This window comes from Caballeronia sp. LZ043 (assembly GCF_031451075.1).
In the GTDB taxonomy this organism is placed as follows: Bacteria; Pseudomonadota; Gammaproteobacteria; order Burkholderiales; family Burkholderiaceae; genus Caballeronia.
Window position 1 is genome coordinate 960290 of sequence record NZ_JARUXT010000003.1, and the last position, 57671, is coordinate 1017960.

47 protein-coding genes and 2 pseudogenes (1 of these 49 cut by a window edge) are annotated in these 57671 nt (G+C 65.3%); 26 read left to right on the forward strand and 23 right to left on the reverse strand.

What is annotated here, in order from left to right; translation table 11 throughout:
• On the forward strand, positions 1-536 hold a 536-nt coding region (locus QCE64_RS24560), incomplete at its 5' end, for a hypothetical protein (RefSeq protein WP_310006741.1).
• 621 nt (positions 537-1157) lie between these two features.
• Here QCE64_RS24560 and QCE64_RS24565 read toward each other — a convergent pair.
• Positions 1158-2693, reverse strand: a complete 1536-nt coding sequence (locus tag QCE64_RS24565; protein ID WP_309933536.1) for a class I adenylate-forming enzyme family protein — start codon at positions 2691-2693, stop codon at positions 1158-1160.
• 262 nt (positions 2694-2955) lie between these two features.
• On the opposite strand from QCE64_RS24565, the gene QCE64_RS24570 reads away from it, so the two are divergent.
• The gene (locus QCE64_RS24570) at positions 2956-4104 is read left to right on the forward strand and encodes a MaoC family dehydratase N-terminal domain-containing protein (RefSeq protein ID WP_309933538.1); all 1149 of its coding nucleotides are present in this window, start codon (positions 2956-2958) and stop codon (positions 4102-4104) included.
• A 16-nt stretch (positions 4105-4120) separates the two neighbouring features.
• Here QCE64_RS24570 and QCE64_RS24575 read toward each other — a convergent pair whose 3' ends face one another.
• The 15 genes from QCE64_RS24575 to QCE64_RS24645 form a co-directional block, all read right to left on the reverse strand.
• Positions 4121-4888, reverse strand: a complete 768-nt coding sequence (locus QCE64_RS24575; protein ID WP_309933540.1) for an IclR family transcriptional regulator — start codon at positions 4886-4888, stop codon at positions 4121-4123.
• Between the two features lie 113 nt (positions 4889-5001).
• Positions 5002-6570 (reverse strand): AMP-binding protein, encoded by a 1569-nt coding sequence (locus tag QCE64_RS24580; protein WP_310006743.1) that lies wholly within the window; start codon positions 6568-6570, stop codon positions 5002-5004.
• A 33-nt stretch (positions 6571-6603) separates the two neighbouring features.
• Positions 6604-7413: an alpha/beta hydrolase gene (locus QCE64_RS24585; protein ID WP_310006745.1), complete on the reverse strand. Its 810-nt coding sequence runs from the start codon at positions 7411-7413 to the stop codon at positions 6604-6606.
• 22 nt (positions 7414-7435) lie between these two features.
• On the reverse strand, positions 7436-7825 hold the full coding sequence (locus tag QCE64_RS24590; protein ID WP_310006747.1) for a hypothetical protein: 390 nt from the start codon (positions 7823-7825) through the stop codon (positions 7436-7438).
• 21 nt (positions 7826-7846) lie between these two features.
• On the reverse strand, positions 7847-8635 hold the full coding sequence (locus QCE64_RS24595; RefSeq protein ID WP_309933545.1) for an enoyl-CoA hydratase/isomerase family protein: 789 nt from the start codon (positions 8633-8635) through the stop codon (positions 7847-7849).
• 20 nt (positions 8636-8655) lie between these two features.
• The gene (locus QCE64_RS24600; protein WP_310006749.1) at positions 8656-10248 is read right to left on the reverse strand and encodes a GMC family oxidoreductase N-terminal domain-containing protein; all 1593 of its coding nucleotides are present in this window, start codon (positions 10246-10248) and stop codon (positions 8656-8658) included.
• 22 nt (positions 10249-10270) lie between these two features.
• Positions 10271-10975, reverse strand: coding sequence for an ABC transporter ATP-binding protein (locus QCE64_RS24605; RefSeq protein WP_309933549.1), 705 nt, complete (start codon positions 10973-10975; stop codon positions 10271-10273).
• Between the two features lie 7 nt (positions 10976-10982).
• Positions 10983-11735 (reverse strand): ABC transporter ATP-binding protein, encoded by a 753-nt coding sequence (locus QCE64_RS24610; RefSeq protein ID WP_310006751.1) that lies wholly within the window; start codon positions 11733-11735, stop codon positions 10983-10985.
• Positions 11732-12640 (reverse strand): branched-chain amino acid ABC transporter permease, encoded by a 909-nt coding sequence (locus QCE64_RS24615; RefSeq protein ID WP_310006753.1) that lies wholly within the window; start codon positions 12638-12640, stop codon positions 11732-11734. The genes QCE64_RS24610 and QCE64_RS24615 overlap by 4 nt, the downstream gene beginning before the upstream one ends.
• 4 nt (positions 12641-12644) lie before the next feature.
• Positions 12645-13550 (reverse strand): branched-chain amino acid ABC transporter permease, encoded by a 906-nt coding sequence (locus QCE64_RS24620; protein WP_309933554.1) that lies wholly within the window; start codon positions 13548-13550, stop codon positions 12645-12647.
• 24 nt (positions 13551-13574) lie between these two features.
• The gene (locus QCE64_RS24625) at positions 13575-14888 is read right to left on the reverse strand and encodes an ABC transporter substrate-binding protein (RefSeq protein WP_309933556.1); all 1314 of its coding nucleotides are present in this window, start codon (positions 14886-14888) and stop codon (positions 13575-13577) included.
• A 186-nt stretch (positions 14889-15074) separates the two neighbouring features.
• Positions 15075-16178 (reverse strand): porin, encoded by a 1104-nt coding sequence (locus QCE64_RS24630; protein WP_310006755.1) that lies wholly within the window; start codon positions 16176-16178, stop codon positions 15075-15077.
• Positions 16179-16464: 286 nt separating this feature from the next.
• Entirely contained in the window at positions 16465-16872 is a 408-nt protein-coding gene (locus tag QCE64_RS24635) for a carboxymuconolactone decarboxylase family protein (RefSeq protein WP_309933559.1), read from the reverse strand.
• Positions 16873-17154: 282 nt separating this feature from the next.
• Positions 17155-17964, reverse strand: a complete 810-nt coding sequence (locus QCE64_RS24640; RefSeq protein WP_310006757.1) for an IclR family transcriptional regulator — start codon at positions 17962-17964, stop codon at positions 17155-17157.
• Between the two features lie 294 nt (positions 17965-18258).
• Entirely contained in the window at positions 18259-18963 is a 705-nt protein-coding gene (locus QCE64_RS24645) for a GntR family transcriptional regulator (RefSeq protein ID WP_404987463.1), read from the reverse strand.
• 79 nt (positions 18964-19042) lie between these two features.
• Between QCE64_RS24645 and QCE64_RS24650 the strand changes: the two genes are divergently transcribed.
• The 9 genes from QCE64_RS24650 (at position 19043) to QCE64_RS24690 (ending at position 36075) form a co-directional block, all read left to right on the forward strand.
• Positions 19043-19798 carry an SDR family NAD(P)-dependent oxidoreductase gene (locus QCE64_RS24650; protein WP_309924078.1) on the forward strand — a complete coding sequence of 252 codons (756 nt, stop codon included), beginning with the start codon at positions 19043-19045 and terminating at the stop codon, positions 19796-19798.
• A 16-nt stretch (positions 19799-19814) separates the two neighbouring features.
• Positions 19815-21008 (forward strand): acyl-CoA dehydrogenase family protein, encoded by a 1194-nt coding sequence (locus QCE64_RS24655; RefSeq protein WP_310006759.1) that lies wholly within the window; start codon positions 19815-19817, stop codon positions 21006-21008.
• Positions 21001-22068 (forward strand): phosphotransferase family protein, encoded by a 1068-nt coding sequence (locus QCE64_RS24660; protein WP_309924082.1) that lies wholly within the window; start codon positions 21001-21003, stop codon positions 22066-22068. The genes QCE64_RS24655 and QCE64_RS24660 overlap by 8 nt, the downstream gene beginning before the upstream one ends.
• A 63-nt stretch (positions 22069-22131) precedes the next feature.
• Positions 22132-23316 carry a beta-ketothiolase BktB gene (gene bktB, locus QCE64_RS24665; RefSeq protein WP_309924084.1) on the forward strand — a complete coding sequence of 395 codons (1185 nt, stop codon included), beginning with the start codon at positions 22132-22134 and terminating at the stop codon, positions 23314-23316.
• A gap of 77 nt (positions 23317-23393) precedes the next feature.
• Positions 23394-24725, forward strand: a complete 1332-nt coding sequence (locus QCE64_RS24670; RefSeq protein WP_310006760.1) for a phosphotransferase — start codon at positions 23394-23396, stop codon at positions 24723-24725.
• An 88-nt stretch (positions 24726-24813) separates the two neighbouring features.
• Positions 24814-28365 carry an exodeoxyribonuclease V subunit gamma gene (recC, locus tag QCE64_RS24675; RefSeq protein ID WP_310006761.1) on the forward strand — a complete coding sequence of 1184 codons (3552 nt, stop codon included), beginning with the start codon at positions 24814-24816 and terminating at the stop codon, positions 28363-28365.
• Positions 28362-32168, forward strand: coding sequence for an exodeoxyribonuclease V subunit beta (gene recB, locus QCE64_RS24680; RefSeq protein ID WP_310006763.1), 3807 nt, complete (start codon positions 28362-28364; stop codon positions 32166-32168). The genes recC and recB overlap by 4 nt, the downstream gene beginning before the upstream one ends.
• Positions 32165-34315, forward strand: a complete 2151-nt coding sequence (gene recD, locus QCE64_RS24685) for an exodeoxyribonuclease V subunit alpha (protein WP_310006765.1) — start codon at positions 32165-32167, stop codon at positions 34313-34315. Before recB ends, recD begins: the two co-directional genes overlap by 4 nt.
• 215 nt (positions 34316-34530) lie before the next feature.
• The gene (locus QCE64_RS24690) at positions 34531-36075 is read left to right on the forward strand and encodes a DUF2779 domain-containing protein (RefSeq protein ID WP_310007365.1); all 1545 of its coding nucleotides are present in this window, start codon (positions 34531-34533) and stop codon (positions 36073-36075) included.
• Between the two features lie 30 nt (positions 36076-36105).
• Here QCE64_RS24690 and QCE64_RS24695 read toward each other — a convergent pair whose 3' ends face one another.
• From QCE64_RS24695 to QCE64_RS24710, 4 genes and pseudogenes are all read right to left on the reverse strand, one after another.
• Complete coding sequence (locus QCE64_RS24695; protein ID WP_310006767.1) at positions 36106-36858, reverse strand: hypothetical protein; 753 nt, start codon at positions 36856-36858, stop codon at positions 36106-36108.
• A gap of 94 nt (positions 36859-36952) precedes the next feature.
• Positions 36953-37316 (reverse strand): annotated as a pseudogene (locus QCE64_RS24700) (SDR family oxidoreductase).
• 95 nt (positions 37317-37411) lie between these two features.
• Positions 37412-38163, reverse strand: a pseudogene (locus QCE64_RS24705) (SDR family oxidoreductase).
• 184 nt (positions 38164-38347) lie between these two features.
• Positions 38348-39049 (reverse strand): TetR/AcrR family transcriptional regulator, encoded by a 702-nt coding sequence (locus tag QCE64_RS24710; RefSeq protein ID WP_309933581.1) that lies wholly within the window; start codon positions 39047-39049, stop codon positions 38348-38350.
• A 148-nt stretch (positions 39050-39197) separates the two neighbouring features.
• On the opposite strand from QCE64_RS24710, the gene QCE64_RS24715 reads away from it, so the two are divergent.
• From QCE64_RS24715 to QCE64_RS24730, 4 genes are all read left to right on the forward strand, one after another.
• Positions 39198-39758 carry a hypothetical protein gene (locus QCE64_RS24715; RefSeq protein ID WP_310006769.1) on the forward strand — a complete coding sequence of 187 codons (561 nt, stop codon included), beginning with the start codon at positions 39198-39200 and terminating at the stop codon, positions 39756-39758.
• Between the two features lie 22 nt (positions 39759-39780).
• Positions 39781-40689, forward strand: coding sequence for an amidohydrolase family protein (locus QCE64_RS24720; protein ID WP_310006770.1), 909 nt, complete (start codon positions 39781-39783; stop codon positions 40687-40689).
• Positions 40690-40710: 21 nt separating this feature from the next.
• Positions 40711-41646, forward strand: coding sequence for an alpha/beta hydrolase (locus tag QCE64_RS24725; protein ID WP_310006772.1), 936 nt, complete (start codon positions 40711-40713; stop codon positions 41644-41646).
• Between the two features lie 229 nt (positions 41647-41875).
• The gene (locus QCE64_RS24730; RefSeq protein WP_309924106.1) at positions 41876-42523 is read left to right on the forward strand and encodes a hypothetical protein; all 648 of its coding nucleotides are present in this window, start codon (positions 41876-41878) and stop codon (positions 42521-42523) included.
• Positions 42524-42539: 16 nt separating this feature from the next.
• On the opposite strand, the gene QCE64_RS24735 is transcribed toward QCE64_RS24730, so the two are convergent.
• A complete protein-coding gene (locus QCE64_RS24735) occupies positions 42540-44222 on the reverse strand; it encodes an FAD-dependent oxidoreductase (RefSeq protein WP_310006774.1) in 1683 nt (560 codons plus the stop codon).
• Positions 44223-44570: 348 nt separating this feature from the next.
• On the opposite strand from QCE64_RS24735, the gene QCE64_RS24740 reads away from it, so the two are divergent.
• The 11 genes from QCE64_RS24740 (at position 44571) to QCE64_RS24790 (ending at position 55207) form a co-directional block, all read left to right on the forward strand.
• Positions 44571-45623, forward strand: a complete 1053-nt coding sequence (locus QCE64_RS24740; RefSeq protein ID WP_309816458.1) for a sugar ABC transporter substrate-binding protein — start codon at positions 44571-44573, stop codon at positions 45621-45623.
• A 69-nt stretch (positions 45624-45692) separates the two neighbouring features.
• Complete coding sequence (locus tag QCE64_RS24745) at positions 45693-46496, forward strand: ATP-binding cassette domain-containing protein (protein WP_309924111.1); 804 nt, start codon at positions 45693-45695, stop codon at positions 46494-46496.
• Between the two features lie 17 nt (positions 46497-46513).
• Positions 46514-47773 carry an ABC transporter permease subunit gene (locus QCE64_RS24750; protein ID WP_310006777.1) on the forward strand — a complete coding sequence of 420 codons (1260 nt, stop codon included), beginning with the start codon at positions 46514-46516 and terminating at the stop codon, positions 47771-47773.
• A gap of 35 nt (positions 47774-47808) precedes the next feature.
• Complete coding sequence (locus QCE64_RS24755) at positions 47809-48537, forward strand: SDR family oxidoreductase (protein ID WP_309924114.1); 729 nt, start codon at positions 47809-47811, stop codon at positions 48535-48537.
• A gap of 22 nt (positions 48538-48559) precedes the next feature.
• A complete protein-coding gene (locus QCE64_RS24760; protein ID WP_309924116.1) occupies positions 48560-49324 on the forward strand; it encodes an SDR family NAD(P)-dependent oxidoreductase in 765 nt (254 codons plus the stop codon).
• 99 nt (positions 49325-49423) lie between these two features.
• A complete protein-coding gene (locus tag QCE64_RS24765; RefSeq protein WP_310006779.1) occupies positions 49424-50548 on the forward strand; it encodes an ROK family protein in 1125 nt (374 codons plus the stop codon).
• A 43-nt stretch (positions 50549-50591) separates the two neighbouring features.
• Positions 50592-51569: a sugar kinase gene (locus QCE64_RS24770; RefSeq protein ID WP_310006781.1), complete on the forward strand. Its 978-nt coding sequence runs from the start codon at positions 50592-50594 to the stop codon at positions 51567-51569.
• Positions 51562-52845 (forward strand): D-tagatose-bisphosphate aldolase, class II, non-catalytic subunit, encoded by a 1284-nt coding sequence (locus QCE64_RS24775; protein WP_310006783.1) that lies wholly within the window; start codon positions 51562-51564, stop codon positions 52843-52845. The genes QCE64_RS24770 and QCE64_RS24775 overlap by 8 nt, the downstream gene beginning before the upstream one ends.
• A gap of 26 nt (positions 52846-52871) precedes the next feature.
• On the forward strand, positions 52872-53648 hold the full coding sequence (locus QCE64_RS24780) for an L-iditol 2-dehydrogenase (RefSeq protein WP_309924123.1): 777 nt from the start codon (positions 52872-52874) through the stop codon (positions 53646-53648).
• A gap of 45 nt (positions 53649-53693) precedes the next feature.
• A complete protein-coding gene (locus QCE64_RS24785) occupies positions 53694-54473 on the forward strand; it encodes an SDR family NAD(P)-dependent oxidoreductase (protein WP_310006785.1) in 780 nt (259 codons plus the stop codon).
• A gap of 89 nt (positions 54474-54562) precedes the next feature.
• Complete coding sequence (locus tag QCE64_RS24790) at positions 54563-55207, forward strand: DsbA family oxidoreductase (protein WP_310006787.1); 645 nt, start codon at positions 54563-54565, stop codon at positions 55205-55207.
• A gap of 168 nt (positions 55208-55375) precedes the next feature.
• On the opposite strand, the gene QCE64_RS24795 is transcribed toward QCE64_RS24790, so the two are convergent.
• A complete protein-coding gene (locus tag QCE64_RS24795) occupies positions 55376-56038 on the reverse strand; it encodes a DUF4397 domain-containing protein (protein ID WP_310006788.1) in 663 nt (220 codons plus the stop codon).
• A gap of 311 nt (positions 56039-56349) precedes the next feature.
• Positions 56350-57671, reverse strand: the 3' portion of a protein-coding gene (locus tag QCE64_RS24800; protein WP_310006790.1) for an MDR family MFS transporter. 187 nt of this gene lie beyond the right edge of the window; the window shows 1322 of its 1509 coding nt (coding positions 188-1509); the start codon falls outside the window, past its right edge; the stop codon is at positions 56350-56352.

Consider the following 57671-nt stretch of genomic DNA (forward strand, 5'->3'; position numbering starts at 1 on the left):
AGCCCGCGGGTAACGGCGAAGCCGTCCTCGGCAGCATGACCGTGCAGGCCAACGGTGATCCTATGGCCTATGCGGTGCTGCCGGCGCTGACGTGCTGGTTCACGGGCATGCTTTCGCTGTCACACAACAGTGAGCACACCCGGCGTGGAAGCATGTCGCTGCCGACTTCGGTGATGCTGCCGATTCCGGCATCCCGTCCGGTGCTGGTGGGCGGTCCACCCGTGCCCAGTATCGCGGCGCTCGCCGGCATGGCGATGCGTGCAGTCTTCTCGCACGGTCTGTCCAAACCGTCGCGTGCCTGCCACGTGTCCAGGGCGATTCAGGATCGCGTGGGCAACGGACGATGGGGCAACTTCGTCAGACTCGTCGCTCAATGGGTCTTTGGCGAACCGGTCAACGGCATCACGGGTGAGGTCGTGGTGCAGCAGCACGATTTCACCGTGTCGGTGCAAGTGCTGAGGAAATCAGAATCGCGGGGTTTGATGTCATTCATAATCCGAGTAGAAATGGATCAGGTAATAGCCATGCCCGCTTGATACATCCCGATGGTCCCGACGGGCATAATGCGAACAAGGGTAACCTGATGCAGGTCTTCAAGTGCGGAGGAGGAGGATGAGAGATTATCTGGCAGGAAGAGACGGTGAAATCTATGAATTTTTTGATTATTTCCCGGATGCAGAGATCGAGCATTACTTTAGAGGCGAAATAATTGACTACTGACTGCCATCAGAGCTGACCGGACTTCTCGCGGATTATTCTGAGATTCTGGATGGCATGGCACTTTCGCTACTGGATGAGGTTGAAGCTAAGATAGCGAGCTATCAATTGCACTTGAAAAACGCGGGAATAAGCATTTTCAACCTTGAAATAGTAGACAAGATGAGTTTCACATTTTTTGACAGATATCCAACTGCGAAGGGATTTATTGATAGACATCCCGGATCGGATCTCTAAAAAATGGTGTGCATTAAGGATGAGATCAGAAGTCGACCGGGCGACGAGCGCCTGTTGGCGCTATCGCTCAGGCAGCACGAAGCAGGCGTTGATCCAAGACGAGAGAGAGGTGGCGTAGAATTTCACGAGGGCGTCGGCGCGTTCGAGCGCGCCGCCGAATCGACCGGGGCGATCCTCACATTCCGCCCCTTCTCACTCCTTTATCAACCCGCTCCCGCATACTCACCAACCCCCACCCCCTCCCGCAAGCTCCTTCGCGCCGCCACCATATCGACCTTCCCATTCCCGAGCTTCGGCAGTTCTTCCACCAACTGAATCAGCCGCGGAATCTTGAACCCCGGCAACAGCGCACGCGCCGCCTCGATAATCCCCTCCACGGACAACACAGGCCCCGACGGTTCCACCACCACAAGCGCCGCCACCCGTTCACCATAGCGCGCATCCGGCACGCCGAACACCACGGCATCACGTATCCCGTCGATCTCCAGCAGCGCGCGCGACACCTCTTCCGGATACACGTTCTCGCCGCCGGTCTTGATCATGAAATCGAGCCGCCCGAGAAAATGAAGATGGCCGTCCGCATCGAAGAAGCCGTTGTCGCCGGTGCGCTGCCAGCCGTCGGTCATGCGCTGCGTGCGCACGTAGTCCCCGTCCCAGTAGCCGGGCGAAACACCGTCTCCCCGCACGCAGATCTCACCCGCCTCGCCGACGCCGCAAGGCGCGCGCGTAGTCCAGTCGAAGACGGCGACGTCCGCGCTGTTGCGATTGGGCAGTCCATGATCGGTAAAGCGCCGCGCGGCGCCAAGCGGCTGATAGGTCAGGCCGCCTTCAGTGCGGCTGTAGCCGAGCAGGAAATCGCCGCCAAGCCGTTCCTCATACGTGCGCAGCATCTCGGACGTGACCGAATGGCCGCCGCCCCACGTGAAGCGCAACGGCGGACGGCCTTGCAGCGGCGCGAACACCTCAGCCGGCGCGCGCACGATATCGACCACCAGCGTCGCGATGATGTGCACGAAGCTCACGCGCTCGCGTGCAAGCGTCTCGACGAAGCGTTCGAGATCCCACTTCTCCATCGTGATGAGCGGACACCCCGCGAACAGCGCGTTGCAGGCCACGCTCAAGCCGCCGGTATGGAACATCGGCGAGATGGCGAGCGCCACGTCGCGCCGCGACAGCTGGAAGCAGTCCGCCATCGCGCCGCCGATCGATGCCCGCATACCGTGCGTATGGATCGCGGCCTTCGGCGTAGAAGTTGAGCCCGATGTGTACAGCAGATTGGCGATGTCGCCGCTCTGCGCCTGGAATGACGCGTAGGTGTCGGGATAGGCGCGCAACGCCGTCCAGAAACTGCCTTCCTGCGCCTGCAACGTCACGCACAGCACATCGCGCGCGCCCATCTCCACGAAGGCCTGCGCATGGGCATCGGTGGTCACGACGGAACGTGCATTCGTGTGCCCGACAATCCGCCTCAGTTCCTCGCCCGCCAGCCGCCAGTTCAGCGGCACCGCGACCACGCCCGCCTTCCAGGCGCCGAGCAGCGCGATCACGATTTCAGCCCGGTTGGGCAGGAACAGCGTGACCGGAGAACCCGGCCGATGTCCCATCGCGTTGAGCCAGTGAGCGAAGCGGTTGGCCCAGCCATCCAGTTCGGCGCGCGAGAGCCGCACGCGTTCATCGGCGAGCGCCAGCGCATCCGGTTCGCTGCGCGCGTGTAGTTCGGTGAAGAGCGAGAAGTTCATCGTGCGGCGCGGTCCTGTTCGCGGCCGCTCATGCCGGCCTTGGCCACTGCAATAGCCTGGTTCACAGAGTCTCCCTGTCTTTCGATCTAAATAAACACGATGTGTTCCATACGGAAACATAGAGTTATAGTAACGTCAGCCCTCGGATGAAAGCAAGAAGGGATTTGCGCCAATGGGCACGACGCCATTCGATGAACATACTGCGCTGGATGTTCGAATGAGAACTGATGTTTCCCTAACAGAAACGAATCTGACAGGCGCCATGACGACACTTCAAGACACCCGTGATCTCGACACTCCCGAACTCGGCGACCGGGCGCTGGCCGAAGCCCGCGCGCTGCTGGGCATGCCCATCCGCATCGAGCAATGGAACAACGAGGCCACGCGCGACACCATCCGCCACTACAGCTGGGGCATCGGCGACGACAATCCGCTGTACAGCGATCCCGACTACGCGGTCGGCACCCGTTGGGGCAGCATCATCGCGCCGCCGACGTTCTTCTTCGCTGTGTTCGACGCGGTCGTCGCGCCGGGGCTGGAAGATATCCAGTGGTACTACTCGGGCATCGATGCCGAGTTTTTCCAGCCGATGAAGCGCAACGACGAGATCAAGGCGTCGGCGGAATATGTGGAAGCGAAGAAGCTCGAAGGACGCCGTGTGCGCAACATGGTCCTGCAGACCGGCGAGGTGCTGTATCACAACCAGAAGGGCGAGCTCTGCACGCGGGTCCGCTCGCATACGTTCCGGGTGGCGCGCAGCGGCGCATCGGACGGGCTGCGCTACGAGCCGCGCGAGAAGCACGTCTATACCGAGGCCGAACTCGACGCGATCATGACCGCCCAGCTCGAAGAATTCCGCCGTGGCGCCGCGACGCTGTGGTGGGACGACGTGCGCGAAGGCGAGGACTTGCCCGGCACCGTGCGCGGCCCGATCAACCAGATGGACATGACGACGTACTACGCCGGCGCGGTCGGCACGACGGGCTACAAGTCCACCAAGCTCAAGTGGCGCTACACGGCGTGGGCGCGCAACGACCCGGACAAGCTGCCGAACAACTACGACAAGTGCTACTACGGCGCGAAGGTGCTGCCGAGCATCGGGCATCAGGACGCGAAAGTGGCGCAAGCGGATCTCGGCATGCCGGGTCCTTACGACAACGGCCCGCAGCGCTGCGGCATGCTGGCGACCGTCGTGACCAACTGGATCGGCGATGAAGGCGAGATGCTGCGCTATAGCGCGCGCATCAAGCTGCCGGTGATCTTCGGCGACACGCATCGCTTCTCGGGTCGCGTGACCGGCAAGCGTATCGAAGACGGCGCAGCGCTCGTCGACCTGGAGCTCTGGGGCGAAAACCAGCTGGGACAGGTCACGATCACCGGCTCGGCAACCGTGAAGCTGAAGCAGCGCTGAAGCCTTTCCAAGAAACTCAGCGGGCGCTGCCGTACGGATACACCGGGCAGCCCAGCCGCTGCGACAGCGTCCGCGCGGCGCGTTGCAGCGGCGCGAGCAGCGCCGCTTCCTCGCTTCGGGCCACGTTGTGGCTCGGAAACGCGATGCTGAGCGCGCCGATCACCACCCGATGCGCATCGAACACCGGCACGCTGACCGCGCCGAGGCCGACCGTGTTCTCGTCGCGGGACGCGGAGAAGCCGTGCTCGCGCACGGCGCGCAGCAGCTCGAACAAGGTCTCCGCATCGACGATCGTTTCCTGCGTGATCTTCCTGAGCGGCCCGCGCAACAGCGCGCGCATGTCATCGTCGGCCATGAAGGCCAGCAGCACGCGGCCGGCGGAGGTCGCGTGGATCGGCATATAGGTGCCGATCTTCCACGGCGAGTCCGTGAACAGCGGCCCGTTGATGCCGATCAGATACGCGGCGCGGTCGCCATCGAGCATCGAGAGGCGCGTGCTGTGGCCGGTCTGCTCCGTGAGGTCGCGCAGCAGCGGCAGCGCCTGGCCGCACAAGTCATCCTGATTGAAGAATTGCGAGCCGAGCACGAATGAACGCACGGCCACCGAGAAGGCCTGCGACGCAGGATCCTGGCGAATCAGTTGGGCGTCGGCCAGTGCGGCTGCGATCTTCGAGATATGGCTCTTGCTCAGGCCGGTCTGCGCCGCGAGTTCGGTGACGGTGTAGCTGGGCTTGCCGCTGGTGAATTCCATCAGCACACGCAGCGCCGACCGCAGGGACTTCATGGCGGCAGGAGAGTTGGAATCGTCTTCAGTGATGGGCGGCATAGTGCTGAATTTGGGCTACGGTTGGAGTCGCGTATCCGCTTCGCGGGGCAACGCGAGGCGCAGGCGTTGAATCAGGTCTCTGGTGCTTGCCGTTCTTTGAGCCGGGCGCGCAGCAGGTTCTTCTGCACCTTGCCGGTGGCCGTCTTCGGCAGCGCATCGAAGATGACGCGCTTCGGCGCCTTGAAGCGCGCAAGCGTCGCACGCACGTGTTCGATCAGCGCCTGTTCGCCGGCCGTCGCGCCGTCCTTCAGGGTGACGAAGGCCACCGGCACTTCGCCCCATTTCTCGTCTGCACAGGCGACGACCGCCGCTTCCAGCACATCGCCATGCGACGTCAGCGCGCGCTCCACCTCCACCGACGAGATGTTCTCGCCGCCGGAAATGATGATGTCCTTGCTACGGTCGCGCAGCTCGATGTAACCATCCGGATGCCGCACGCCCAGGTCACCGGTGCGGAACCAGCCATCGGGGCTGGCGGCCTGCGTCGCGGCGGCGTCGCGGTAGTAGCCGAGCATCACGTTGTTACCGCGAATCGCAATCTCGCCCAGCGCGATGCCGTCAGGTGCGACATCGGCGCCCGAGGCATCCACCACGCGCGGCTCGTTCGAGATCACATTGCCGACGCCTTGCCGCGCCTTCAGCCGCGCCTGCGCTTCGAAGGACAACGGATTCCATTCGCTGCGCCATTCGCAGATGCACGCCGGGCCGAAGGTCTCCGTCAGGCCATACAGATGCGTCATGCCGAAGCCGAGCGCCGCCAGTCGTTCGAGCAGGGCAGGCGTCGGCGGCGCGCCGCCCGTGGCGATGTGCACCGGCTGCGGCGCGGGACCGTTGGCGGCCTCCGGGTCCCAGATGGTCGACGTCAGCACCGTCGGCGCGGCGCACAGGTGCGTCACGCCCGAGTTGCGCAGATGCCGCCAGATCGCCGTGCTTTCCGGCTTGCGCAGGCACAGGTGCACGCCGCCCACCATCGTCACGGCCCAGGTGAAGCACCAGCCGTTGCAGTGAAACATCGGCAGGGTCCAGAGATAGACCGAGTCGGCGTCGAGCCGCATGTGCAGCGCCATCGCCAGCGCCTGCAACGCCGCGCCACGATGGTGAACCATCACGCCCTTCGGCTGCGCCGTCGTGCCGCTCGTGTAGTTGATCGCGAGCATGCCCATCTCGTCGCGCACGGGTTCGTCGAACGGCGCGGCGAAGGCGATCAGCGTCTCGAGTTCGTCTTCGTGGCCGCCGGCCCGCACCAGCCTGAGCGCCGGTCCGAGTTCCCGCGCCACCCGGGCGGCGGCCTCGGCGTAGTCATCGTCGTAGATCAGCACGGTGCAGCCGGCGTGGCGCAGGATCCACGTCATGTCGGCCGGCGTGATGCGCGTGTTGAGACTCACCAGCACCGCGCCGGCAAACGGCACCGCGTAGTGCGCCGCCAGCATCACGTGCGTATTGCCGGCCAGCATGCCGACACGTTCCCCCACGCCGACGCCCAGCGTCCGCAGCGCGCCCGCGAACTTCAGCGAGCGTTCGAGGAACTGCGCGTAGGTGAAGCGGATGTCGCCGTCCACGACGCCCACGCGATCACCGAACACGAGCGCGGCACGCCGCAAAGCGTTCGTCGGGGTCAGCGGTTCAAAGTTGAATGACATGTGCGTGGCCCGGAACGTGTGGAGAGGTCGCGATCAACGCTCGACTGCATCGAACTTGGCGAGCACGGTGTCGAGCATCGCGTTGAAGGCGTCGGGCTGTTCCCAGTGCGGGATGTGTCCCAGGCCCTTCAGTTCGTGCACCTCCGAATCCACGCCTTGAGCGGCGAACTGCGCGCTGGTGGCGCGCGCCATTGCGGGCGTCGTGGACCAGTCATCCTCGCCGACGATCCAGTGCACCGGCCGGCGCACCTTGTGCATCGCTTCGTAGAGGTTGAGGCCCGCGTAGGTGAGCAGGTCGGCGTACGAGACGTAGGGCGAGCAGCGCGTCGCGTCGAAGGCCATCTCGCGGCGCCGTTCGAGCGAGGTCGTGCGCCCGAGCACCGAATGGAAGATGGTTTCGAGCCAGTCGGTTGCGTTGATCTGCGTGTTGCGCAGCAGGTCGCCCTGATAGCTCACGCCCGCCGATCCACGGAACGCCGCGCCGCCGCACACCGCGACGACGCCCTTGATCGCTTCGGGATGCTCGATCGACGTCATGATGGCGACGCCCGCGCCCAGCGAGTGCCCGATGATGATCGGCTCGCGCAGTTGCTTCGCCTCGATGAAGCGCCAGACGACGCCGGTGAATTCCGCGGTGGTCGTGGTCGGGCGGCGCTCGACGAGTGCGGATTTGCCGTGGCCCGGCAGGTCGATCGCGAGGACGCGGTAGCGGGTAGCGAAGTGGCGGATGTTGTCGTGCCATGACAGCGTGTCCTGGCTCGCCCCGTGGATCAGGACGAGCGGCTGGCCGTCGCCTTCTTCCTCGTAGTAGAGGCGCAGATCGTCGAGATAAAGGTAAGGCATGTGCGATCCCGTAGTGTCGTGTTCAGGCGTGGCCGGAGAAGTGCCGCATGGCCTCCGTGATGAAGAAGAGCGCCTTCCAGTTCTGCATCAGCCGCACCGGATCGGCCCGCACCGTCAGCGTGCCGGTGCGGTAAAGCCGGACCAGGCCCCAGCCCGCTTCGAACAGCACGTTCCACTGCTCGCGGGTGCCGGAGATCAGGTAGTCGGACTCGCTGTAGCCTTCGACCACATCCAGCACGATGCCGCGGTCAATCTGCATCACGACGGTCTGCTGGTCGCAGCGGTATGCGATGCGCGCGGTGAGCCAGCGGCCGTGCGCGCGAAAGTCGTCGTCCTGTTCGAGATGGCCGGCGAAGCGCTGGAACCATGCGCGCGCCGGGATGGGCGCATGGTCAGGTGGCGTCTGGGTCAAGGTGTTCTCCTCGATGGCGGCTCAACGACCGGTGAATTTCGGCGCGCGGTTGTCGCGCAGCGCGAAGACCGCTTCCTTGTGATCGGCGTGCGCCTTGCTGAAGGTCTCCAGGCCGATATGCGCCGTCGCGTACGGTACGGCCCACTGCTTGAGCAGCATGTTGACGGCCTGCTTGGTGAGGCGCACGGCCATCGGCGGGCCCTCGGCGATCTGGGTCACGAGCGCGTCAACGGCCTCGTCGAGCTGGTCCGCCGGCACCGCGCGGTTGATGAGGCCCATCGCGGCGGCGTCGGGGGCGCTGATCGGATTGCCCGTCAGCAGATACTCCTTGGCGCGCGCGAAGCCGATCACCAGCGGCCACAGCAGCGCGCCGCCGTCGCCGGCAACGAGGCCGGTGCGCACGTGCGGATCGGCGATGACCGCGTGATCGGCGGCGATGATGATGTCGCAATACAGCGCGATGGTCGCGCCCACGCCGATCGCATCGCCGTTCAGGCGCGCGATGATCGGCTTGCGCAGGTCGATGAGCGCGTGCAGCAGCTCGGGCGCGCTCGCGATCAGCGAAAAGTCCTGCGGCTGTTCGAGCCGGCGTGCGAGCGCGGGAATGTCGATGCCGCCGCAGAACGCCTCGCCTTTGCCCGTCAGCACCACGACCGAGGTGTCTTCGTCGTGATTGATCTCGACGAAGGCCCGGTGCAGGTCGTGATGCAGCGCGCCGACCATGGTGTTGCGCGGCGGGTTGTCGATGGTCACGCGCAGCACGCGCCCCGCGCGCTTGAAGGTCAGCATCTCGTAGTTCTCGTACATCATCAGCGGCTCCTTTGCCGGGTTCAGGCGTCCGCGAGGATCAGGTCCGAGGCTTTCTCGCCGATCATGATCGCGGTGGCGTTGGTGTTGCCGGAGACGACCTCCGGCATGATCGAGTTGTCGGCGACGCGCAGGCCTTCGACGCCGTTCACGCGCAGCCGGGGATCGACGACGGCGTCGTCATCCGCGCCCATCCGGCAGGTGCCGCACGGGTGATAACAGGTGTTGCCGGCCTGGCGCACGAAGTCGAGCAGTTCGGCATCGCTCGACACTGCCGCGCCCGGCGCCGTCTCGACCGGTTCGAAGACGCGCAGCGGACCCGCCAGCATTACGCTGCGGGCGATCCTGATGCCGTCGGCGATCACGCGCGCGTCGTCCTCGACCGAGAAGGCGTTGTAGCGCACCACCGGCGACGCGGCCGGATCAGCGGACTCGCGATGCACCGAGCCGCGGCTCGCGGGCCGCAGGCCCATCACCGAGATCGTCATGCCCGGATGGCGATCGAGCTTGCGCGTGGCCGGGTCGGAGAACGACAGCGGCGCCGCGAACAACTGCACGTCGCAGTGTTCCTCGGTGTCGCGGGTGCGCGCAAAGCCCATCGCCGGGCACGCGGGATAGGTCAGCGCGCCGGTCCGGAACAACGCGAACTTGAGCGCTTCGAGCACCGCGCGCCAGCCGCGCGTGCGCTGGTTCAGCGTCGCGTGGCCCTTGACGCGCCAGCGCGTCCAGGCGGCGAAGTGATCCTGCAGGTTCTCGCCGACCTCGCGGGCGTCGTGCACGAGCGGAATGCCGAGCGCCGCGAGCCGCTCCGCCTGACCGACGCCCGAGCGCTCCAGCAGCGCCGGCGAGTGGATCGCGCCCGCGCACAGGATGATTTCCTTCGCCGCGCGCACCGTGACGGACGCGCCTTCCTGCCGGTATTCCACGGCCACCGCGCGGCGGTTCTCGAACACGATCCGGCTGGCGAGCGCCCCGGTGATCACCGTCAGGTTGCGGCGGCCCTGCACGGGCTTCAGATAGGCGCGCGCGGTGCTGTGCCGCCAGCCTTTGTAGGTCGTCGTCTGCGAGTAGTTGAAGCCGTCCTGCGAGTGCGCATTGAAGTCCGGATTGCAGCGATGCCCGACCGCCTGCGCCGACGCGATGAAGGCGTCGATCAGCTTGTCGCTCTCGTAGTTGTCGGACACGCCGAGCGGACCGTCGCCGCCGCGATACTCGCTGGCGCCGCGCTGGAAGCGTTCGGCGCGCTTGAAGTAGGGCAGCACGTCGGCATAGGACCAGCCAACGCAGCCTTTCTGCGCCCAGCGGTCGTAGTCGGCGCGGCTGCCGCGCACGTACACGCCGCCGTTGATCGCCGACGAGCCGCCGAGCACGCGCCCCAGCGGCACGGCGAGCCGGCGGCCATGCGCGTTCGACTCGGGCTCGGACTTGAGGCACCAGTTGACGTCGGGATCGGTGATGGTCTTCGACACGCCGACCACAAAGCGCGTCCACAGCTTCCGGTCGTCGGGACCCGCTTCGAGGATCAGGATGCGATGCCTGCCCGACTGCGACAGGCGGTTCGCGATGATGCAGCCCGCCGTGCCTCCGCCGATAACGACGTAATCGTAGGTTTCCATGTGGGATCTTTTCGTTGAAGGGTCAACCGCCGAGATAAGCCTGGATCACCCTGGGATCGGACGCGACCGCCGCCGCCGCGCCGGTGAGCGCGATCCGGCCGAGCTCAAGGACATAGGCGCGGTCGGCGATGGCCAGCGCGCGCTTCGCGTTCTGCTCGATCAGAAGCACGGTCACGCCCTCGCGGCGGATCTCCGAGACGAGTTCGAAAATCTGCTGGCTGATCACCGGCGCGAGGCCGAGCGACGGTTCGTCGAGCAACAGCAGCCGCGGCCGCGCCAGCAGCGCGCGCGCCATCACCAGCATCTGCTGCTGACCGCCGCTCAGCGTGCCGGCGAGTTGCTTCGCGCGCTCGCGCAGGATCGGGAAGCGGCCCATCACGCGATCGACATCGGCGGCGACTTCGGACTTGTCGCGCCGGATGCCGGTCGCGGCGAGCAGGTTTTCGAGTACCGAGAGCTTCGCCAGCGCCATGCGGCCTTCCGGCACGTGCACCAGGCCGTTGCGCACGATGGTGTGCGCTGGCACGGCGGACAGGTCCGCTCCTTCGAAGCGAATGCGGCCTGCCGCCGGGCGGATCAGGCCGGACAGCGCGCGCAGCAGCGTGGACTTGCCCGCGCCATTGGCGCCGATGATGGTGACGATCTCGCCCGGCGTCACGTTCAGCGTGACGCCCTTGAGGGCTTCGATCGCGCCGTAGCGGACCGACAGGTTGGAGACATCGAGCATGGCCGTTCTACTCCTCGCCGAGGTACGAGCGGATGACGCGTTCGTCGCGACGGACGGCGTCGGGTGTTCCCGTGGTGATCATCGAGCCGTGCGCGAGCACCGCGATGCGGTCGCACAGTTCCATCACGAGCTTCATGTTGTGTTCGATCAGCAGGATGGCCACGCCGCTTGCCCGCACCTCGCGCAGACGCACCTTCAGTTCCTCGATCTCGCTCGGATTCATGCCACCGGCGGGTTCGTCGAGCAGCAGCACCTGCGGGCCGTTGGCCAGCGCGCGCGCCAGCTCCAGCCGCTTCTGCTCGCCGAACGACAGGCTTCCGGCAATCGCCTCCGCGCGCTCGTCAAGGTTGAAGCGCTGCAGCCACTCGCGGGCGTCGCGGCGGCGGGCGCGGACCTGCGCCGTCAGCAGCGGGTTGAGGATTTCGCCGAGCGAGACCTTGGGCGTCTGGCCGAGCAGCACGTTGTCGAGCACCGTGCGCCGCTTGAAGATGCGCAAATTCTGGAAGGTGCGCGTGACGCCGGACCGGACGATGCGATGCGGCTGGAGTCCGGTCAGCGCATGCGCGTCGCCGAGCGAGACAACGCCCTTGTCGGGCCGCACGAAGCCGGAGATGACATTGACCAGCGTCGTCTTGCCAGAGCCGTTCGGGCCGATCAGCCCGAGGATCTCGCTGCCGTCGACGTCGAGATCGACACCGGACAGCGCCTTGACCCCGCCAAACGATTTCGCGATGCCGCGCAGACTGAGTGCCGTGTTCATGATTGCCCTCCTTGCAGACGGCGGCGTTCGTCGTGACCGGACCTGCGGCGCGTGACTCGGCCGAGCCAGTGCACGGCGTTTTCATCGATCAGGCCGCGCGGGCGCACCAGCACGATGGCCGTCACGAGCAGTCCGTAGAAGATCATCCGGTACTCCTGCAGCGGGCGGATCACCTCGGGCAGCAGCGTCAGCAGCACCGCGCCGAACACCGGGCCCCAGAAGGTGCCGAGACCGCCCGCGCCCACATACAGCACCGCGAGCATCGTCAGGCTGAAGCCGAAGTCGCCCGAGGTGATAAACGACATGTAGCACGCATACAGGCCTCCGCCGACCGCCGCGACTGCCGCGCCCAGCGCGAACACGAGCAGCTTGCTGGCGACCACGTCGATGCCCATCGCGGACGCGGCGGCTTCGTCTTCCTGGATCGCGCCGAGCATCTTGCCGTAGCGGCTGCGCTCGAGCGCGACCAGCAGCACGATCAGCACGACGAGGAACGCGGCGACGTGCCACGGTTGCGTCAGCACGGCCACGTTGCGAAAACCGGTGGCCGCGGCGGGTCCGGTCGGCACGCCTTGCACCGGCACCTGCCACGTGAAGTTCAGGAAGAAGACCCGCGCGCACTCGGAGAAGCCGAGCGTCGCAAGCGCCAGATAGATGCCCTTGACGCGCAGGCACGGATAGCCGAGCGCGATGCCGATGACGAAGCACCCGGCGGCGCAGGCGAGCAGCGCGGGCAGCAGCGCCCAGCCATAGAGCGTGGTCAGCGCGGCGGTGCCGTACGCGCCGATGGCCCAGAAGCCGACTTGCGCGAGCGAGAACTGGCCGGTCGCCAGCGTCATGTAGACGCTGACCGCGAGGATCGCGTTGAGGCCGGCGATGGTGAAGAGGGTGACGAGATAGCTCATGGATTCAGTCCGGCCGGCCCACCGCGCCGCCGAACAGGCCTTGCGGACGCACGATGAGTACGATGAACATCAGGATGAACAGAACCGCTTCCTTGTAAGAGGCCGAGAGCAGGTTCGTCGTGAGAATCTGCACGACGCCGACGAACAAGCCGCCGAACATCGCGCCATACAGGTTGCCGAGTCCGCCGATCACGATCACCACGAAGCTCGTGAGCAGCAGCGGCGCGCCGATATAGGCGTTGATCGTGCCGGTGGACACGCCGATCAGGCAGCCCGCCGCGCCGGCGAGCGCGGAGGCCACCGCGAACGCGACCATCTCGGTGCGCTCCACGTTGATGCCGAGCAGACGCGCGGCCGTGGGGTTTTCCTCGACGATGCGCATCGCGCGGCCCGAGCTGCTGCGCGTCACCCACAGATGCAGCAGGACCATCAGCATCAGCGAGACGGCGAAGATCACCACGTATGCGCCGCGGATATAGACCTCGCCGAGATGGAACGAGAGATCTTCCAGCGGCGACGGATACGGCGTGTACTCCGGATAGAAGATCGGCACGCGGCGTGAGACCTGCTGCATCGCTTCTTCGAGCGCCATCGTGATGCCGACGGTCGCGACGAAGGGCGCGAGATAGGAGGCGTTGCGCAGCGGCCGGAAGATCACGCGCTCGATGAGTACGCCGAGCACCGCGCCCGTCACCACCGAAACGACGAAGGACAGCGCGAGCACCGCATAGCTGTCGCCGCCCAGCAGCAGCGAGACCGTGGCGCCGGCAAACGCCGACACCATGATCGTCGCGCCGTGGGCAATGTTGAGCCGGTGCAGCACGCCGAAGATGATCGTGAAGCCGATCGCGACGAGCGAATACGTGCTCCCGAACAGCAGCCCGCTCAAGATGTACTCAAGGATATGCATGGCGATTTCCGCGGCCGCGTAGGTTCAATGGAAGGGCTTCTGGTCCCAGATCTGGTACTTGCCGTTCCTGATCGTCAGCAAGTAGCCTTTCTTGACCGCGTCGTGTTCGGCGTCGAAGGTGACGCGCTCGCCGGTGATGCTGACGATGTCCACCTTGGCGAGCGCATCGCGAAACTTCTTGCGGTCGTCCTGCAACGTGTCCGGCGTGTTCCTGATGCCCGACGCCTCGATGGCCGCCTTGAACAAATAGATGGCCTCGTAGCCGTTCACGCCGAAGAGATTGATGTCGATGCCCGCGCGCTTGCGGTAGGTCTGCGCGAGCTCGGCGATCTTCGGCTGGTCAGGCGAGTACGAACTGCCCACGAGCATGTCTTCCACCGCCTTGCCGCCGAGCCTCGGTACTTCCGGCGCGATGTTGCCGATCGTGCCGATCCACACCTTCGGCGCGAAGCCGCGGCGCTTCGCTTCCTTCATCAGGTTGACGCCCGCGAGCACCGGCGTGGACACCGCGACGACATCGGGCTGTGCTTTCGAGAGCGCCTCGATCTGCGCGGACAGGTCGCTGTCATTCTCGAGGCCCGCCGTCTCGGCGACGATCTTGAAGCCGGCCTTTTCCAGCGCCGGACGCAGGACGCTCTGCGCGGTCAGCGCATTGGCGGCGTTGTCCTTGGCCACGAAGATCGCGGCGGTCTTGTAGCCGAACTTGTCGTGCAGCAGCTTCGTCTCGCTCTGGATCAGGTCGGACTCGAAGAACGAATTGCGAAAGCCCCAGCTGGAGATCTTGCCCAGCCCCGGACTCGCGGAAGCCGACGACAGCAGCACCACCGGCGTGCCTTGCTTTTCCAGTTCCTTCAGGTAGTTGAAGGCGGCTTCGGTGTTCGCCGACTTCGACGTGCCCTTGATGGCGAGTACGCGATCGTCGGCGACCAGCTTCTTCATCAGCGCGATGGTCGCGGCGGAGTCGCCGCCCGGGTCATAGCCGTTCGGCGCCGGCGTGAGCGCGAGCTTGACCATGCGGCCGTCCACCTTCACGCCTCCGGCCGCATTGATTTCGTCGATGGCGATCTGCGAGCCAACCAGCGCCTGGATGCCGTACGCCGCCGGGATGCCGGTTTGCGCTTCCATCGATCCGATGCGCACCGTGCCTTCGGACTGGAAAGCGTGTGCAGGCGCCGCGCCGCCGAGCGCGGTCAGGAGCGCGACGTCCAGCAGCGCGCGCGATGCGCTTGCGCCAAGGCTGTCGATGACATGGCTCCAGGAAGAGCACAGCGAAGTTGCGGCGGCTCTCGTCGTACAGCGTTGCGCGGCGAGACGCGCGTGAGGTTGTGTAGCTTGCAATTGGGTGTCCGTAGCGGAATAGATAGCAGACCAGCGTGGCCGGGTTGTCGGAAGGCGATATTCTTGCCAGACGCCCGAACTTCGTCCCATCGTTTCCATCATGGAAACGCATGTGCCTCACAGGAATTATTTTGGCGCGTTCGCTTAATAGTTGTCTCCTAGGGAAGTCCATTAGCTTCGGCTTGATCAGAACGACGTGCGCATGCCGAGCTGAAACGTGCGTCCCACCGAATTCGGCGTGGCCACGCCGGCCAGGTACACCGCGCCGCCGAGTGAGTAGGTCGAGCCGTTCTTGTTCTGCACCTGCCCGTACGACGCGAACACCGCCGTGCGTTTCGACAGCGCGTATTGCAGTCCGATGGCTTCGATGTAGGCGTTCTGGGACGCGGAGAGTCCATCCGACGTGTTGATGACGTGCACGACCTGCGCCATCGCCGTCAGCGCCGGCGTGATCTGATAGCGGAGGCCGAGGTTCACGAGCGAGAACTGCACCTTGGGGCCTGTGAGGGCGGGCGTGTTGGCGGTGGTGTCGGTGTCCTTGCTGTAGGCCAGGAATATCTGCGCCGGTCCGATCGTGTAGGTGCCGCCCGCGGTCCAGGCGATCAGGTCGCCCGCGCCGTTGGTGGTGATGGTACGCAGGTACGCGCCGTTGAACGCGAAGCCGCCGAGCGTGTAGTTGACCCAGCCCGACACGGTCTGGCCGTCCTTGATGCTTCCGGGAACGCCGCCGAAGGCGTACATGGCGGTCACCGTGAAGCCATACAGATTGGGCGTCTTGTAGACGACGGAATTGTTGGTCCGCCCGTTCGACGCATACGCGTTCATCATGTTCTTCTGCGATCCGTCGAGCAGCGTCCGGTAGAAGTCCGACAAGCCGCCTTGCAGACCGCCGAGGAAGGCGTCGTTGTAGGTGAAGGCCCAGAACTCGGGCGAATACTGCCGGCCGAAGGTCAGCGTGCCTTGCGGTCCGGTGAAGCCGACGAACGCCTGGCGTCCGAACAGCAGGCCGCCCTGTCCGGCGGTGCCGGTGTTCGCGTTGAAGCCGTTCTCCAGCGTGAAGATGGCCTGATAGCCGCCGCCGAGATCCTCCTTGCCGATGAAGCCCCAGCGCGAGCCCTGCATGGCGCCACTGGTTTCACGGACCAGCGTGCCGTGGCCCTGGTTGGATATGTCGATGGCCGTATCGATCACGCCATATAAGGTCACGCTGCTCTGCGCTCGCGCGACCGGGCTCGCTGCGCCGAGTGCCAGGCCCGCGAAAGCGGCCGCCACGGCTTTGCCGTTCTTCATCTGCTTCACCTTCGTCTCCGATTGATATTTCGAATTGCTAACAGACAGGTTCGTGAAACCACGTTAGTTCCCGTGCCGTCTCGCGCTTCTTCCTGGTTATTCCCCGGTTATTCCCGGTTGTTCCGCCGTTCGATGGCGACGGCAGGACGGCAATGCGATGTGCGGCGATGTCGATGAATCCGGCGCCGGTCCGGCGTGCAAGGCCGACAGACCCGGGAGCGGTCGGCCTCGCTGCAGTGCATGGATCAGGCGGTTGACGTAGCGGCTGAGCCGTTTCGCCGGATAGTCACCGCGTGGCGCGATCGCGTTCGAGTGAAGCGATGTGATCGACGACCTTGTAGCCGGTCTTGCCCCAGGTGGTGACGCCGCACACGTGCATGACCTGCATGCAGGCTTCGGCCAGTTCGCGGCTGCTCATGCCGGCCTTGGCCGCGGCATTGCCGTGATTGATGGCGCCTTCGAGATTGCCGGTGACGATGTCCAGCACCGTATAGAGCAGTTCCTTGGTCTTCAGGTCCAGGCCGCCTTGCGCGGTGTGGTCGCCGTAGACGCCTTCGCGGAACAGCAGATAGCCCGGCCAGTGCTGCGGGCAATGCTCCATCATCGCGCGGATGGGTTCGGGCAGATTGCCCAGCGTTTCCTGGAAGTGCGCCTTGCCGCGCGCGATGGCCTGATCGATCTCGGATTGATTCACGAAGCGTCCTTGTCTGAGTGAATTTTTGGAACACCTTGTGTTCCATACGGAAACACGGAGTTATATTAGCTTTATTTTTTCGCGACGCAACGAGGGTTTGCCTGAATGCGCGACGCCGCGACGTGCGCGCGCAAGTTGGTCGCGTGGTCATGCAGCGTGAAAGAGAGGGCGTGCGGCAGGAAGTCCGGGCCGCATGCGCGCCCGGGACTGTCGAGGAAACCAGCTATAGAAGGGGATCAGACGGCCGGCGAGCGGCCGTGAGTCGAGCGGATCAGTCGCGCCTCAGCGCGCGCCGCCGTAGGGATACACGGGACAGCCCATGCGTTGGGAGAGCGTTCGCGCCGTGCGTTGCAGCGGAATCAGCAATTCAGCTTCTTCTTTCTTCGCGACGGTATGGCTGGGGAAGGCAATGCTCAACGCGCCGATCACCACGCGATGTTTATCGAAGACCGGCACGCTGATAGCCGCCAGACCGAGGGTGTTCTCATCGCGCGAAACGGAAAAGCCCTTGTCGCGCACGGTGTGCAGCAGCTTCACCAGCGCGGACGGATCCACGACCGTCGCCGGCGTGACCTTGCGCAACGGCTGATGGATGATCGCGAGCATGTCCTGCTCGTCCATGAAGGCCAGCAGGATGCGGCCGGCGGACGTGGAATGAATCGGCATGTAGGTGCCGATCTTCCACGGCGAGTCCGTGAACAGCGGACCATTGATGCCGATCAGATAGGCGGCGCGGTCGCCGTCGAGTGCTGAAAGCCGCGTGCTGTGACCGGTGCGTTCTGTGAGATCGCGCAGTAGGGGCAATGCGTGGCTGCACAACTCGTCCTGGTTGAAAAACTGCGAACCGAGAATAAACGAGCGCACCGCCACGGAATAAGCCTGCGACGACGGGTCCTGCCGGATAAGTCGGGCATCGGCCAGCGCGGCGGCAATCTTCGATATATGACTCTTGCTCAAGCCGGTTTGCGCAGCCAGTTCAGTGACGGTATAGCTGGCGCTTCCGCTCGTGAATTCCATCAGCACGCGCAATGCGGAGCGCAGCGATTTCATCGCGGCGGGAGAACTGGAATCGTCTTCGGTAATGGGAGGCATAGTGCAGAAACAGTGCGGGCGAATTGAATCCGATGCCTGTGCCACACGTCGCGCGGCAGCTCGGCGGCATTTTTGGCGTGATTATCTCGACTCCGCCATCAGATTCCATCGGCCTCGAGTGTGGGAAACTCTCGTTTCTAAAAAAGAAACTCATGTGCTTGGCGGGAATTCTAGGTGCGCATGCTGCTTCGGTCAACCCGCGTCAGTCCGGCACATTCTTAGAAAGCTGCCACGCTTGTTAAAGACCCATTTAAGAGCGACATGAAGTCACTTTGCAAAGATTAATCGCGTGAATCACCCGACATCACTCAACCGCGCGTAATTCTCCCGAATGCACGCACGCACCGTCTGAACGTGTTCGCGCGCCAGCGCTTCGGCCTCATCTTCCTTGCCCGCAAGCACCGCGCTTGCAATGCGTTTGTAGTCGCGCAACCTGATCTGCTGCAACGAAGGCAAGCGATGCTGCGCGTACACGATCGGCATATGAATCGTCGGGAAGAGGCGCTTCAGTTCGCGATTGCGCGACAGATCCAGCAGCGCCCGATAAAACTGCCGTCGCGCGAGGGTAAAGGCGAGGGTGTCGCGTGCGTCGTCGGCGCGGGCGAGTTCGCGCAGGCTTTGACGCACCTTGCTCGCCAGCGGCGCATCGGCGTGATTCCGGGCAGCGCCGCGTGCAAGAAGACCCGTCATCAGTTCAGCGACGTCGAGAACGTCCATCGTGTCCTGCACGTCGAGCGTGCGAATCACCGCACCCTTGTGCTTCAACAATTCGATGACGCCCTCGGCCACCAGCCGTTGCAGACCCTCGCGCACCGAATTCCTGCTGACCCCGAAGCGCGCGGAAAGATCGGCTTCCACCAGACGTTGGCCCGGCACGAAAGCCTGGCTTTCGAGACCGCGCAGGATGCCATGGAACACCGCGTCGGAAGCGGCGCCCTTGTCGGCATCGGCCGGCGCGTCGTCATCAGACGCGGAGCGGGTGGGGGTTCTTGCGTTCATCGGCGGATCATAGCAGTTGAACAAAACGATTTTGTTCCTTAAGATTGTCCAACAATCGGTTGGAACAATAAGGAGATTCATGCCCCCGAAGGAGACATTCGGCCTGCAAGGGAAGCGCGTTCTGATCACCGGTGCATCGAGCGGACTCGGCGCTCACTTCGCGTCGGTCTGCGCTGCGCACGGCGCCGAGGTGATTCTCGCCGGTCGGCGCGGCGGCGTCCTGGCGGAGCAGGTCGAGCGCTTGAAGGAAGCAGGCGGCCACGCATCCTTCATCCAGATCGACGTCAACGATGCAACTTCACGCCAGCAGATGGCCGAGTCGATCGGCGCACTGGACGTGCTCGTGAACAACGCCGGCGTGGTCATCGACAAACCCGCCATCGAGCAGAGCGAGGCCGATTGGGATACCGTTGTCGATACCAACCTGAAGGCGATGTTCTTCGTCGCCCAGGCGTTGATGCCCGCGCTGAAGGCCCGCGCGGGATCCGTCATCAACGTGGCGTCGATTCTCGGGCTCAGACAGGCGGGCAATGTGCTGCCGTATGCGGTGTCGAAGGCGGGCGTGGTTCAGTTGACTCAGTCGCTTGCGCTCGAATGGGCGCGCCATGGCATCCGGGTGAATGCGATCGCGCCCGGCTACATCGAGACGGAACTGAATCAGGCGTTCTGGCGCACACCCGCCGGCGAAGCATTGATCCGCCGCATTCCGCAACGCCGCCTCGGACAACTCGACGACCTCGACGGCCCTTTGCTCCTGCTTGCCTCCGATGCATCGCGCTACATGACCGGAGCCGTCATCGTCGCGGATGGCGGCCACTTGACCAGCAGTCTCTAACTCACTCCATCGACCCATGCTGACCGCTCCTCCCACTGCACGCAGCCGCGAGATCGCGGACCGCGTCGAAGCGTTCGTTCGTGAACGCGTGATTCCATATGAACGCGATGGCCGCCTCGGTCCACATGGTCCTTCGGCGGAACTGGTCGCGGAGTTGCGGGCGCTCGCACGCGAGGCCGGCGTGCTGACGCCGCACATCCTGTCCGACGGCGCGCATCTGTCCCAACTCGAAACCGCCGCCGTGCTGAAGCGTTCGGGGCTATCGCCGCTCGGACCGGTGGCCGTCAACACGATGGCGCCCGACGAAGGCAACATGTACCTGCTCGGCAAAGTGGCCACGCCCGCGCAGAAGACGCGTTACCTCGACCAGCTCGTCGCAGGCGAGGCGCGCTCGGCGTTCTTCATGACGGAACCCGCCGAAGACGGCGGCGCGGGCTCGGACCCAGGCATGCTCAGAACCACGGCGCGGCGCGACGGCGACGCGTGGATCATCGACGGCGACAAGACCTTCATCACCGGTGCGGTCGGGGCGAAAGTGGGCATCGTCATGGCGCGCACCGACGATGGCGACAAGCCGCGCGCCACCATGTTCCTCGCGGCGCTGCCCGATCCGGGCATCGAGATCGTGCGGGTGCTGGATACGATCGACAGTTCGATGCCGGGCGGCCATGCGCGCGTGGCCATTCGCGGCTTGCGCGTGGCCTCGGACGCGGTGCTGGGCGAGGTGCACGGCGGCTTTGAATACGCGCAGATCCGTTTGTCGCCGGCGCGTCTGTCGCATTGCATGCGCTGGCTCGGACTCGCGGTGCGCGCGCAGGAGATCGCGGTGGACTATGCAAGCAAGCGCCACGCTTTCGGCAAGCGGCTGATCGATCACGAAGGCGTCGGCTTCATGCTGGCCGACAACGCCATCGACCTGCAACAGGCCGCGCTGATGATCGACTGGTGCGCGGGCGTGCTCGATCAGGGCGATCTCGGCACCACCGAAAGCTCGATGACCAAGGTCGCGGTATCGGACGCGCTGTTCAGGGTGGCGGACCGCTGCGTGCAGGTGATGGGCGGGTCGGGTGTCTCGCGCGATTCGATCGTGGAACAGTTGTTCCGCGAGGTCCGCGCGTTCCGCATCTACGACGGTCCGACCGAAGTGCACAAGTGGTCGCTGGCCAAGAAGATCAAGCGGGCCGCGCTGGGAGGAAGCTATCGTGTCTGACGCGGCGAATTTCGCAGGGACCGGGCCGGTGCGCGACGCGCATCGCTTCGATGAGGCAGCGCTCGGCCAATGGATGCAGGCGCACGTCGAAGGTTTCGCCGGACCGATGCGGGTCGAGCAGTTCAAGGGCGGGCAATCGAATCCGACGTATCAGCTGCGCACGCCCGAGCGCGAGTATGTGCTGCGCCGCAAGCCGCCGGGCCCGCTGCTGAAGGGCGCTCATGCGGTGGAGCGGGAAGCGCGCGTGATCGCGGCGGTCGGCGCGGCCGGCTTTCCCGTGCCGAAGGTGTTCGGCGTCTGCGAAGATCCGCAGGTGCTGGGCAGCGCGTTCTTCGTGATGGAGCGGGTGCGCGGCAGGATCTTCTGGGAATCGGGCTTTTCGAACGTGCCGCAGGCGGAACGGTTCCGTTACCTCGATGCAATGAACGCGACGCTCGCCGACCTGCACCGTCTCGACTATGCCGCGCTCGGTCTCGGCGACTACGGCAAGCCGGGGCGTTACGTGGCGCGGCAGGTGGAGCGCTGGTCGCGGCAGTATCTCAGCGACGAGGCCGCCGGTCGCAATGCGGACATGGATCACGTCATCGCGTGGCTCGAAGCGAATCTGCCCGCGCGCGATGAAACCGCGTTGACGCATGGCGATTTTCGCGTGGACAACCTGATCTTCGATGCCGTCGAACCGCGCGTCATTGCCGTACTCGACTGGGAACTCTCGACGCTCGGCGATCCGCTCGCCGACTTCGCCTATCACGCGATGATGTACCGCCTGCCGACCGATATCCTGGGCGGCATCGGCGGACTCGATTTCGCCCAACTCGGCCTGCCCGACGAAGCGGCCTACGTGCAGGCCTATTGCCGCCGCACCGGGCGCGAAGCCATCGCGGACTTCGACTACTACGTCGTCTTCAACATGTTCCGCTTTGCGGCGATCCTGCATGGCATCCGTGCGCGCGTCGCGCGGGGCACTGCGGTCAGCGAGGACGCGCGCGCCATGGGCGACCGGTTCGCGCGCGTGGCGCAGCTTGCCTGGCGCGAGGCGCAGCGCGCGGGCGGGCAATGAATCTTCCAGGCTGACGCCCCGTGAAGACGGGCCAGCAAACTCTTCTTTCGGATGGAGCTGAAATTGAGCAGAGATGTGGTGATTGTGAGCGGCGTGCGGACGGCCATCGGCGAATTCGGTGGCAGCCTGAAGGACTTATCCCCGACCGATCTCGGCGCGCGCGTCGTGCGCGAGGCGCTGTCGCGCGCGGACGTGGCGGGTGACGAGGTCGGCCATGTCGTGTTCGGCAATGTGGTGCACACCGAGCCGCGCGACATGTACCTCGCACGCGTGGCGGCGCTCAACGGCGGCGTCGCGCAGCATGCGCCCGCGCTGACCGTGAACCGTCTGTGCGGCTCCGGTCTGCAGGCGATCGTCTCGGCGGCGCAAGGCATCCTGCTCGGCGATGCCGACATCGCCATCGGCGGCGGCGCGGAGAGCATGAGCCGCGCGCCGTACTCGATGCCGGCCGCGCGCTTCGGCCAGCGCATGGGCGATGCGCGGCTCGTCGACATGATGGTCGGCGCGCTGAATGATCCGTTCCAGAGCATCCATATGGGCGTGACCGCCGAGAACGTCGCGCGCAAATACGAGATTTCGCGCGAGGCGCAGGATGCGCTGGCGCTCGAATCGCATCGCCGCGCGGCGCATGCCATCGCCAGCGGTTATTTCAAGGAGCAGATTCTGCCGGTGACGATTCCGTCGAAGAAGGGCGAGATCGTATTCGACACGGACGAACACGTGCGCCTCGACGCTTCACCCGCCGATTTCGCCAGACTCAAGCCCGTGTTCGCGAAGGAGAACGGCACGGTGACGGCCGGCAACGCATCGGGCATCAACGATGCGGCTGCTGCGGTCGTGCTGATGGAACGCAGTGTCGCGGAGAAGCGCGGCGTGCAGCCGCTGGCGCGACTGGTCGCGTATGCGCATGCGGGCGTCGATCCGGCCTACATGGGAATCGGTCCGGTGCCGGCGACGCGCAAGGTGCTCGAGCGCGCCGGGCTCACGGTGAACGATCTCGATGTGATCGAAGCGAACGAGGCGTTTGCGGCGCAGGCTTGCGCGGTGACGCGGGAACTCGGTCTCGATCCGGCGAAGGTCAATCCGAACGGTTCCGGCATCTCGCTCGGACATCCGATCGGCGCGACCGGCGCCTTGATTACCGTGAAGGCGCTGTTCGAGCTGCAGCGCGTGGGCGGGCGGTATGCGCTCGTGACGATGTGCATCGGCGGTGGCCAGGGAATCGCGGCGGTGTTCGAGCGCATCTGAAAGTCGCGTTCCCCGATGGCTCGTTGAAAGCCAATGCCTGCACAATGCCCGATCAGTCCAGACCGGGGAGCGACTGCATGACAGAACTCGAGTTGCAATCGTCCGGGCCGCTCAGTGCGGCGTATTCGACGATAGACGGCGACGCGCTGGGCGGCTTCATTGCATCGGCCTATGCCTTCGATGCACCGTTCACCTGCCGCCTGCTGAGGCGAGGTTTCAACGATGTGTATCTGCTGCGCTTCGCCGATGGCCACAAGAAGATTGCCCGGCTGAGTTCGCGCCGGGCGAGAGGGGCGTCGAACGTCGCGTATGAAACCGCGCTGCTTCGGCACCTGAAGCAAGCCGGCGGCGATGTCGCGGCGCCGCTTGGCACGAATACGGGGGCGCTGAGCATCGAAGTCGAAGCGCTGGAAGGCCGGCGTTCGCTCGTCGTGTTCGAGTATCTGGAAGGTCAATTTCCCGGTGTCGACTTGCAGGACACGAAGGCGATGGCGGCCAGCCTTGCGACGCTGCATCGTCTGGCGGGAAATTATGACGGTCCGCCGAGTCAGTATGTGCTGGATCTCGGGCATCTCGTCATGCGGCCGTTGCAGCGGCTGCTGGATCACGAATCGACGGACGAGGCGCTTGCGGAACGTCTGCGAAAGATTGCTGCGGACCTGGTCGCGAAGATCGAGGCGGCGCGGCAACTGACCCGGGTGGTCTGCCACGGCGACTGTCATGGCGGCAACACGTTCATGACGAGCGCTCCGGATGGCCGGCGCATCGGCTCGTTCTTCGATTTCGACGCGGAGGCCCGGGTTATCTGGCCTATGACCTTGCGGTCTATCTCTGGGCCATGTTGCTGCACAGGGAGGAGGCGGCGCTCAGCGAAGAGCAGCAGGCACGATGGACGTGTTTCGTCGAGGGTTATCGCGCGGTATCGCCGGTGTCTCCGAATGATTACGCGGCGATTGCACGGTTTGTCTGCGCGCGGCATTTCTGGTTCCTGGGCGAGTATGCAAGCCGCAGCAACGAATGGGGCTCGACGGCGCTCCCGCTGGAATGGCTGCAGAAACAGGCCGGCAAGCTGGAGGCGTGGAGCAGGATGGAGACGCCGTGACGCGGTGCATTCGAATTCCCCCTGGCTCCTCGATCATGCGGACCAACCGTCAACCCGTTCGACCAGTACGTCCGCACCTCTCCATCGGTACCAGCGCCGCCGCAAACAACGCTTCGGCGCGTTCATATTCTTGAGGACTGGCGCACGCGAACGCCATCCCGGGTTTGCCGCGAATGTGGCGCGCATCTTCCAGACAGACCACTGTTCCGCACTTCGGACACGAAATGTCCGACCTGGCCCTCACACTGGATACCGAGGTCTCGCGCAAGGCCCCGCACGCGAATCGAAGCCTCCGCACATTCGCTAAAATTGATCCCCGCCGACAGCTCGACAGCCCGACAACTCGACAGCCGATGCCGTCCGCCTGCTACCGCCGCACTCAATACGGAGTCTGCTTGAACCCGAATTCCCTGTCTCCCGGACTGATGCTCGTCCATGGCAACCGTTCCGAGCGTCTGCGCGACTTGCTGGTCGAGTGGATGAAGCGCTATCCGCTCGCGCCGCTCGAAAACGAAACCATCCTCGTGCAAAGCAACGGGATCGCACAGTGGCTCAAGCTCGCGCTCGCCGCGCCCGCGCGTGCCGCGACCGGCGAGGGCGGCTGCGGGATTGCGGCGGCGCTCGACATCGTGCTGCCGTCGCGTTTCATCTGGAAGGCGTACCGCGCGGTGCTGGGCGCGGAGCAGGTCGCGGAAGTGTCGCCGTTCGACCGCACGCGCCTCGCGTGGCGCCTGATCCGCGTGGTGCCGGCGCTCGCCGGCCAGCCGGGGTTCGAGCCGCTCAGGCGCTTCATCAGCGAGGACGACGATCTCCGCAAGCGCTATCAGCTCGCCATGCGTCTCGCGGATCTGTTCGAGCAGTATCAGATGTATCGCGCCGACTGGCTCGCGGCGTGGGCACGAGGCGAGGACGTGGCGATCAGCGCGCGCGGCGAACCCGAACCGCTGCCCGACGAGCAGCGCTGGCAAGCCGCGTTGTGGCGCGCCTTGCTGGACGACGTGGCGCAGTCGCCGGGCGCCGAAAGCGGCGATATTTCATCGACGGGCGGGCGCGCCGCCGTCCACGAAGCATTCATGGCCGCCGCCGCCAGCTTGCCTCACGACACGCGCCCCGCAGGCTTGCCGCGCCGTATCGTCGTGTTCGGGATTTCGAGCCTGCCGCGCCAGTCGCTGGAGGCGCTCGCGGCGCTGTCGCGCTGGAGCCAGGTGCTGTTGTGCGTGCCGAATCCCTGCGCGCACTACTGGGCCGACATCGTTCCCGACAAGGACCTGCTGCGCGCCGAACACTCGCGCCAGACGCGGCGTGCCGGTGCGCCCGCCGAACTGAACGCGGACCAACTGCATCTGCATGCGCATCCGCTGCTCGCGTCGTGGGGCAAGCAGGGGCGCGACTTCATCGGCCTGCTCGACGAGTTCGACAGCGCCGAAGCCCGCGAGAGCTATCGCGCGCAATTCACGAACATCGGCGAGCGGATCGACCTGTTCGAGGAACGCGAAGCCGAAACGATGCTCGAGCAGTTGCAGGACGACATCCGCGACCTGCGTCCGCTCAACGAAACGCGCGAGACCTGGCCGCCCGTCGATCCGGAATTCGATGATTCGATCCGCTTTCACATCGCCCATGGCGCGCAGCGCGAGGTGGAGATCCTGCACGACCAGTTGCTCGCCGCCTTCAACGCCGATGAAAGCCTGCGCCCGCGCGACATCATCGTGATGGTGCCGGACATCGAGAGCTATGCGCCGCATATCCAGGCCGTGTTCGGTCTGCTGGAGCGCGGCGATCCGCGCCATATTCCGTTCACGGTCGCCGACCGCGGCCAGCGCGCGGCCGACCCGTTGATCGGCGCGCTGGAAACGCTGCTCGATCTGCCGCGTTCGCGCTTCACGGTCAGCGACCTGCTCGATCTGCTCGATGTTCCCGCGCTGCGCCGCCGCTTCGGCATCACGACCGCCGACCTGCCGCGCTTGCGCGCCTGGGTGCGCGGCGCCAACGTCCGTTGGGGGCTGCACGCGCAGCAGCGCGCGAGTCTCGGCTTGCCGAAGGAAGCGGAAGCCGACGCGCTGCATACCTGGGCGTTCGGCCTGCGGCGGATGCTGCTCGGCTACGCCGTCGGCAGCGATGCGGCGGCGTGGCAGGGCATCGAGCCGTTCGGCGAAGTCGGCGGCCTGGATGCCGCGTTGCTCGGCCCGCTCGCGCGCCTGCTCGACGCGCTCGATCACGCATGGACCACGCTCGGCACGCCGGCGACGCCCGCCGAGTGGGCCGTGCGTTTGCGCGGCCTGCGCGAGACCTTCTTCTTCTCGGACGACGCCGAGGACGCCTACACCTTCGCGCGTCTCGACAGCGTGCTGCAAGGCTGGCTCGACGCCTGCACGGAGGCGCAGCTGGAAGACGCGCTGCCGCTGTCGGTGGTCGCGGATCACTGGCTGTCGCAGCTCGATCAGAACGAACTGTCGCAGCGCTTCTTCGGTGGCGCGGTCACGTTCGCGACGCTCATGCCGATGCGCGCGATCCCGTTCCGCCGCGTCTGCCTGCTCGGCATGAACGACGGCGACTATCCGCGCACCCGCGTGCCGATGGACTTCGACCTGATGCGCGGCCACTATCGTCCGGGCGATCGTTCGCGGCGCGAGGACGATCGCTACCTGCTGCTGGAAGCGGTGCTGTCGGCGCGGGATCATCTGCATGTGTCGTGGGTCGGACGCAGCATCAACGACAACACCGAGCGGCCGCCTTCCGTGCTGATCGGGCAGTTGCGGGATCACCTGGCGCAGGGCTGGACGTCCATCGACGAGTCCGGCCTGCTCGACGCCATCACCGTGGAGCATCGCTTGCAGCCGTTCAGCGCGGCCTACTTCCGCGACGAGGACTCGCGTCTCTTCACCTACGCCGGCGAATGGCGCAAGACGCCTGCCGCCGACGCCCATGCAGCCGATGACGCGCCGCTCGACCTGCCCGAGCGCGAAGAGCCGCTGTCGCTGCGCGAGCTGTCCGAGTTCGCCAAGGATCCGGTGAAGACTTTCTTCCGGCAGCGCCTGCGCGTGTCGCTCGACGACGAAGAAGCCGCCAGCGCCGACGAAGAGCCGTTCGAACTCGATCATCTCGCGCAATGGTCCTTGCAGAACGAGCTGATCCAGGCGCAGGCCGCCGGTCCGCTCACCGACGAAGCGCTCGCCGAGACCCGCGAGAAGGTCATGGCGGCCATCCGCAGACGGGGCGATCTGGCGAGCGGCGGTTTCGGCGATCACGTGAGCGGCAAGCTGCTCGAACCGATGGACGCGCTCTTCGAAGCCTGGCGCGCGCAGCTCGAACGCTGGCCGGTCGTGATCGAGCGTGATCGCGAGGTGCGCTTCGAAACGGCGGGCGTCGCGCGGAACACGCTCGAACTGGCCGACTGGCTCGGCCACTGGCGCACCGACGAAACAGGCCGCGTCGCGCGTCTGCTGCTGTCGAGCAGCGCGCTCGTCGATGACAAGCGCCAGTATCGCTACGCGAAGCTGCTCGGACAGTGGGTCGAGCATCTGGCCGCGAATCTGGACAGCGCCGTGACGACGGTGGTGGTGAGCAAGAAGGGCTCGGTCGAGATGGCGCCGGTCGCGCAGGAGGACGCGCGCACGCATCTGGGCGATCTGATGCGGCTGTGGGAAGAGGGCATGACCCGGCCCTTGCCGTTCGCGCTGGACACGGCGCTCAAGTGGCTGTTCGAAAGCAGCAAGGGCGAGGCGGCGGCGCACGGCAAGGCGCGCTCCACCTACGAAGGCAGTCCGCCGTTCAGGTTCGGCGAAGTGGAGCAGAGCGCGTCGCTGCGGCGCGCCTATCCCGACTACGACGCGCTCGTCGCGACTGGCGAGTTCATGGCGTATGCGAAGCGCATGCTCGAACCGATGCTCGCCGCGCTCGCCAGCAACCCCGCCGCCACTGATAGCGCCGCAGGAGCCGAAGCATGACCGTGTCATCCGAACTGTCCCAGTTGCCGCAACCGCTCGAACCACTGCGCTTTCCGTTGACGGGGCGCAGTCTTATCGAGGCGAGCGCCGGCACGGGCAAGACCTTTACCATCGCGATGCTTTATGTGCGGCTCGTGCTCGGCCACGATCCGGAAGCCACGCACGGAGACGCGCCGGCGCGTCCGCTCACGCCGCCGGAGATTCTCGTCGTCACCTTCACGGATGCCGCCACGAAGGAACTGCGCGATCGTATTCGCGCGCGGCTGACCGAAGCGGCGCGCTATTTCCAGGATGAGCTGGACGCCGTCGCCGACGATCTGCTGCACGAACTGCGCGAGCAATACGATCCGGCGCTGTGGTCCGCGTGCGCGCGCCGTCTCGCGCTCGCTGCCGAATGGATGGACGAGGCCGCGGTGTCGACCATTCACGGCTGGTGCAATCGCATGCTGCGCGAGCACGCGTTCGACAGCGACAGCCTGTTCGAACAGACGCTCGAAACGGATCAGAGCGACCTGCTTGCGGAAGTGGTGCGCGATTACTGGCGCACCTTCATGGCGCCGCTCAATGCCGACGACGCAGCCGCCGTCACGACCTGGGCAGCGGGACCCGAGGCGCTGCAAAAGGCGCTGCGCAACCTGCTCGATGTGAGCGCGCTGCTGCCCGACGCGAAGACGCCCGCCGAGGAACTCGCCGCGCGTCCGCAACTGCGGGCGGCGCTGAAGGAGCCGTGGAAAACGTGGCCCGCGGAGATGTCGGAGTTGCTCGACCAGGCGCACAAGGAAGGACGCTACGACAAGAAGAAGTACGCACCGGCCACCTGCCGCAAATGGTTCCAGGCGCTGACCGACTGGGCGAACGATCCCGAACTGCACGAGCCGAAGCTGACGAAAACGGCCATCAGCCGGCTGTCGCCTGCCGAACTCGAGGAGCACTGCGCGCCCGGCGCGACGCCGCTCGCGCACGAAGCGTTCGACGCGCTCGCGACGCTCATGCCCAGGCTCGATGCAATCAAGGCATGCCGCGGCACGATCCTCGCGCATGCGGCGCGCTGGGTGGCGCAGCGCTTCGGCGACGAGCAGGCGAGCCGCGCGCAGATGGGCTTCGACGATCTGCTCGAACGGCTCGACGCGGCGTTGCAGGGGCCGAACGGCGCGCGCCTCGCGGAAGTCATCCGCCGGCAGTTTCCGGTCGCGCTGATCGACGAGTTCCAGGACACGGATCCGGTGCAGTACCGCATTTTCGACGCGGTCTATCGCATGGAAGATGCCGACGGCGACGAACACCGCGCGGCGCTCATCATGATCGGCGACCCGAAGCAGGCCATCTACGCGTTTCGCGGCGCCGACATCTTCACCTACCTGGCGGCGCGGCGCTCCTGCGGCACGCGGCTGTTTACGCTGGCGAAGAACTTCCGCTCGACGCACGCGATGGTCGCCGCGGTGAACCATTGCTTCAACCTGGCGGAAACGCGCGAGGACGGCACGGGCGCGTTCCTGTTCCGGCGCGGCGGAACGAACCCGGTGCCGTTCGTGAGCGTGGACGCGCAGGGCCGCAAGGACCGCTTCGTCGTGGAAGGCGAGACGCCGCGCGCGCTGACGCTGTGGTCGCTCGCACCCGGCAGCGTCGAGGCCGCCGATGAACCGCTCGCCAAGGGCACCTACCTCGAGCGCATGGCGGCGGCGTGCGCCACCGACATGGTGCGGCTGCTTGAACTCGGCCGGCGCGGCGCGGCGGGCTTCGAAGGCGCAGCGGGACGGCGCGCGCTGCGTCCCGCCGACATGGCCGTGCTCGTCAACAACCGCGACGAAGCGCGCAAGATCCGCGCGGAACTGGGCGCGCGCGGCGTGCGCTCGGTGTATCTGTCCGACAAGGACTCGGTGTACGCGAGCGAACAGGCGGGCGAGGTGGCGCACTGGCTGGCGGCGTGCGCCGAACCGGAAGATGGCCGGCTCGTGCGCAATGCGCTCGCCACCACGACGCTCGGCCTGTCGTACGCCGATCTCGATGCCCTGTTCCGTGACGAAGCGCGCTGGGAAGCGTGCATGCTGCAATTCCGCGGCTATCGCGAATACTGGCGCACGAAGGGCATCCTGCCGATGCTGCGCACGTTCCTGAACGACTTCCACGTGCCGGCGCGGCTGCTCGGACTCGATGCAAACGCCCCGTGCCCGGACGCCGACGGCGAGCGCGTGCTCACCGACCTGCTGCATCTGGCGGAACTGTTGCAGCAGGCCAGCGTGCTGATCGAAGGCGAGCAGGGTTTGATCCGGCATCTGCACGAAGAACGCGAAGCCGCCGGCGACGGCGCGGGCGGCGATGCGCGCCAGATCCGCCTGGAAAGCGACGGCGATCTGGTCAAGGTGGTGACCATCCACAAGTCGAAGGGGCTGGAATATCCGCTCGTGTTCCTGCCGTTCATCTGCGCCTACCGTCAGGTCGATGCCGGCGACACCCTGATCAAATGGCACGATGACGATGGCGCGCTGCACGTCGCCATCGACGGTGCGGGCGAGATGCTCGGGCGCGCCGACGACGAACGCCTCGGCGAAGACCTGCGCAAGCTCTATGTCGCGTTGACGCGGGCGCGTTACGCGACGTGGCTCGGCATCGGGCCGCTCAAGGCGCTGGAGCGCAGCGCGATCGGCTATTTGCTGAACGGGCGCCATGCGCTCGGGCCGGCGCGTCTCGGCGCGGCGTTGCAGGAAGGCTTCGCGGCGTCGGACGACGTGGCGCTGCTGCCCGCGCCCGAAGCCGGGGTCGAACGGTTCCAGGCGGATGGAACGGAGCAGCAGCGCGGTGCGGCCCGCGTCTCGGCGCGCGTGGTGCGCGAAGCATGGTGGATCGCCAGCTATTCGAGCCTGAAGACGGTAGGCGGCGTGCATGCGGTCGAGCCGGAAACGCGCCGTCAGGACGTGTTCAACGAGATCCGCGACGCGCAAAGCGATGGCGAGGACGCAGCGAGCGGCGCAGAGGGCACCGCGCCGGACGCCGCCGCGCCGCGCATGCCGGCGCCGTCCAGCGACACCGCCGCTGCCTTGCACGACTTCCCGCGCGGCTCGCAGCAGGGCAGCTTCCTGCATGACCTGCTCGAATGGGCCGCCGAACGGGGCTTCGCGCAGACCGCGAACGACCCGGACGAACTGCGCGAAGTCATCGCCCGGCGTTGCAGCGTGCGCGGCTGGGAGCGCTGGATCGATCCGCTCCATGCGTGGATGCAGCAGATCATCACGACGCCCTTTGTGTTGAAGCCGGATTACGGCATGCGGCCGGCGTCGTTCACGCTGGCCGGCCTGAAGACGGCCATCGGCGAGATGGAGTTCTGGTTCGCGGCCGAGCGCGTCGACACCATCGAGCTCGACCGGCTCGTGTGCGCGCATACCTTCGGGGGCGCCGAGCGTCCCGCGCTGGAACAGACGCAACTCAACGGCATGCTGAAGGGCTTCATGGATCTCGTGTTCGAGGACGACGGACGCTATTACGTGGCGGACTACAAGTCGAACTGGCTCGGCGCGGATGACGCTCAATACACCGTCGAGCGGATCCGCGCGCAGATGCTGCGCTCGCGCTACGACCTGCAAATGGTGCTGTATCTGCTCGCGCTGCATCGCCTGCTGAAGGCGCGCCTGCCGGACTACGACTACGACGTGCACATGGGCGGCGCGGTCTACCTGTTCGTGCGCGGCCTGAATGCGCCGTCGCAGGGCGTGTGCGCGGAGCGTCCGCCACGCGAGCTGATCGAACGGCTCGATGCCTTGTTCATGGGCGAGCAACACGCCCTTGCCGCCGGACTGGAGACACAATGAGCACGCAGTTTTTTGCGGCGCCGGCCGCCGTTCCTTTCGATGCACGCCGCGCGCTCGACAGCGCCCACGACGCGATCCAGCTGCTCACGCAATGGGTGCAGCGCGGCTGGCTGCGTGAAGTCGATGCCGCCTTCGCCCAGTTTCTCGCCCGCGAGGCCGACGACGCCTCCGGCCTGCTGATCCTGGCGGCGGCGTTCGCGAGCCATCAGCTCGGGCGCGGGCATGCGTGTCTCGACTTGTCCGCGACGCTCTCCGATCCCACTTTCGCCTTGTCCCTGCCGCCGGATGGCGCACCTGCCCGCGGCCACTCCGGCGCTGAGGACGACGACGCGCATCTGCTGCCGTCCAGCGTGCTCAAGGGCGTGACGCTCGAACGCTGGCAGACGGCGCTGGCTCATCCCGCCTTGCTGAGCGACGGGCCGGGCGGCACGCCGCTCGTGCTCTCGGACGAGCGGCTGTATCTGCGTCGCTACTGGCGTTACGAACAGGACGTGTGCAGGGCGATCCATGACCGCATCACGGCTGACGACACGGTGCAGGACACATACGACATGCATGCGCTGCGGCATGCGCTCGATGCGTTGTTTCCCGCCGTTCCCACGGCATCCGGCGACGAAGCCGAAGCCGACTGGCAGAAGCTGGCCTGCGCGCTGGCCGCGAAGAGCGCGTTCGCCATCGTGACGGGCGGGCCGGGCACCGGCAAGACGACGACCGTCGTCAAGCTGCTGGCGCTGTTGCAGGCCCAGGCGCTCTCGCGCGCCGACTCGCCGCGCGCGTTGCGTATCCGCCTCGCCGCGCCGACCGGCAAGGCGGCGGCGCGGCTGAACGAGTCGATTGCGGGCGCGGTGGCGAAACTGCCGCTCAGCGCCTTTCCCCAAGGCGAAGCGATCCGCGCGGCAATTCCCGTCGACGTGACCACGCTGCACCGGCTGCTCGGCACGGTGCCGGACTCGCGGCGCTTTCGCCATCACGCGGGCCGTCCGCTGTCGCTCGACGTGCTGGTGATCGACGAAGCATCGATGGTCGATCTGGAGATGATGAACGCGGTGCTCGCCGCGTTGCCGCGCGGCGCGCGCATCGTGCTGCTGGGCGACAAGGATCAGCTCGCGTCGGTCGAGGCGGGCGCGGTGCTGGGCGAGTTGTGCAGCCGGGCCGCGCGCGCGCATTACACGCCGGCCACGCAGGCCTGGCTCGAAGCGGCAAGCGGCGAGCGCGTTGCCGCGCATTACATCGATCCGGCGGGCGGCGCGCTGGATCAGGGCATCGCGATGCTGCGCAAGAGCCACCGCTTTTCGTCGACGAGCGGGATCGGCAAGCTTGCGCATGCGGTCAACGAAGGCAAGGGCGGTGAGCTTGCCAGGATTCTCGCGAAGGGCCATGAGGACATCGCCTACGTGGACTGTCCCGAGCGCGGCGATGCCGTGCTGAAGGCGCTGGCTGTGGAAGGCGCGGTGGCCGCGACGGGCGTGACCGGCGACCTCTTTGCCGAGACGCCCGTGCGCCACGGCTATCGGCACTATCTGAAGACGATGCACGACCGCAAGCCCGCGTCCAACGCCGATGACCACGCCTTTGACGCCTGGGCGCATGCCGTGCTGCGCGCGCATGGGGAGTTTCAGTTGCTGAGCGCGCTGCGGCGCGGGCCGTGGGGTGTCGAGGGCCTGAACCGGCGCATTGCGCGGCTGTTGCAGGACGAGCAGCTGATTCACGCGGGCGCCGAGTGGTATGCGGGACGGCCGGTGCTCGTCACCCGCAACGACTACGAACTGGGGCTCATGAACGGCGACATCGGCATTACGCTCGCGCGGCCGGACAGCGAGGGCAAGCCGATGCTGCGCGTCGCGTTCGCGGCCGGCGATGGCTCGTCGCGGATCCATTGGGTGCTGCCGAGCCGTCTGCAGGCCGTCGAGACGGTGTTCGCGCTCACGGTGCACAAGTCGCAGGGCTCCGAGTTCACACACGCCGCGCTGGTGCTGCCCGAGCGGATCAGCCCGGTGCTCACGCGCGAGCTCGTCTATACCGGCATCACGCGCGCGCGCAGATTCCTGACGATCGCGAGCGCGGGCGGCATGGCGCTGGTCGAGCAGGCGGTGCGGGCGAGCGTGCAGCGCGCGAGCGGTTTGTCCGCGGCGTTTGACGCGCGGTAATTCCCTCACGCATTCAAGAAGCGGTTCACGCTGCCGCAAAACACGGGCCTCGTTTTGCGAGGCCCGTGTCTTTTTCGATATCGATCCGCGCAGCAGGGCGCTTCGATACGGGACGCGGATTGACTGAATCGCCTGCTACGGTGCCGTCAGGCCCGTGCATGAACAGCGCGGCGCAAAGAACAACAACCCGCCTTCGAGGAGCCCTGACCGTGCCGATGCCGATGAAGCCGCTGTCGAAATCCCGCCTGATGGCCTATCGCCAATGTCCCCGGCGCCTCTGGCTTGAACTGCACCGGCCCGAACTGCGTGAGGACTCGGCGGCCACGCAGGCCATTTTTCGCACCGGACATCAGGTCGGCGCGATTGCGCAGCGCCTCTACGATCCCGACAACACCGGCACGATCATCGAACTGAGCCCCGAGCGCGTAGCCGACGCGCTCGCGCAGACGCAAGCGCTGCTCGGATCGGCGGCGCCGATCTTCGAGGCCGGCTTCTCGGCGAGCGGCGCGCGCGCGTTCGCGGATGTCCTGCTTCCGGTCAATGCAGTGGACGAACCCGACGCGCCGACATGGCGCATGGTGGAGGTGAAGGCGTCCACGCAGGTGAAGCCCTACTTCCGCGACGATGCCGCCATTCAGGCCCATGTCGCCCGGAGCGCGGGTGTACCGCTGACAGCGGTGGCGCTTGCCCGTATCGACAGCACATGGACTTATCCGGGCGAAGGCGACTATCGCGGGCTGCTGGTCGAAGAGGATCTGACGGCGGAAGTCTTCGCGCGCGGCGCTGAAGTGCAGACATGGATCGATGAGGCGCAGGCCGTGGCCCGCAGTGCGGATGAGCCGGGCACGCGCGCGGGCCGTCAGTGCAGCGAGCCGTATCCGTGCGGCTTCGTTGCGCATTGCCGACGCGATGAACCGGAAGTGGCCCAGCCGGTGCATTGGCTGCCGCAGATCCGCAGCACATCGCTGCGCGCGTGGATCGATGCGCATCCGGGCGCCAGCCTGGGCGACGTGCCCGACACCTTGCTCAGCGAGATCCAGCGCCGCGTCAAGGCGCACACCGTGTCGGGCGAAGTCTATTTCGATGCCGAAGGCGCAGCCGCCGATCTCGAAGGACACGTGTTTCCCGCATGCTTCGTCGATTTCGAAAGCATCAATTTCGGGGTGCCGGTATGGCCAGGCACGCGCCCCTTCCAGCAGGTTCCGTTTCAGTTCAGCGTGCATCGGCTGGAGGCTTGCGGGACGCTGTCGCATCGGTCGTTTGTCGACTTGTCGGGCGATGATCCGTCGCGTGCCTTCGCTCACGCGCTGATCGACGCGTGCGGCAGCGACGGTCCCGTCTTCGTCTACAACCAGGCCTTCGAGGCGGCGCGGATCCGCGAGCTCGCGGAACGCTTTCCCGGCCTCAGCACGGCGTTGCTGGCGCTCGAAACGCGCATCGTCGATCTGTTGAAGGTTGCCCGGCGGCGTTACTACCATCCGGCCCAGGAAGGCAGTTGGAGCATCAAGCGCGTGCTGCCCGCAATCGCCCCGGATCTGAACTACGCCACGCTCGACGGCGTACAGGACGGCGGCATGGCGATGGACGCCTACTGCGAGGCCATCGATCCGCAAACGCCGGCCGTGCGCCGCGCGCAGATCGGCGAGCAACTGACCGCGTACTGCGCTCTCGATACCTATGCGATGGTCCGGCTCTGGCAGTTCTTCGCGGGGCGCCAGGACCTTGGTCTCTGTTCAGCCGAATCTGTGAAGGAGCAATGAACGCTCCGCTGAAGCATTCGAGCCGCGCGCTCACGCTGCGTGGTCCGGGTCCAGGGCCCTGCGCGGTTTCACGAGCCATTGCGTCGGATGCTTGCCGTCGGGTTTGCCCTTGTCGTTGCAACGCACGACGCACAATGTCTCGCGCATCTGAAGGTCGAGCCACCGGATATCGCCGAATTGCTTGAACGTGTTGAGCACGTCGAGGAATTCAGCGTTCTTCGCGCTCTTTTCAAACGGGTCTTTTGGCGACATCAGCACCAGGTGCGGCCGTACATGCAGGTTGTGCGGGGCGTCGAATGCGTGCTTCATCGCGCGATACTGCATAAGCTTCGAGCGCATCTGCTTCGTGTTCCAGCTTCCCACGCCCTTGGCCTCGATGAGCAACAAGTGCGTCACCGGCGGCGACGCCGGCTTGTCCGTCATGCTCTCTGTAAAGCACATGACAAAATCCGCATCCTGCTGTTTGCCGGTGACGGGATATTCTCCGGCTTCCTCGTCGAAGATGCGGGGCAGCGGGACGTCTTCCTTGAGCCATGCGGGATCGAGGTCGGGCTTCATCAGCGCGGCGTAGAGCCAGTCGAGATGGAAATCCATCGCGCAGAAGATGCGCTCCGGTTGCGTTTCGATACCGCAGACCTTGAAGATCCGCGCCACAAAATCCTTGTGCGGCACGAACTCCACGCCGAGCACCGCGTTGATGAGCGCAAACCGTTCTTTCGCGTCGAACTGGGCGAGACGGTATTCGAGACTTCCCTTGTGGAACGCGATTGGGGGCAGGGGCATGAGCGATGCAGTGCGCGAGAGCCTGAAGTCAGGCGAGGATACAAGCGCGGGCAGCATTGCTCGGTGTGTCGGCACACGCAGCGTTTGAGCACGCCTACCGTCCCGCGCTCTGTCCGCCATCCACATGCAGGATCTCCCCCGTGACGAACGGCGCCGAATCGAGATAGAGAATGGCGTTCGCGATATCGCTTGTCTCGCCCATGCGCCCGAGCGGATGGAACGCCCCCAATGCCTCGTGATCCGCCGAAGCGGGCCATGCCTTCCGAAATGACCCGGCGCGCGGTTGCCGGGTCGCCGATATCGCCGGCGACGCTCAAGATGTTGTCGTCGTCCGACGGCCGGATGGATCGCGAGGTAGCGACGATGCGGTAATCGAACTGGCGAAATGCCTTGACGACTTCGGCGCCAATGCCTTGCGATGCGCCGGTGACGACGACCACCTTGCGTGACGTGTTCATGCTTGACCCAGGAAAAGTGTGTGTGTGGCTTGACGGCGGAATGAGGGAAGGTTTCGATCGAAGCCATTCCGCCGCGTTGATGCGGGCTGTTGAGCTCAGCGCTTGCCCGCCTGCGCGAGCCACTGCTCGAGACTGATGCGGCCGATCCGCGCCTGGCCGAGCGGCACGAGCGACTGCTCGTCGACACGGCCGCCATAGTAGAGGGCATCGCGATCTGTCACGACCGGGCGCGTGTCGCCCTGCGCTTGCAGATAGCGCGCGATGATCTCCGCGAAAGGCTTCCGGTCAGGACCCGCGATGTCGACGATGCCGTTCACCGGCGCACCGAGCGCGAGCTGAGCGAGGTTGTCGGCGACGTCGTCGGCGGCGATCGGCTGGAACAAGCCAGCGCCGACGCGCACCGTGCATCGACCATGCTGAAATCGGCGATGCCGCCGATGAATTCCATGAACTGCGTCGCCCGCACGATGGAGTACGGCACGCCCGAGGCTTCGATCAGCTTTTCCTGTTCGACCTTGGCGACGAAGTAGGCATTCTCCGGCGTACGTTCGCACCCGACGATGGAAAGCGCAACGTGATGACGGACGCCCGCCGCGGTTTCGGCGCGGCCGACATTGCGGGCCGACGTGCGGAAAAAGTCGAGTACCGCCTGCGGTTCCCACGAAGGCGCGTTCATGACATCGACGACGGCATCCGCGCCGGCAAAGGCGTGACCCAGTCCTTCGCCCGTGATCGCGTTGACACCGCTGCGTGGCGATGCGGCGAGCGCTTCATGGCCGGCCTCGCCGAGCCGTGCGACGACACGCGATCCGATCAGGCCGGAACCACCCAATACGACGATCTTCATGGCAAATTCTCCCGAGCATAAGAATGATTACGCGATGTTTGGCGAGGCTGCGACTTGCGTACAACCGTTCGCGCCAGGACATCGTGTAAAGCATTGTGGAAGAATCTTGTTCCACCAGAAAGTGCCAGGAATGGGTGATCTGACTAGTCCATTCCGGCGCTTCTGGCCAGGGTTTCAGTAGCAACTAGACAGCGGGTCCACGCGGCTCGTCTGCGGGAGACAGGCGCATGCGTTCGAGAACAGCCGCCACCAGCGCGGCTGCGTCTTCGATATCGTCGGTGATCTGCGCGATGCTGTTGAGGCGTTCATCGATGAGCAGCATCGCCAGCCCGTGCACATAGGCCCAGCCGGCCGTCATCTCGATGGCCCGCGCCGTGTCGATGCGCTGTATCGGCTGTTCCGGCACATTCGCCGGACCAAGCGTGCCTGCCAGCGCGCGAATCGACATGCGTCTGGCCTGAACAAGCGCCTCGTTCGACTGATCGAGCAACTCGTTGCGCGACATCAGCCTGAAAAGATCCGGCTGCTTCACCGCGAAGCGGATATAGCCCCGCCCGATGGCCTTGCGACGTTCCAGCGGGTCGGCGATGCCTTTCGCGCATTTCGCCATCGCCGCCGCAAGCCGATGATGACCGATCGCCGCCAGTTCGCTCAGCACGCCCGCCGTGTCGTTGAAGTGGCGTTGCGGGGCCGTATGCGACACGCCGACTTCCCGGGAGATCGCGCGCAAGGTCAGCCCTCGCAGACCGTCCCGGCGTAAGACCTGTTCGGCCGCTTCGAGCAGCGCCTCGCGCAGCGAGCCGTGGTGATAGGGCCGGTCCGGCGGGGCTTGTTCCGTAGGGGATTCGTGTCGTCCCCGACGCGATTTTCTGGGTGTTTCGTTCATCAGGCAGTCTATTGTCCATATGTTTCCATCGTAAACACATGTTGACGGATCGGTGGAGCGAAGTCAAAATGTTTCCAGTGGACACATTTCCGATGACGAATGAGCGCTGGCTCGCGCCAGCTCGACTTTTCTTCCGCAGGAGTTTTGCATGGACATGCTGCTGGCGTTTTCCCCTTTCATCGCGTTTGTCGTGATCGAGCGTACCGTCGGGATTTCGGCGGGTCTGGCCGCTGGCGCGCTGGTTTCGGCCGTGTTGCTGGCGCGCGATCTCCTGTCGAGCGAACGTCGCATGAAGATTCTGGAGATCGGCACGTTCCTGCTGTTCGGCGCCCTGACGCTGTATTCGCTCGCGTATGGCGCAGCCTGGTCGGTGGCGGAGGTGCGGTTGCGCGTCGACGCGGGCCTCCTGCTGATCGTCCTGGCGTCCATCCTGGTGCGGCAGCCGTTCACTCTGCAATACGCGCGCGAGAAAGTGGCCAGCGAACTCTGGACCTCGCCGCGATTCGTCCGGACCAACTACGCGATATCCTTGGCCTGGGCGGCCGCATTTGCAGTCATGGTCGCGGCCGATGTGCTGATGGCGTACATGACGTCGGTGCCGCACTCGGTCGGCATTGTCATTACGATTGCGGCGCTGTATGCGGCGATCAAGTTCACCGGATGGTATCCGCAGCAGCAGCAGCAACAGCGTGCGGCCCAGCGGGCATGAAACGGCCTTATCGGAGAGGTTCATGAGCACGCCATCCAGGATCGTCGACGCGCATGTCCACTTCTACGACTCGGGACACAATCGTCATGCATTTCTGGAACGTGTGGATCCGGGCTATGAAGCCTTCGTCGGCAACTACGATGCGCTGCCGCGACGTTATCTGCTGTCCGACTATCTCGCGGATACGCGCGATCATTGCGTCGAAGGCGTGGTCTGGCATGAGTTCCTGTCCGATGATCCGTGGCAGGAAGCGTCCTGGGCACAGGAACGCGCGAACGATTCCGGCGTGCGGCACGCGCTTGTCGCCATCGTCGATTTTCTCGATCCGGAACTCGAACGCAAGCTGGATCAATATCAAAGCCTGCCGAAACTGACGGCCGTGCGCGAACACCTCGTCTGGGATCCATCGAATCCGCTCAGGCGTTTCGCCAAGCGGCCCGACCTGCTGGAAGATCCGGCGTGGCGGAAGCAACTGAGTCTGCTCGAAGGGCGCTCACTCAAGTGCGGTCTGGAGATATTCGCGCATCAGTTGCCTGCGTTGACGGATGTCATCAAGGCTCATCCGCATATCGGCTTTACGGTGGCCGTGATGGGCTGGCCGCTCGACCTGTCCGACGAAGGCTTCACCCGATGGCGCAATGATCTGGCCGAGCTGGCGCGCTGCGACAACATCCGCGTGAGCATTTCGGCGCTCGAATGTATCTTCGGCATGCGGTGGACGGCGGAGCAGGCGGAGCCGTGGGTGCGCGCCACGCTGGACACGATCGGCGTGTCGCGATGCATGTTCGGCAGCCATATGCCGATTGCAGGACTGTCGACCGGCTTTGCGGCGTCATACGCGCGTTACGCGGGCTTCGTCGAAACGTATTCCGCCGATGAGCGCGATGCGCTTTTCTACGGCGTCGCGAACGACTGGTTCAATCCATCCTGAGCGCCGCATCGGAGCCGTTGAATGCCTCAGAACGAGCGACTTCAGGCGAATGGCATCGAACTTCATGTGGAAATGTTCGGCTCGCGCTCCGATCCCGTGGCGCTTCTGGTGATGGGCAACAGCGCGCCCGGGCTCGTGTGGCCTGACAGGTTTTGCGAAGAACTGGCGGGCGCCGGTTTGTGCGTCGTGCGTTTCGATGCCCGCGACACCGGGCTTTCCACTTATATCGACTTCGACACTTCGCCCTACACGCTCGATGACCTCGCCGCCGATGCCTTCGCCCTGCTGGATGCACTGGCTGTCCGGAGCGCTCACGTCATAGGCTTGTCGCAAGGCGGGGTGATCGGATACCGGATGGCGCTCCAACGGCCGGAACGATTGCGCAGCCTGACCGTGATGATGTCCTCGGCCGATCTGCGGCCCAAGAACGACGCTTTTGCAGGCGTCGCGCCAAGGGCGGGCGAGCTTCCGCGTCCGTCGGCGGACTACGTTGCGCAAGTCATCGCGCTCAATGCGAGTGCGCCGGTGACGGCGGAAGAGCGGGCGCAGCGCTTCGTCGACAACTTCCGGCTCGCTGCCGGGCAGCGTTCGCCGTTCGATGAAGCCGCCTGGCTGGCGCTCGCCCATGCGTATGCGGCGCAAGTCATGCTGAGAACCGACGGCCTGTCTGCGAAACTCGCCAACCACAGTCATCATGCGCTGGCCCAGAAGCGTTCGCCGAATCTGCAACCGGACGAACTTGCCTCGTTGCGGGTACCGGTACTGCTGATCCACGGTAGCGACGACCCGATCTTCCCGCTGGAGCATGCGCGCTGGGCTGCGTCCGTGATACCTGGGGCGCAGTTGCATATCGTGGACGCGATGGGCCATGCATTGGATCCCGCGTTTTTCGCACCGGTGCTCGGCGCGCTGGGCAGCTTTTACGCGCGGCTCGATCGAGAACCGGCATCGGCTTGAGCGTCTGACCGGGCCACCGGCCGAGAGCCGGGCTCATGTTACGATCGTTGCTGTATCCCGAAAGCTTTCCAGCCATACCCTGTTGCCGTTCACGCCGCGTCCTTCCGCGCGTGCTGCACGACAGGCGTGACCGCACCGTCCATCCCTGAAAATCCCGACACGACCCGATGGCTTCGCCATTCAGCAGCCCGTGCAGTTCGAGCAGAAGTGACAATGGAGTAATGCAGCAATGAACAAGTCAAAGACCAAGTTGACCCGTATGGATGCCGAGCGGCTTTTCGAAGGGCTGGCGCCGTCGAAGAAGAGCGTGTCGGGTCGCCCGGAGAATCCGTTCGGTCCCGCCGCGTCCGACGTCGTGAAGCGCGTCGAGGATGACGAGTCGGCGCTGTGGAAGGACAACCTGATCACGCTTCCGGTCGGAGTGGATTTGCCGAAAGGCTATGCGTCGGCGGCCCGGATGCGCGAAGCGATGACACGGGCGCTCCACGTGAAGTGGGTCAGGGAAGGCAAGGACGAGATCGTCGCGGAATTTCCGGAAGGTTGGGAAGCGGTCCGCCCGAAGACCGGCGCCATCGAACTACGGGATGCCGGCGGCCGCGTTCGCGCGGTGTACGGCTGGGCCAAGGACGCCGAGTTCCGGCTGCTGCCGCGTTATCTCGTCGAATCGCAGTCGCATGGTTCGAACGGACTCGGCAGCGTGCTGGTGCGCGACCGCGAGAACGGACGCATCGTCGAACGCTCGTCGAACTGGTCTGCACAGACCGGAACCCGTCATCCGGACTGGCCGAAGCTCACCGCGTGGCTCGACGCACACTATCCGGATCACCATGATCCGCTGCGTTACTGGGAAGACTGCGAGAGCAATCTGCGGGGTTGAGCGGGGCGGGAAGCGTCTAGCCTGTCTCGGCCAGGCAAGCATGGATCTGTGCGACCACCGCCGCGCCTTCGCCGACCGCCGATGCGACACGCTTGATCGATCCCGACCGCACATCGCCGATGGCGAACACGCGCGCCACGCTCGTCTGCAAGGACATCGCGCCGGCTTCCGGCTGAGGCTGCGGCACCTGCGGGCCGGTCAGGACAAAACCCTTGCTGTCCAGCGCGACGCCGCATGTCGCGAGCCATCTGCCATTCGGCTGCGCGCCGATGAAAACGAAGAGGTGATGCGTCGTCACGCTGTCGGCAGCGCCGTCTTCACGCCGGTAGTGAACGCGTTCGAGCCGGGCATCGCCTTCGAGCGCGGTCAGATCGGTACGGACATGCAGCGTCACGTTGGACAGCGACATGATCCGCTCGATCAAGTAATGCGACATGCTGTGCCGCAGGCTCGCGCCCCGGATGCACAGATGCACGTGTTCGGCATGGGACGCCAGGAACACCACGGCCTGTCCCGCCGAGTTGCCGCCGCCGACCAGCACGACCGGTTCCTTGCGGCATAGCCGGGCCTCGATGGGCGTCGCCCAGTAATACACGCCGTTGCCCTCGAAGCGCGCGAGGTCCTGAATATCGGGGCGGCGATATTCCGCGCCCGTGGCAATAACGATCGTACGTGCCGTGATACGCCGGCCATCCGTCAACTCGACGCAGGGCAGCGCGCCGCCGCAGTGCAAGGCCATCGCTTCGCAAGGAATGCCGATATGCGCGCCGAACTTCTGCGCCTGGACGAAGGCGCGTCCGGCGAGCGCATGACCGGTGATGCCGGTCGGAAAGCCCAGATAGTTCTCGATGCGCGAACTGCTGCCTGCCTGACCACCGGGCGCGCGGCAGTCGATTGCCGCCACCGACAAGCCTTCCGACGCCGCATACACCGCCGTCGCCAGCCCGGCCGGACCCGAGCCGACGATCGCCACGTCATAGGCATGCGCCGGGTCGAATTCGGGAATGAGCCCGAGACACGACGCCAGTTGCCCCGCGTCGGGATTGCGCAGGATGGCGCCGTCCGGACACAGGACCAGTGGAAAGTCGTCGGGCTTGGGCGCGAGGCGTTCGAGCAGCGCGAGCGCTTCGGCATTGCCTTCGGCATCGAGGGAAGTAGACGGGAACACATTGCGGCGCAGGAAGGTCTGCAGATCGAGCAGGCGCGCATCGTTCGACGATCCCACCAGCACCACGCCCTGGCCGCGTTCGAACACAAGCACGCGGCGCAGGATCAGCGCGCGCATGATCGTCTCGCCGAGATCGGCTTCGCTGATCATGACGGCCTGAAGCGCATCGGGGCGCAGCAGCAGCGCATCGACGTCCTCGATGACCTGGGCATCCACGACCGCCGGCTTGTTCGACAGCTGGGTCACGTCGGACGTGAATGCGCCGCGCTGCGTGTAGGTGCAGAGGACGCGCTCGTGTCCGAGCGCATCGCGGCTGACGATGCGCACTCGGCCGGAGAGCAGCACGAAGACGCCGGGACACAGACTGCCTGCGCTGTAGAGCAGGGTCCCGCTCGCGTGCCGGCAGGGCTCGCCGAAATGGCGCAGCCGTTCAACATCGCGCTCCGTCAGCACAGGGAACATCTGCTGATGTCGCGGATGATCGCGCACGCTGGCTTCGTCCGACTCGGGTGCGCCGAAGAAATCGCTCATGCGGTGATGCTCCATCGAGGGTGCGAACCGGCCGTCGGGCACTCCACAGTCCGGCTGCGATTTCCATCATAGGCGAGCCATGTGCGCACGACAGGAGCACCATTGATCGCGCTTGGCGGGCTCATGCGCAATTGGCTGAAGGTCTTGCCGGAGCATGCCTTCGTATGGCTTAGCGATCGGCACGACGCGGACGCCCGTGCTTTATTCAGCGGCGAACTCGGGGTTTGCCCTTGTCCGCCAACATCTCGTTGACTTAGTTAAATCAATTGATTTAATGTCGTTTCGACGCGGACGGATCGAGCCTGCGTTGCCCATACCAAGATCGCAAGATCGAATAACGGAGACATGATGACTAGCCAATCCCGGACGCTATTGAGCGCGGCCACGTTTGCGCTCGCCTTGTCGAGCGGCGCCGCCACTGCAGCAACGAGCGGCACCGTTGCATTCCTGATGCCCGATCAGGGCTCGACGCGCTACGAGCAGCACGACTTTCCCGGCTTCAAGGCGGAGATGGGCAAGCTCTGTCCCAACTGCAAGGTGCTGTACCAGAACGCCAACGGCGACGCGTCGCAACAGCAGCAGCAATTCAACTCGGCGATCTCGCAAGGCGCGAAAGTGATCGTGCTCGATCCGGTCGATTCGGCCGCCGCCGCTTCGCTCGTGCATCTGGCGCAGAGCCAGGGCGTCAAGGTGATCGCCTATGACCGGCCGATTCCATCGACGCCCGCCGACTACTACGTCTCGTTCGACAACCAGCAGATCGGCCGGGCCGTGGCGCAATCGCTGGTGGAGCATCTGAAGGCGAGCGGCGTCGCGCCGGGCAAGGGCGGCGTGCTCCAGGTGAACGGTTCACCGACCGATGCCGCCGCGGGGCTCATCAAGAAGGGCAGTCATGAAGGTCTCGCGGGCAGCGGCTACAAGACGCTCGCCGAATACGACACGCCGGACTGGGCGCCGCCGAAGGCGCAGCAATGGGTCGGCGGGCAGATCAACCGCTTCTCCGGGCAGATCGTCGGCGTGGTCGCCGCCAACGACGGCACCGGCGGCGCCGCCATCGCGGCGCTGAAGGCGGCGGGCGTCAATCCCGTGCCGCCGGTGACGGGCAACGACGCCACCATCGCGGGTCTGCAACTGATCATCGCGGGCGAGCAGTACAACACGATTCTCAAGCCGAGCGAGATCGTCGCGGCAGCGGCGGCGCGCGTCGCGGTCGGGCTGCTCGACGGACAGAAGCCCAAGGCGCAGACGACGCTCTTCAACACGCCGTCGCAACTCTTCCAGCCGACGGTCATCACGCAGAAGAACCTGAAGGCGGAGGTCGTGGACAAGGGCATCGAAAGCGCGAAGAACCTCTGCACCGACCGCTATGCGGAAGGCTGCAAGAAGCTCGGCATCAACTGATCCGGCGTACTCGCTGCACGGATGCCGTGTCTGCGGCATCCGCCTTCTTCCGATCCGAGGCCTGTCCAAATGAGCGACCAACCGACTGCGGGAGCGCGGACCGGCGAGCTCGTGCTGAGCTTGCGCGGCATCTCCAAACATTTCGGCGCGGTGTCGGCGCTGACGGATATCGAGCTCGACGTGCACGCGGGCGAAGTCGTCGCGCTGGTCGGCGACAATGGCGCGGGCAAGTCGACGCTCGTCAAGATTCTCGCCGGCGTGCATCAGCCGAGCAGCGGCACGATCACCTTCGGCGGCCGTGAAGTGACCCTGGCCGATCCCGGCGCGGCGCTCGACCTGGGCATCGCGACGGTATTCCAGGACCTCGCGCTGTGCGAGAACCTGGATGTCGTCGCGAACATCTTCCTGGGCCGCGAACTCGCCCCGCTGCGCCTCGACGAAGTCGCGATGGAAGTGCGCGCGTGGACGCTGCTCAATGAACTGTCGGCGCGCATTCCGAGCGTGCGCGACGTGGTGGCGTCGCTGTCGGGCGGCCAGCGGCAGACCGTGGCGATCGCGCGTTCGCTGCTGCTCGACCCGAAACTCATCATGCTCGACGAACCGACGGCCGCGCTCGGCGTCGCGCAGACCGCCGAGGTGCTGAACCTGATCGAACGGGTGCGCGACCGCGGTCACGCCGTGATCATGATCAGCCACAACATGGAAGACGTGCGCGCCGTGGCGGACCGGATCGTCGTGCTGCGGCTCGGGCGCAATAACGGCGTGTTCTATCCGGATTCGTCGAATCAGTCGCTGGTCGCGGCCATCACCGGCGCCACCGAGAACGCCGTGTCGCGCCGCGCGGAGCGTCGTCAGGCTGCGCCCAACGCCTGAAGCCAGGAGTCATCGAGATGAGCGACAAATCCACTGAAACGCGCCCGGCCGGCGCGCCGCTCGACCGCAGCGACGTGCGCGTGAAGCACGCCGCGAGCGCGGGCGATGTCATCTCCGCCTTCTTAGATCGCGTGCGTTCCGGCGATCTCGGATCCTTGCCCGTGGTCGTGGGCCTGATCCTCATCTGGACCGTGTTTACGAGCCTGAATCCGGTGTTCCTGTCGGCCAACAATCTGGTGAACCTGTTGTTCGACTGCTCGACCATCGGCGTGATCTCGCTGGGCATTGTCTGCGTGCTGCTGGTCGGGCAGATCGATCTCTCGGTCGGTTCGATGAGCGGCTTCGCCTCTGCCTTGGTGGGCGTGCTGTGGGTCAACCAGGGCTGGCCCGCGCTGGCGGCGATCGTCGTGGCGGCGATCGCGGGCGCGGCCGTGGGCGTGCTGTACGCGGTGCTGCTTAACCGCTTCGGCATGCCGAGCTTCGTCGCGACGCTCGCGGGCCTGCTCACGCTGCTCGGCTTGCAACTCTACGTGCTCGGTCCGTCAGGCTCGATCAACCTGCCGTACGACTCGGTGATGGTCAACCTCGGGCAACTGATGATCATCCCCGCTGCCGTGTCCTATGTCATCGCGCTCCTGCCCGGCGCGGCGCTGCTGATCGCGGGATGGCGCACGAGCGCACGGCGGCGGGCCTCGAACCTGTCGGCGGCATCGAGCACTTCGTTGCTGATCCGGAGCATCGTCGTTACCGTGCTGCTCGAAATCGTCGTGGCTTATCTCAACACCGGACGCGGCGTGCCGCTGATGTTCGGCCTGTTCGTGGGTCTCGCGGTCGCGCTGGACTACGCGCTTCGCCGCACGCGCTGGGGCCGGTCGATGAACGCCGTCGGCGGCAATCGCGAAGCCGCGCGGCGCGCGGGCATCAACGTGCGGGCCATCTACACCAGCGCCTTCGTGCTGTGCGCAACGCTCGCCGCGCTCGGCGGCGTGCTGACCGCCGCGCGCCTCGCGTCGGCGAGCACGCAGGCCGGCACCGGCGATGTCAACCTGAACGCCATCGCGGCGGCGGTGATCGGCGGGACGAGTCTGTTCGGCGGCCGCGGCAGCGCGTATTCGGCGGTGCTGGGCATGATCGTGATCCAGTCGATTGCAAGCGGCCTCACGCTGCTGAACCTCTCCTCATCGCTGCGCTTCATGATTACCGGCGCGGTGCTCGCCATTGCAGTGATTGTCGATTCGCTGGCGCGGCAGTCGCGGGTCTCGCACGGACGCGCCTGACTTCATTTCAAACCTCACGAAAGGCAGAAACGGACATGAGTGAACTGCTGAAGGGCAAGGTCGCCGCCGTCACGGGCGCGGCATCGGGCATCGGTCTCGAATGCGCGCGCACGTTCGCGGCGGAAGGGGCGAAGGTCGTGCTGATCGATCGCGCCAGGGAACGGCTGGAGACGCTGTGTACCGAGATCGGGCCGAACGCACTGCCGCTCGTCGTGGACCTGCTGGAGCCGTCGCAGGTGAGCGGCATGCTGCCCGGGATTCTCGATGCCGCCGGCGGTCTCGACATCTTCCACGCGAACGCCGGCGCCTATGTGGGCGGCGAGGTCGCGGCGGGCAATCCCGACGACTGGGACCGCATGCTCAATCTCAACATCAACGCCGCGTTTCGCTCGGTGCACGCCGTGTTGCCGCACATGATCGCGCAGAAGTCCGGCGATGTGATGTTCACGAGTTCGGTGGCGGGCTTCGTGCCGGTGGTGTGGGAGCCGGTCTACACGGCATCGAAATTCGCGGTGCAGGCTTTCGTGCATACGCTCAGGCGGCAGGTGATCAAGCATGGCATTCGCGTTGGCGCGGTCGCGCCCGGTCCGGTCGTGACGGCGCTGCTCGACGACTGGCCGAAAGCCAAGATGGAAGAAGCGCTGGCTGCCGGCAGTCTGATGCAGCCGAAGGAAGTCGCCGATGCCGTGCTCTTCATGCTGAGCCGCCCGCGCAATGTGACGATCCGCGATCTCGTGATTCTGCCGACGAGCGTCGATATCTGAACGCCTTTCAGGACCTCACTCCATGATCCTCGATAAATTCCGCCTCGACGGCAAACTCGCGCTGATCACCGGCGGCACGCGCGGCATCGGCCTGGCGATTGCCCATGCGTTCGGCGAAGCGGGCGCGCGTCTGGTCATCAGCAGCCGCGCCCCGGTGCCCGAAGCCGAACGCAGCCTGCGTGACGCGGGCCTCGAATTCGACTTCATCGCGGCTGATCTTCAGGAAGAGGACGCGCCGCAACGTCTGATCGATGAAACGGTGAAGCGGCACGGCCGGCTCGACATTCTGGTCAACAACGCGGGCGTCGCCATTCACGGCGACAGCGGCGATTTTGACGAAGCGCGCTGGCGCCGCATCATGAGCCTCAATCTCGATGCCGTGTTCCGCGCCTGCCGCGCCGCTCTCGTGCCGATGCGCGCGCAGGGCAGCGGCGTGATGCTCAACATGGGTTCGATCTCGGGCATCGTCTCGAACATTCCGCAGAACCAGGTGGCCTACAACAGTTCGAAGGCCGCGGTCCACATGATGACGAAGAGCCTCGCCAGCGAACTGGCGACGGAGAACATCCGTGTCAATGCGGTTGCGCCGGGCTATATCGATACGGACATGTCGCGCGGCGGCATCGAGAATCCGGAGTGGTTCAGGATCTGGAGCGGCATGACGCCGATGGTGCGCGTCGGCCAGCCCGAGGAAGTCGCGGCGGCGGCGCTGTTCCTGTGCTCGCCCGCCGCGAGCTATGTGACCGGCGAAGTGCTGGTTGTCGACGGCGGCTATACCACGCGTTGATTCAAGGCAGAACAGGAGTTTCCAAGCGTGCCCGACAAGCACACACGATCGCACACCCGACAGCACACCCGGCATCAGCACGGCTTCAACGGACCTCGCGTGCGCGACCTCAATCGCGCGCTGGTGCTCGAAGTCATTCGTCAGGAGCCGGGCATCGGACGCGCCGACATCGCGGCCTCAACGCGGCTCACCGCCGCGACGATCACCAACATCGTCGGCGGCCTCATCGGCGACGGCGCGGTGGAGGAATCGATCGATCGCGAAGTGCGCGCGACCGGCCAGCCGGTGCGCAGCCTGCACATCATTGCGGACTATGCCTCGACCATCGGCCTGCACTTCGACCATGAATTCGCGACCGGCGTGCTCGTGGACGTAGCGGGCAACGTGATCCACAAGATGCGTCAAGAGCTGTCGATAGAAGATCCCGAGCGCGCGGTCCAGGTGCTTGCTTCGCTTTACAACGCGTTGTACATGCATCCCGGCCGCGTGGGGAAGATGCTTGGCGTGGGCGTCTCGGTGATGGGGCCGATCGACGGCGCGAGCGGCCGCGTCTGCCAGTCGGCGCAGTATCCGGCCTGGCGTGAGTACGGCTTCCGCGATGCGCTGTCGCAGCACATCGACCACGAGATCCACATCGAGAACAACGGCACGGCGGCGGGACTCGGCGAATACTGGTTCGGCGACGGCCGGCATTTCGGCAGCTATCTGCACGTGAGCATCGGCAATGGACTGGGCGGCGCGCTGCTGGTGAACCGGCGCGCGGTGCGCGGCTTGACGGGCAACGGTTGCGAGATCGGCCACGTCAATGCGTACCGCGACGGCGTACCGTGCTTCTGCGGCGCGCGCGGCTGCCTGGAGACCATCGTGTCCTTGCGCGGGCTGGCGCATGCGCTGGGCTGCGAGCATATCGGCGATATCGATCTGAACGCGCTCGACACCGGGCGCAGCGCGGCCTTCGAGCGCTGGATCGAGCAGGCCGGCGCGGACCTGGGCCGGGTGCTGGCGAGCGTGTCGAATATCGTCGACGTGTCGGATGTGATCGTGAACGGCATGCTGCCGCCGGAGCCGTTGCAGAGGCTCGTCGCCCGGGCGCGCGACGGCGTGGCCGCCTACGAAATGAACGGCCGTCCCGCCCGCATCGCGCTGCATCAGGGCCGCGCCGACAGCGAGATTTCCGCGGCGCTCGGCGCGGCCACGATGCCGCTCTACAGCAACCTGTTCTAGCGGCACACGCAGCGCCGGTTCATCAATGATCGAGGGTACAGGCATGGCTGAATCATCACTCTTCGGAATCCAGACGAAAGGCCTCATCATGACGATGGGCGAGATCCTCGTCGAGATCATGGCGACCGAGCGCGGGCAATCGTTTCGTGCGCCGGGCCTGCTGATCGGACCGTATGCGAGCGGCGCGCCGGCGATCTTCATCGATCAGGTGGCCAAGGCGGGCAGCCGTTGCGCGATGATCGGCTGCGTCGGCGACGACGACTTTGGCGTGCTCAACGTGGAGCGGCTGCGCGCGGATGGCGTGGATGTGTCGGCCATCGACGTGCTGCGGCATGAAACCACGGGCAGCGCCTTCGTCACCTATCGCGACGACGGCGAGCGCGACTTCATCTACAACATTGCCAACAGCGCGTCGGCGAAGTTGTCGGAGGCGCAGGTGAGCGAGGCGCGGCTCAAGGACTGCGCGCATTTTCATGTGATGGGTTCGTCGCTGTTCTCGGCCGGGATCATCGACGCCGTGAAGAAGGCGGTCCGTATCGTCAAGGCGCAGGGCGGCACGGTGAGCTTCGATCCCAATGCGCGCAAGGAGATCCTGAACCGTCCCGGCATGCGCGATGCTTTCGACCATCTGATCGCCAGCACGGACGTGTTCCTGCCGAGCGGACACGAAGTCACGCTGCTGACGCAAGCCGATTCCGAGGAAGCCGCCATCGAGGAACTGCTTGGACGAGGCGTGCGCGAGATCGTCGTCAAGCAGGGCGCGCAGGGCTGCCGTCTGTACGACGGTGCGCAGCGGCTGGACCATCCGGCGTTTGCCGTCGAAGAGGTCGATCCCACCGGCGCGGGCGACTGCTTCGGCGCGACCTACATTGCGTGCCGCATGCAGGGCATGGACGCGGAACGCGCGCTGCGCTATGCGAGCGCGAGCGGCGCGCGTGCGGTTCAGGCCAAGGGTCCGATGGAAGGCACCGCGACGCTCGCACAACTCGATCAGTTCATCTCGGAGCACCGACATGCATGACGTGGTGACACGCCTTTCCGGCGATGCCGACGCGGGCCGCAGGCTCAAGGGCATCTACTCGATCTGTTCCGCGCATCCCTGGGTTCTCGAAGCCGCGCTGCGACAGGCGCTGGACGACGATACGCCGCTGCTGGTCGAATCGACGTCGAATCAGGTCGATCAGTTCGGCGGCTACACCGGCATGAAGCCGGCGGATTTCGTGCGCTTCGTGCACGGCATCGCCGACAAGGTGGGCTTCGCGCGCGAGCGTCTGATCCTCGGCGGCGACCATCTCGGTCCGAACGCGTGGCGCGCATTGCCTGCCGAGGAAGCGATGGAGCGCGCCGATGCGCTGATCGATGCCTATGTCAGCGCGGGCTTCAGCAAGATTCATCTCGATGCCAGCATGCCGTGCGGCGGCGATCCCGAGCGGCTGTCCGACGCAGTCGTGGCCGAGCGCGCGTCGCGTCTGTGCGCGGTTGGCGAAGCGGCAGCGCAACGCGCGGGCTTCGCCACGCGGCCGGTCTATGTGATCGGCACTGAAGTGCCCGTGCCGGGCGGCGCGAGCGAGGCACTGCAAGGCGTCGAACTCACGCATGCGGATGCTGCCCTCGAAACGGTCGCGATTCATCGCGCCGCCTGGCACGCGCGCGGTCTCGACGATGCCTGGCAACGCGTGATCGCGCTGGTCGTGCAGCCGGGCGTCGAGTTCGATCATACGAAGGTGATCGACTATCAGCCCGCGCTCGCGGGAGGGCTGTCGCAGGCCTTGAAGCAACTGCCGGGCATGGTCTTCGAGGCGCATTCCACCGACTATCAGACCGCCGACGCACTGCGTGCCCTGGTGCACGATGGCTTCGCGATTCTCAAGGTCGGCCCGGGCGTGACCTTCGCGTTGCGCGAAGCGCTGTACGCACTCGCCGATATCGAAGCCGAACTCGTGCCGGCGGGCGAGCAGTCGAGGCTGCGCGAGGTGGTCGAGCAGGTGATGACGGACAAGCCGGGCAACTGGGAACGCTACTACCACGGCGACGAACACGAAAAGCGTCTGCTGCGCACCTATAGCTATAGCGACCGCGTGCGCTACTACTGGACCGATCCCGCGATCGATGCCGCGACGCATCGCCTGCTGCACAACCTCGACGCAACGCCGATCCCCGAGAACCTGCTGAGCCGTCATCTCCCGGCGCAGTACTGGGCGCTGCGGGCGGGACGCATCGACGGTGCGCCGTCGAGCCTGATTCAAAGCAAGGTACGTGAAGTCATCGAGATGTACGCGGCCGCGTGCCGCGCCTGAATCCCTTCTTTCAATGGACGCTGCAAATGAAACTCGAAGGCAAGATTGCGATTGTGACCGGCGCGGCAGCCGGCATCGGCGAGGCGGTCGTGCGCCGCTATCTGGAGGAAGGCGCGAAAGTCGCCGCGGTCGATGTCAAGCCGCAGGCCGACATGAGCGCCACGTTCGGCGGCATTCCGGCCGAGCGGCTGCTGCTCATCCAGGCCGACGTCACGAAGCGCGAGGGCATTGAACAGATCGTGAGCGCGACGCTCGGCGCGTTCGGGCGTATCGACATTCTTTACAACAACGCGGCCATCTTCGACATGCGGCCCTTGCTGGACGAATCGTGGGAGATCTTCGACCGCGTGTTCGCCGTCAATGTCAAAGGCATGTTCTTCCTGATGCAGCGCGTGGCGCAGCAGATGGTGGAGCAGGGCGGCGGCGGCAAGATCATCAACATGGCGTCGCAGGCGGGCCGGCGCGGCGAAGCGCTGGTGTCCCATTACTGCGCGAGCAAGGCCGCGGTCATAAGCTATACGCAGTCGGCGGCTCTCGCGCTGGCGCCGCACAAGATCAACGTCAACGGGATTGCGCCCGGCGTGATCGATACGCCGATGTGGAAGGACGTCGATGCACTCTTCGCGCGTTATGAAAACCGGCCCATCGGCGAGAAGAAGCGGCTGGTGGGCGAAGCGGTGCCGCTCGGGCGCATGGGCAAGCCGGATGAACTGACCGGCGCGGCGGTGTTCCTTGCATCGGCGGATGCGGACTACATCACGGCCCAGACGCTCAATGTGGATGGCGGGAACTGGATGAGCTGACCTGCATTGGGTCATCCCTTTGTCAAACGCGCTGAGGATCCACGCATGTACATGAACAAATTCCGGCTGGACGACCGTGTCGCGGTGGTTACCGGTGCTGCACGGGGCATCGGTTTCGCCATTGCGGAGGCGCTTGCCGAAGCGGGCGCGCGCGTCGTGCTGACCGACTACGACGCGAAGGCGCTCGACGATGCCGTCGCCCGGCTTGCCGCGACCGGCGCGACGGTGGAAGGCGAGGTGTTCGACGTCACCGATGCCGCTGCCGCGCAGCGCGTGAACGACGCCATCGTGGCGCGGCACGGGCGCGTGGATGTGCTGGTGAACAACGCGGGCATCGCCATCTCCGATCACCCGGCGGAAAGCATGAGCGACGAAACCTGGAGCCGCGTGATCGATGTCAATCTGACCGGCGTGTTCCGGGCGTGCCGCGCGTTCGGCCGGGGCATGCTGGAGCGGGGCGGCGGCAGTATCGTGAACATCGGCTCGATGTCAGGCTTCATCGTCAACCGGCCGCAGGAACAGGTGAACTACAACGCGTCGAAGGCGGGGGTGCATCATCTGACGCGTTCGCTGGCAGCCGAGTGGGGCGCGCGCGGCGTGCGGGTGAATGCGGTGGCGCCCACTTATATCGACACCGAGATGAATCAGTACGTGCACGCGAAGGAAAACGAGGCGCGCTTGCAGGGCTGGGTCGGCAACACGCCCATGCACCGGTTGGGCCGGGTGGACGAGATCGCCTCTGTGGTGCTGTTTCTTGCAAGCGATGCGGCGAGTCTCATGACCGGGGCGATCGTGCTCGCCGACGGCGGATATGTGTGCTGGTGAGGGTGCGCAAGCGCATCGCTTCCGGCCGATGCCTGCAAGCCCCGGCGTTTGACGCTACCCTGTCGAACTCGCATTCCACTCAATCCCCCATGTCCCGCACTCTTCAAATCGACTTCGTTTCCGATATCGCCTGCCCGTGGTGCGCCGTCGGGCTTGCCTCGCTGCAACGCGCGCTGGAACGCCTCGGCGACTCTGTCGACGCCAATATCACGCTCCATCCGTTCGAACTGAATCCGGACATGCAGCCGGAAGGCGAGCGCATCGTCGACTATATCGGCCGCAAATATGGCCGCACGCCCGCGCAGATCGCCGAATCGCAGGCGATGATCCGCGAGCGTGGCGGGCAGGAAGGCTTCACGTTCGGTGAACGCAACCGGGTCTACAACACCTTCGATGCGCACCGCCTGCTGCATTGGGCGCGCATCGAAGGCAAGCAGCTCGAGCTCAAGCTCGCGCTGTTGCGCGCCTATCACGGCGAGGGCAAGGACGTGAGCCAGGCGGACGTGCTGATCGATGCGGCACGAAGCGTCGGACTCGATGCCGAACAAGCACGCGACGTGCTCGCCAGCGGCCGGTTCGCGGATGAAGTCCGCGCGGAAGAGCGCGAGTTCCAGGAACTCGGCATTCAATCCGTCCCGGCGATCATCTTCGACCGCCAGTATCTGGTGAGCGGCGGACAGCCTTCGGAAGCATTCGAAGAAGCGATCCGCAAGATCATCGGCGGGCAGGCTTGAGGCGCTTCTAGCCTTTAATCCAGAGATTGCCCATCTCGGGCTGGCCATAGGTCAAGATATGGACGCTTCGCTTAAAAAGTTTCATCATAAGCATTATGTTAAGCAAAGCACGGGGTAACGGACCGTGACATGGGCATCCCGAACTTCATGCCCGGACCGGGTTCGCACTCACTTCCCGTCCACCAACACCTTGAGTGCAAGCGGGTTCGTCGCAGCCGTCTTGACCGACCCGATCGCCACCGCCGTGTAGTTTGTGCCTGCAGCCACATCGATATTCGCTTCGATTGCGGTCGTCGACGTCCCTGCAACGTTGACCTCCACATCGTAAGTGCCGGGTGCGACCGAAAGGTAGTTGCTGATCGCCGCAAACGGCACGTTCGACAACACCACTTGGTTATTGACGAGTACATCCACGGGACCCGCGTCGGGCGCAGCGTGAATCACTCGCAAACGCGCTTGTCCGGCGGGAGGCGCCGATGCGTCATCGGTCGCGAGAAGCGGCTGAATGCTTGCCACGAAATTCGCTGCAATGGCGGTATAGAAATTGTCTCGTGCCAGCGAGGGTGAAACGCTGATTACGGTAGTCGAAGTACCCGCTGCGTTGATCTTGATGTTATGCGCGCCCGCAACAATCGTCAGGTAATTCGACGCAGTGGGATAAGGAACATTTGCGAGGACGAGGCCGTTGTCGATATAAACATCGACGTTGGGCGCGTCGGGAGATGCGTGAAGAATCCTGAGATGGGTATTGCCGGAATTGTTATCGTCACCGCCGCAGCCCGCTATGACTGACGCGACGCAAACCAGCAACATTGCAAGGTATTTGATCACGTCGTGCTCCCATAGCCCAGGCGGGCGATGCCAACAGTCTGACCGATTTCCTTGGCCGACCAAGCTTCGGTTCTAAGCACGATGGGCCTATGAGAAAAATATAAGGTCGCAAGTTTTTAGACAAGATGAACAAATGCCGTACATGGAAATATTCTTGTTCATTCTTTGTTGGATTTTAAAAGACTTAGCATTTACGCAAGTGTTTTAACTGCTAAAAACCGCTGACAAACTCCTGTATTAATCAAAGCGAAACGAGGAAATCGCTCAAGCAATTCCTCGATGGCATGTGAGAAAACGGAGAGCGGCATAACCTAACGCTGCGGCAGCCTGCTGCGCGCCAGCCTGAGCACCAGCAGGAAGCCGATGAACATCACGATGCCGCCTGCAACCAGGCTCGCGCCAATCGCCCCGCGATAGACCGCTACGACCTGCGCCTGCTGCGCGGCGCTCATCTGCGCGATCGCGCCGAGGCCGTGATCGAGCAGCGCCTGGGTGTCGAAGGCCGCGGGCAGATCGCTGAGCTCGCGCTTGAGCACGAAGCTCATGATGCCGCCCGACAACGCCACGCCCAGCGACGCGCCGAGCGAGCGCACGAAACCCATCGTCGCGGTCGCGGCGCCGAGCACGCGTTCGGGCACCGAGTTCTGCACGATGACAGTCGCATTCGGCATGCCGATTCCCATGCCTGCGCCGAGCACCGCCATCGCGCAAAGAAACAGCGGCACACTGGCGCCGCGATGCGCGAGCAGCGCGAGCGATGCCAGCCCGAGGCATTCCAGGAACACGCCGATCGACAGCAGCGTTGCAATGCGCTTCAGGCTGCCGACCGAGAAGCGTCCGCCGGCCACCGAGGTAATCAGCATCAGCGCGACTTGCGGCAGCATCATCGCGCCGGACTGCTCGGGCGTCTCGCCCAGCACGAGCTGGAAATACAGCGGCATGAACACGAGCGATCCCATCATCGCGAAGGCCATGATGCCGGACGCGGCCACGCAGGTGGCATACGGCACGTTGCCGAACAGCTTCAGGTCGATGATCGGCTCTTGCGCGCGCCGCTCGACGAAGAACAATGCGGCGAAGCACGCGAGCGCCAGCACGCAGGCCAGCGGCAGGCGCAGCCCGGACATGAACGATGCCGACGCCGAGTTGAACACCAGCAACAGCGCCGACGTGCCGAGGCAGACCAGCACCGCGCCCGCGTAATCGACGGCGTGCTGCCCGCCGCGCTCGACCTTCGGCAGCGACATCAGCACCAGCGCCAGCGACAGCGCGCCGATCGGCGGGTTGATATAGAACACCCATCGCCAGGATGCGTGGCTCGTGATGAGGCCGCCGAGGAGCGGTCCCGCCACGCTGCTCACCGCGAATGCTCCGGTGAAGAGTCCCTGATAGCGGCCGCGCTCGCGCATCGGCACGATGCTGCCGCCGAGCGTCTGCGACATCGTCATCAGGCCGCCCGCGCCGAGTCCCTGCAACGCGCGGAACAGGATCAGCGTGTTCATCGACTGTGCGGCGCCGCACAGCGCCGAAGCCGCCAGGAAGATGCCGATGCTGAGCGCGAAGAACGGCTTGCGGCCGTACATGTCGGAGAGCTTGCCGTAGAGCGGCGCGCTGACGGTCGAGGTCAGCATGA

Bases quoted from the DNA above. Each gene is read 5' to 3' on its own strand.
- QCE64_RS24565 (WP_309933536.1), bottom strand. From the start codon at position 2,693: ATGAACTTCTCGCTCTTCACCGAACTACACGCGCGCAGCGAACCGGAT.
- QCE64_RS24570 (WP_309933538.1), top strand. From the start codon at position 2,956: ATGACGACACTTCAAGACACCCGTGATCTCGACACTCCCGAACTCGGC.
- QCE64_RS24575 (WP_309933540.1), bottom strand. From the start codon at position 4,888: ATGAAGTCCCTGCGGTCGGCGCTGCGTGTGCTGATGGAATTCACCAGC.
- QCE64_RS24580 (WP_310006743.1), bottom strand. From the start codon at position 6,570: ATGTCATTCAACTTTGAACCGCTGACCCCGACGAACGCTTTGCGGCGT.
- QCE64_RS24585 (WP_310006745.1), bottom strand. From the start codon at position 7,413: ATGCCTTACCTTTATCTCGACGATCTGCGCCTCTACTACGAGGAAGAA.
- QCE64_RS24595 (WP_309933545.1), bottom strand. From the start codon at position 8,635: ATGATGTACGAGAACTACGAGATGCTGACCTTCAAGCGCGCGGGGCGC.
- QCE64_RS24600 (WP_310006749.1), bottom strand. From the start codon at position 10,248: ATGGAAACCTACGATTACGTCGTTATCGGCGGAGGCACGGCGGGCTGC.
- QCE64_RS24605 (WP_309933549.1), bottom strand. From the start codon at position 10,975: ATGCTCGATGTCTCCAACCTGTCGGTCCGCTACGGCGCGATCGAAGCC.
- QCE64_RS24610 (WP_310006751.1), bottom strand. From the start codon at position 11,735: ATGAACACGGCACTCAGTCTGCGCGGCATCGCGAAATCGTTTGGCGGG.
- QCE64_RS24615 (WP_310006753.1), bottom strand. From the start codon at position 12,640: ATGAGCTATCTCGTCACCCTCTTCACCATCGCCGGCCTCAACGCGATC.
- QCE64_RS24620 (WP_309933554.1), bottom strand. From the start codon at position 13,550: ATGCATATCCTTGAGTACATCTTGAGCGGGCTGCTGTTCGGGAGCACG.
- QCE64_RS24630 (WP_310006755.1), bottom strand. From the start codon at position 16,178: ATGAAGAACGGCAAAGCCGTGGCGGCCGCTTTCGCGGGCCTGGCACTC.
- QCE64_RS24640 (WP_310006757.1), bottom strand. From the start codon at position 17,964: ATGCCTCCCATTACCGAAGACGATTCCAGTTCTCCCGCCGCGATGAAA.
- QCE64_RS24645 (WP_404987463.1), bottom strand. From the start codon at position 18,963: ATGAACGCAAGAACCCCCACCCGCTCCGCGTCTGATGACGACGCGCCG.
- QCE64_RS24650 (WP_309924078.1), top strand. From the start codon at position 19,043: ATGCCCCCGAAGGAGACATTCGGCCTGCAAGGGAAGCGCGTTCTGATC.
- QCE64_RS24655 (WP_310006759.1), top strand. From the start codon at position 19,815: ATGCTGACCGCTCCTCCCACTGCACGCAGCCGCGAGATCGCGGACCGC.
- QCE64_RS24670 (WP_310006760.1), top strand. From the start codon at position 23,394: ATGACAGAACTCGAGTTGCAATCGTCCGGGCCGCTCAGTGCGGCGTAT.
- recB (WP_310006763.1), top strand. From the start codon at position 28,362: ATGACCGTGTCATCCGAACTGTCCCAGTTGCCGCAACCGCTCGAACCA.
- recD (WP_310006765.1), top strand. From the start codon at position 32,165: ATGAGCACGCAGTTTTTTGCGGCGCCGGCCGCCGTTCCTTTCGATGCA.
- QCE64_RS24690 (WP_310007365.1), top strand. From the start codon at position 34,531: ATGCCGATGAAGCCGCTGTCGAAATCCCGCCTGATGGCCTATCGCCAA.
- QCE64_RS24695 (WP_310006767.1), bottom strand. From the start codon at position 36,858: ATGCCCCTGCCCCCAATCGCGTTCCACAAGGGAAGTCTCGAATACCGT.
- QCE64_RS24710 (WP_309933581.1), bottom strand. From the start codon at position 39,049: ATGAACGAAACACCCAGAAAATCGCGTCGGGGACGACACGAATCCCCT.
- QCE64_RS24715 (WP_310006769.1), top strand. From the start codon at position 39,198: ATGGACATGCTGCTGGCGTTTTCCCCTTTCATCGCGTTTGTCGTGATC.
- QCE64_RS24720 (WP_310006770.1), top strand. From the start codon at position 39,781: ATGAGCACGCCATCCAGGATCGTCGACGCGCATGTCCACTTCTACGAC.
- QCE64_RS24725 (WP_310006772.1), top strand. From the start codon at position 40,711: ATGCCTCAGAACGAGCGACTTCAGGCGAATGGCATCGAACTTCATGTG.
- QCE64_RS24730 (WP_309924106.1), top strand. From the start codon at position 41,876: ATGAACAAGTCAAAGACCAAGTTGACCCGTATGGATGCCGAGCGGCTT.
- QCE64_RS24735 (WP_310006774.1), bottom strand. From the start codon at position 44,222: ATGAGCGATTTCTTCGGCGCACCCGAGTCGGACGAAGCCAGCGTGCGC.
- QCE64_RS24740 (WP_309816458.1), top strand. From the start codon at position 44,571: ATGACTAGCCAATCCCGGACGCTATTGAGCGCGGCCACGTTTGCGCTC.
- QCE64_RS24745 (WP_309924111.1), top strand. From the start codon at position 45,693: ATGAGCGACCAACCGACTGCGGGAGCGCGGACCGGCGAGCTCGTGCTG.
- QCE64_RS24750 (WP_310006777.1), top strand. From the start codon at position 46,514: ATGAGCGACAAATCCACTGAAACGCGCCCGGCCGGCGCGCCGCTCGAC.
- QCE64_RS24755 (WP_309924114.1), top strand. From the start codon at position 47,809: ATGAGTGAACTGCTGAAGGGCAAGGTCGCCGCCGTCACGGGCGCGGCA.
- QCE64_RS24760 (WP_309924116.1), top strand. From the start codon at position 48,560: ATGATCCTCGATAAATTCCGCCTCGACGGCAAACTCGCGCTGATCACC.
- QCE64_RS24770 (WP_310006781.1), top strand. From the start codon at position 50,592: ATGGCTGAATCATCACTCTTCGGAATCCAGACGAAAGGCCTCATCATG.
- QCE64_RS24775 (WP_310006783.1), top strand. From the start codon at position 51,562: ATGCATGACGTGGTGACACGCCTTTCCGGCGATGCCGACGCGGGCCGC.
- QCE64_RS24780 (WP_309924123.1), top strand. From the start codon at position 52,872: ATGAAACTCGAAGGCAAGATTGCGATTGTGACCGGCGCGGCAGCCGGC.
- QCE64_RS24785 (WP_310006785.1), top strand. From the start codon at position 53,694: ATGTACATGAACAAATTCCGGCTGGACGACCGTGTCGCGGTGGTTACC.
- QCE64_RS24790 (WP_310006787.1), top strand. From the start codon at position 54,563: ATGTCCCGCACTCTTCAAATCGACTTCGTTTCCGATATCGCCTGCCCG.